Origin of the sequence: Thioclava nitratireducens, from assembly GCF_001940525.2 — a bacterium.
Lineage (GTDB): Bacteria > Pseudomonadota > Alphaproteobacteria > Rhodobacterales > Rhodobacteraceae > Thioclava > Thioclava nitratireducens.
In genome coordinates this window covers 2,699,720-2,755,724 of record NZ_CP019437.1, presented here as the reverse complement: position 1 = coordinate 2,755,724, position 56,005 = coordinate 2,699,720, and the positions used below count along the sequence as shown (strand labels likewise).

At 65.2% G+C, this 56,005-nt stretch carries 53 protein-coding genes and 2 pseudogenes (2 of these 55 cut by a window edge); 36 read left to right on the top strand and 19 right to left on the bottom strand.

What is annotated here, in order from left to right; translation table 11 throughout:
• The 7 genes in view from BMG03_RS13070 to BMG03_RS13040 are tightly spaced (at most 12 nt apart) and all read right to left on the bottom strand, a layout consistent with a single transcriptional unit that may run on beyond the window.
• Positions 1–756 carry the 5' portion of an NnrS family protein gene (locus BMG03_RS13070; protein ID WP_075777010.1) on the bottom strand. 444 nt of this gene lie to the left of the window's left edge, so only the first 756 of its 1,200 coding nucleotides appear in the window; the start codon lies at positions 754–756; its stop codon lies off the left edge, out of view.
• Between the two features lie 12 nt (positions 757–768).
• On the bottom strand, positions 769–993 hold the full coding sequence (locus BMG03_RS13065; protein ID WP_075777011.1) for an NnrT protein: 225 nt from the start codon (positions 991–993) through the stop codon (positions 769–771).
• Positions 990–1,163, bottom strand: coding sequence for a protein NnrT (locus tag BMG03_RS13060; RefSeq protein ID WP_075777012.1), 174 nt, complete (start codon positions 1,161–1,163; stop codon positions 990–992). Before BMG03_RS13060 ends, BMG03_RS13065 begins: the two co-directional genes overlap by 4 nt.
• Position 1,164: 1 nt before the next feature.
• Entirely contained in the window at positions 1,165–3,069 is a 1,905-nt protein-coding gene (locus BMG03_RS13055; RefSeq protein ID WP_075777013.1) for a nitric oxide reductase activation protein NorD, read from the bottom strand.
• 10 nt (positions 3,070–3,079) lie between these two features.
• Entirely contained in the window at positions 3,080–3,883 is an 804-nt protein-coding gene (locus tag BMG03_RS13050) for a CbbQ/NirQ/NorQ/GpvN family protein (RefSeq protein WP_369907754.1), read from the bottom strand.
• Positions 3,880–5,229 (bottom strand): cbb3-type cytochrome c oxidase subunit I, encoded by a 1,350-nt coding sequence (locus tag BMG03_RS13045; protein ID WP_075777015.1) that lies wholly within the window; start codon positions 5,227–5,229, stop codon positions 3,880–3,882. The genes BMG03_RS13050 and BMG03_RS13045 overlap by 4 nt, the downstream gene beginning before the upstream one ends.
• A 12-nt stretch (positions 5,230–5,241) precedes the next feature.
• The gene (locus BMG03_RS13040) at positions 5,242–5,694 is read right to left on the bottom strand and encodes a c-type cytochrome (RefSeq protein WP_075777016.1); all 453 of its coding nucleotides are present in this window, start codon (positions 5,692–5,694) and stop codon (positions 5,242–5,244) included.
• A gap of 124 nt (positions 5,695–5,818) precedes the next feature.
• Between BMG03_RS13040 and BMG03_RS13035 the strand changes: the two genes are divergently transcribed.
• The gene (locus tag BMG03_RS13035; RefSeq protein ID WP_075777017.1) at positions 5,819–6,034 is read left to right on the top strand and encodes a DUF1858 domain-containing protein; all 216 of its coding nucleotides are present in this window, start codon (positions 5,819–5,821) and stop codon (positions 6,032–6,034) included.
• Between the two features lie 16 nt (positions 6,035–6,050).
• Here BMG03_RS13035 and BMG03_RS13030 read toward each other — a convergent pair whose 3' ends face one another.
• The gene (locus BMG03_RS13030) at positions 6,051–6,758 is read right to left on the bottom strand and encodes a Crp/Fnr family transcriptional regulator (RefSeq protein WP_075777077.1); all 708 of its coding nucleotides are present in this window, start codon (positions 6,756–6,758) and stop codon (positions 6,051–6,053) included.
• 209 nt (positions 6,759–6,967) lie between these two features.
• On the opposite strand from BMG03_RS13030, the gene BMG03_RS13025 reads away from it, so the two are divergent.
• From BMG03_RS13025 to BMG03_RS13015, 3 genes are read left to right on the top strand one after another with little or no spacing between them, the layout of a single operon-like run.
• On the top strand, positions 6,968–7,396 hold the full coding sequence (locus BMG03_RS13025) for a pseudoazurin (protein ID WP_075777018.1): 429 nt from the start codon (positions 6,968–6,970) through the stop codon (positions 7,394–7,396).
• A gap of 59 nt (positions 7,397–7,455) precedes the next feature.
• Positions 7,456–8,679, top strand: a complete 1,224-nt coding sequence (nirK, locus tag BMG03_RS13020; protein WP_075777019.1) for a copper-containing nitrite reductase — start codon at positions 7,456–7,458, stop codon at positions 8,677–8,679.
• A 16-nt stretch (positions 8,680–8,695) separates the two neighbouring features.
• Positions 8,696–9,445 (top strand): formylglycine-generating enzyme family protein, encoded by a 750-nt coding sequence (locus tag BMG03_RS13015; RefSeq protein ID WP_075777020.1) that lies wholly within the window; start codon positions 8,696–8,698, stop codon positions 9,443–9,445.
• A 51-nt stretch (positions 9,446–9,496) separates the two neighbouring features.
• Here BMG03_RS13015 and BMG03_RS13010 read toward each other — a convergent pair whose 3' ends face one another.
• From BMG03_RS13010 to BMG03_RS13000, 3 genes and pseudogenes are all read right to left on the bottom strand, one after another.
• Positions 9,497–11,533: an NADH:flavin oxidoreductase gene (locus tag BMG03_RS13010; RefSeq protein WP_075777021.1), complete on the bottom strand. Its 2,037-nt coding sequence runs from the start codon at positions 11,531–11,533 to the stop codon at positions 9,497–9,499.
• 40 nt (positions 11,534–11,573) lie between these two features.
• Positions 11,574–12,645, bottom strand: a pseudogene (locus tag BMG03_RS13005) (FAD-binding oxidoreductase).
• 4 nt (positions 12,646–12,649) lie between these two features.
• On the bottom strand, positions 12,650–13,879 hold the full coding sequence (locus tag BMG03_RS13000) for an aromatic ring-hydroxylating oxygenase subunit alpha (RefSeq protein ID WP_075777022.1): 1,230 nt from the start codon (positions 13,877–13,879) through the stop codon (positions 12,650–12,652).
• A gap of 120 nt (positions 13,880–13,999) precedes the next feature.
• Between BMG03_RS13000 and BMG03_RS12995 the strand changes: the two genes are divergently transcribed.
• A complete protein-coding gene (locus BMG03_RS12995) occupies positions 14,000–14,956 on the top strand; it encodes a LysR family transcriptional regulator (protein WP_075777023.1) in 957 nt (318 codons plus the stop codon).
• On the opposite strand, the gene BMG03_RS12990 is transcribed toward BMG03_RS12995, so the two are convergent.
• Positions 14,928–15,167 (bottom strand): hypothetical protein, encoded by a 240-nt coding sequence (locus tag BMG03_RS12990; RefSeq protein WP_075777024.1) that lies wholly within the window; start codon positions 15,165–15,167, stop codon positions 14,928–14,930. The genes BMG03_RS12995 and BMG03_RS12990 overlap by 29 nt on opposite strands.
• Before the next feature lie 194 nt (positions 15,168–15,361).
• On the opposite strand from BMG03_RS12990, the gene BMG03_RS12985 reads away from it, so the two are divergent.
• A complete protein-coding gene (locus tag BMG03_RS12985) occupies positions 15,362–15,820 on the top strand; it encodes a response regulator (protein ID WP_075777025.1) in 459 nt (152 codons plus the stop codon).
• 160 nt (positions 15,821–15,980) lie between these two features.
• Here BMG03_RS12985 and BMG03_RS12980 read toward each other — a convergent pair whose 3' ends face one another.
• The 4 genes from BMG03_RS12980 to BMG03_RS12965 form a co-directional block, all read right to left on the bottom strand.
• Positions 15,981–17,375 carry an MATE family efflux transporter gene (locus tag BMG03_RS12980; protein ID WP_075777026.1) on the bottom strand — a complete coding sequence of 465 codons (1,395 nt, stop codon included), beginning with the start codon at positions 17,373–17,375 and terminating at the stop codon, positions 15,981–15,983.
• A gap of 278 nt (positions 17,376–17,653) precedes the next feature.
• Positions 17,654–18,499: a hypothetical protein gene (locus BMG03_RS12975; protein ID WP_157771594.1), complete on the bottom strand. Its 846-nt coding sequence runs from the start codon at positions 18,497–18,499 to the stop codon at positions 17,654–17,656.
• A gap of 36 nt (positions 18,500–18,535) precedes the next feature.
• Positions 18,536–19,480, bottom strand: a complete 945-nt coding sequence (locus BMG03_RS12970; protein ID WP_075777027.1) for a hypothetical protein — start codon at positions 19,478–19,480, stop codon at positions 18,536–18,538.
• Positions 19,481–19,652: 172 nt separating this feature from the next.
• The gene (locus tag BMG03_RS12965) at positions 19,653–20,573 is read right to left on the bottom strand and encodes a LysR substrate-binding domain-containing protein (RefSeq protein ID WP_075777028.1); all 921 of its coding nucleotides are present in this window, start codon (positions 20,571–20,573) and stop codon (positions 19,653–19,655) included.
• Between the two features lie 76 nt (positions 20,574–20,649).
• Here BMG03_RS12965 and pcaD point away from each other — a divergent pair, with 76 nt between their 5' ends.
• The 10 genes from pcaD to BMG03_RS12915 are packed head-to-tail and all read left to right on the top strand — an operon-like array spanning position 20,650 to position 29,403.
• Positions 20,650–21,435, top strand: coding sequence for a 3-oxoadipate enol-lactonase (gene pcaD, locus BMG03_RS12960; protein ID WP_075777029.1), 786 nt, complete (start codon positions 20,650–20,652; stop codon positions 21,433–21,435).
• Positions 21,428–21,802, top strand: a complete 375-nt coding sequence (gene pcaC / locus BMG03_RS12955) for a 4-carboxymuconolactone decarboxylase (RefSeq protein ID WP_206184168.1) — start codon at positions 21,428–21,430, stop codon at positions 21,800–21,802. The genes pcaD and pcaC overlap by 8 nt, the downstream gene beginning before the upstream one ends.
• On the top strand, positions 21,799–22,521 hold the full coding sequence (gene pcaH / locus BMG03_RS12950) for a protocatechuate 3,4-dioxygenase subunit beta (RefSeq protein ID WP_075777031.1): 723 nt from the start codon (positions 21,799–21,801) through the stop codon (positions 22,519–22,521). Before pcaC ends, pcaH begins: the two co-directional genes overlap by 4 nt.
• Positions 22,521–23,120, top strand: coding sequence for a protocatechuate 3,4-dioxygenase subunit alpha (gene pcaG, locus BMG03_RS12945; protein WP_088718373.1), 600 nt, complete (start codon positions 22,521–22,523; stop codon positions 23,118–23,120). Before pcaH ends, pcaG begins: the two co-directional genes overlap by 1 nt.
• Positions 23,121–23,123: 3 nt before the next feature.
• Complete coding sequence (locus BMG03_RS12940; protein WP_075777032.1) at positions 23,124–23,966, top strand: 3-oxoadipate:acetyl-CoA acetyltransferase; 843 nt, start codon at positions 23,124–23,126, stop codon at positions 23,964–23,966.
• Positions 23,963–25,282 carry a lyase family protein gene (locus BMG03_RS12935; protein WP_075777033.1) on the top strand — a complete coding sequence of 440 codons (1,320 nt, stop codon included), beginning with the start codon at positions 23,963–23,965 and terminating at the stop codon, positions 25,280–25,282. The genes BMG03_RS12940 and BMG03_RS12935 overlap by 4 nt, the downstream gene beginning before the upstream one ends.
• Complete coding sequence (gene pobA / locus BMG03_RS12930) at positions 25,279–26,448, top strand: 4-hydroxybenzoate 3-monooxygenase (RefSeq protein ID WP_075777034.1); 1,170 nt, start codon at positions 25,279–25,281, stop codon at positions 26,446–26,448. The genes BMG03_RS12935 and pobA overlap by 4 nt, the downstream gene beginning before the upstream one ends.
• Positions 26,449–26,495: 47 nt before the next feature.
• The gene (locus BMG03_RS12925) at positions 26,496–27,545 is read left to right on the top strand and encodes a TRAP transporter substrate-binding protein (RefSeq protein ID WP_075777035.1); all 1,050 of its coding nucleotides are present in this window, start codon (positions 26,496–26,498) and stop codon (positions 27,543–27,545) included.
• A gap of 20 nt (positions 27,546–27,565) precedes the next feature.
• Positions 27,566–28,048, top strand: a complete 483-nt coding sequence (locus BMG03_RS12920) for a TRAP transporter small permease (protein WP_075777036.1) — start codon at positions 27,566–27,568, stop codon at positions 28,046–28,048.
• A complete protein-coding gene (locus tag BMG03_RS12915) occupies positions 28,048–29,403 on the top strand; it encodes a TRAP transporter large permease (RefSeq protein ID WP_075777037.1) in 1,356 nt (451 codons plus the stop codon). Before BMG03_RS12920 ends, BMG03_RS12915 begins: the two co-directional genes overlap by 1 nt.
• Before the next feature lie 59 nt (positions 29,404–29,462).
• Here BMG03_RS12915 and BMG03_RS12910 read toward each other — a convergent pair whose 3' ends face one another.
• Entirely contained in the window at positions 29,463–29,960 is a 498-nt protein-coding gene (locus BMG03_RS12910) for an isoprenylcysteine carboxyl methyltransferase family protein (protein ID WP_075777038.1), read from the bottom strand.
• On the bottom strand, positions 29,960–31,039 hold the full coding sequence (locus BMG03_RS12905; RefSeq protein ID WP_075777039.1) for a type III polyketide synthase: 1,080 nt from the start codon (positions 31,037–31,039) through the stop codon (positions 29,960–29,962). Before BMG03_RS12905 ends, BMG03_RS12910 begins: the two co-directional genes overlap by 1 nt.
• A gap of 517 nt (positions 31,040–31,556) precedes the next feature.
• Here BMG03_RS12905 and BMG03_RS12900 point away from each other — a divergent pair.
• From BMG03_RS12900 to BMG03_RS12860, 9 genes and pseudogenes are all read left to right on the top strand, one after another.
• The gene (locus BMG03_RS12900; RefSeq protein WP_075777040.1) at positions 31,557–32,636 is read left to right on the top strand and encodes a LacI family DNA-binding transcriptional regulator; all 1,080 of its coding nucleotides are present in this window, start codon (positions 31,557–31,559) and stop codon (positions 32,634–32,636) included.
• Between the two features lie 60 nt (positions 32,637–32,696).
• Positions 32,697–34,027: pseudogene (locus BMG03_RS12895) on the top strand (ABC transporter substrate-binding protein).
• Positions 34,028–34,108: 81 nt separating this feature from the next.
• Positions 34,109–35,344, top strand: coding sequence for a carbohydrate ABC transporter permease (locus BMG03_RS12890; protein ID WP_075777041.1), 1,236 nt, complete (start codon positions 34,109–34,111; stop codon positions 35,342–35,344).
• A complete protein-coding gene (locus tag BMG03_RS12885) occupies positions 35,341–36,555 on the top strand; it encodes a carbohydrate ABC transporter permease (protein WP_075777042.1) in 1,215 nt (404 codons plus the stop codon). The genes BMG03_RS12890 and BMG03_RS12885 overlap by 4 nt, the downstream gene beginning before the upstream one ends.
• Before the next feature lie 3 nt (positions 36,556–36,558).
• Positions 36,559–37,827: an MGH1-like glycoside hydrolase domain-containing protein gene (locus tag BMG03_RS12880; protein WP_244270950.1), complete on the top strand. Its 1,269-nt coding sequence runs from the start codon at positions 36,559–36,561 to the stop codon at positions 37,825–37,827.
• Between the two features lies 1 nt (position 37,828).
• Positions 37,829–38,872: an ABC transporter ATP-binding protein gene (locus tag BMG03_RS12875; protein WP_075777043.1), complete on the top strand. Its 1,044-nt coding sequence runs from the start codon at positions 37,829–37,831 to the stop codon at positions 38,870–38,872.
• 425 nt (positions 38,873–39,297) lie between these two features.
• Positions 39,298–40,293: an ABC transporter substrate-binding protein gene (locus BMG03_RS12870; RefSeq protein WP_075777044.1), complete on the top strand. Its 996-nt coding sequence runs from the start codon at positions 39,298–39,300 to the stop codon at positions 40,291–40,293.
• A 114-nt stretch (positions 40,294–40,407) separates the two neighbouring features.
• On the top strand, positions 40,408–41,451 hold the full coding sequence (locus BMG03_RS12865) for an ABC transporter permease (protein ID WP_075777045.1): 1,044 nt from the start codon (positions 40,408–40,410) through the stop codon (positions 41,449–41,451).
• 10 nt (positions 41,452–41,461) lie between these two features.
• Complete coding sequence (locus tag BMG03_RS12860; protein WP_075777046.1) at positions 41,462–42,511, top strand: quaternary amine ABC transporter ATP-binding protein; 1,050 nt, start codon at positions 41,462–41,464, stop codon at positions 42,509–42,511.
• Between the two features lie 141 nt (positions 42,512–42,652).
• Here the strand turns inward: BMG03_RS12860 and BMG03_RS12855 are convergent, their stop codons facing one another.
• Positions 42,653–43,069 carry a universal stress protein gene (locus BMG03_RS12855; protein WP_075777047.1) on the bottom strand — a complete coding sequence of 139 codons (417 nt, stop codon included), beginning with the start codon at positions 43,067–43,069 and terminating at the stop codon, positions 42,653–42,655.
• A 595-nt stretch (positions 43,070–43,664) separates the two neighbouring features.
• Between BMG03_RS12855 and BMG03_RS12850 the strand changes: the two genes are divergently transcribed.
• The 11 genes from BMG03_RS12850 to BMG03_RS12800 form a co-directional block, all read left to right on the top strand.
• Positions 43,665–44,324, top strand: coding sequence for a response regulator transcription factor (locus tag BMG03_RS12850; protein ID WP_075777048.1), 660 nt, complete (start codon positions 43,665–43,667; stop codon positions 44,322–44,324).
• Between the two features lie 16 nt (positions 44,325–44,340).
• On the top strand, positions 44,341–44,976 hold the full coding sequence (locus BMG03_RS12845; RefSeq protein ID WP_075777049.1) for a response regulator transcription factor: 636 nt from the start codon (positions 44,341–44,343) through the stop codon (positions 44,974–44,976).
• A gap of 205 nt (positions 44,977–45,181) precedes the next feature.
• Positions 45,182–46,501 carry a nucleotide sugar dehydrogenase gene (locus BMG03_RS12840; RefSeq protein ID WP_075777050.1) on the top strand — a complete coding sequence of 440 codons (1,320 nt, stop codon included), beginning with the start codon at positions 45,182–45,184 and terminating at the stop codon, positions 46,499–46,501.
• A 6-nt stretch (positions 46,502–46,507) separates the two neighbouring features.
• Positions 46,508–47,971, top strand: coding sequence for a glycosyltransferase (locus tag BMG03_RS12835; RefSeq protein ID WP_075777051.1), 1,464 nt, complete (start codon positions 46,508–46,510; stop codon positions 47,969–47,971).
• A 19-nt stretch (positions 47,972–47,990) separates the two neighbouring features.
• Entirely contained in the window at positions 47,991–49,097 is a 1,107-nt protein-coding gene (locus BMG03_RS12830; protein WP_077701258.1) for an HlyD family efflux transporter periplasmic adaptor subunit, read from the top strand.
• Positions 49,094–50,497 carry a mannose-1-phosphate guanylyltransferase gene (locus BMG03_RS12825; RefSeq protein WP_077701257.1) on the top strand — a complete coding sequence of 468 codons (1,404 nt, stop codon included), beginning with the start codon at positions 49,094–49,096 and terminating at the stop codon, positions 50,495–50,497. Before BMG03_RS12830 ends, BMG03_RS12825 begins: the two co-directional genes overlap by 4 nt.
• Complete coding sequence (locus tag BMG03_RS12820) at positions 50,484–51,866, top strand: right-handed parallel beta-helix repeat-containing protein (protein WP_075777054.1); 1,383 nt, start codon at positions 50,484–50,486, stop codon at positions 51,864–51,866. The genes BMG03_RS12825 and BMG03_RS12820 overlap by 14 nt, the downstream gene beginning before the upstream one ends.
• A complete protein-coding gene (locus BMG03_RS12815) occupies positions 51,866–53,287 on the top strand; it encodes an MBOAT family O-acyltransferase (RefSeq protein ID WP_075777055.1) in 1,422 nt (473 codons plus the stop codon). The genes BMG03_RS12820 and BMG03_RS12815 overlap by 1 nt, the downstream gene beginning before the upstream one ends.
• Before the next feature lie 12 nt (positions 53,288–53,299).
• Entirely contained in the window at positions 53,300–54,367 is a 1,068-nt protein-coding gene (locus BMG03_RS12810) for an alginate O-acetyltransferase AlgX-related protein (RefSeq protein WP_075777056.1), read from the top strand.
• Positions 54,360–55,082 (top strand): hypothetical protein, encoded by a 723-nt coding sequence (locus BMG03_RS12805; RefSeq protein WP_075777057.1) that lies wholly within the window; start codon positions 54,360–54,362, stop codon positions 55,080–55,082. The genes BMG03_RS12810 and BMG03_RS12805 overlap by 8 nt, the downstream gene beginning before the upstream one ends.
• Positions 55,079–56,005: the 5' portion of an alginate O-acetyltransferase AlgX-related protein gene (locus tag BMG03_RS12800; RefSeq protein ID WP_075777058.1), read on the top strand. The gene runs 393 nt beyond the window's last position; the window shows 927 of its 1,320 coding nt (coding positions 1–927); its start codon is at positions 55,079–55,081; its stop codon lies off the right edge, out of view. The genes BMG03_RS12805 and BMG03_RS12800 overlap by 4 nt, the downstream gene beginning before the upstream one ends.

Here is a 56,005-nt window from a genome sequence, read left to right as displayed (position 1 = left end):
GAGCAGCAGCGCGGCGGTCAGCCGCGTCTCTGGCGAAATGACCCACGCGAGCAGTGCCGCGCCAGCGACCAGCATCGCGAGCTTGTCGAAACGTTGCATCGGCGGGGCGGGGCGTGCGGGGTGGTTCTCCTTGACCAGCCAGTTGCGCGTGAAGGAGGGGATGATCCGCCCCCCGATCAGCGCGACCATCATCAGCACCGCGGCAAGACCCAGCCGCATCCCGATGCCGTCGGCGGCATAACCGCCACGCGCGGCTTCGATCAGGAACAGAAGGTCGGCGAGGGTGAAAACGCCGACCAGCCCCAACACAGGAAGGTTGCGCCAGTTCTTCCCTGCCAGGATCTCACGCAGCACGACGCCACCAAGCGCCAGCGGGAATGCGAGATCTATGCACGCGACCAGCGCGAAAGGCAGATCCGCCGAGGCCAGCAACCCCAGCCGCCCGAGCGCCCAGAGCGTGACGAGGCCAAGCAGCGGCCAGCCCACGACAGGCAGTCGTCCGGTCCAGTTCGGCACCGCCGTCAGCAGAAAGCCCGCGATCGCCGCGCCGAGATAGCCGAAGAGGAAGGCATGGGCGTGCCAACTGACCGGGTCGAGCCGCGTCGGCAACGCGATCAGCCCGGTGAGTGCGGGCACCCAGAGCGCCATCGCCAGAGCGGCCCAGACGGCGCCGAAGAAGAAGAACGGGCGAAAACCGCCCGACAGCAGCGCCGGGCCTTGCCAGCGGCGCATCTGCTCTGCGGAAGACATGGCCATGATCGGCTCCTTTCAGTTTTCGGCGGCGTCCATCAGCCGCCGGATGTGACATGCGAAGGCGTAGGTCGCGGGCACGGCGACCACCGCGCCCAACCCCAGCGAGACGACCGGAGTCGCGACCGGCAGCCCGACCCACGACCCGATCAGCGAGGCGAAGAACACGTTGACCGCGAAAGCGCCCCAGCCGAACGGGTAGAGCAGCAGCGCGATCCGGGCAGGGGACCAGCGCGCACTCATCTCCGGGCGACCACCCGCGCCACCACCGCCAGCGCCGCGACGAGCGCGAGCGCCGCCAGCGCGAACCAGAACTCGGCGGTGGCCGATTGCGCCTGCGGGATCGGGCGATCGAAGCTTGCCGCCTGTGCGGTGAGTGGGGCGAGGGCGAGAAGAAGGGTCAGTTTACGCATGTCAGGTCTCCTGTGTGAGCGAGCGGTAAATGTCGGGCAGGGCGCGCAGCAGCCGTTCGGGCCGGGGCAGCAGGGTGAAGCCGCCGCGCCCGAAGATCCGTGCGAACCAGTCCTGCCCGTCCTCGTCGATGATGACGCCGTGCAGGCTCTGGCCCGCGCGGCGGGCCTCGCGCACGGCCATGTGGCTGTCCTCGATGCCGTGCTGGCCCTCGTAATGGTCGAGGTCGTTGGGCTTGCCGTCGGTCAGCACGATGAGCAGCTTGCGGCTCGCGCTTTCCTGCGCGAGCTGTGCCGAGACGTGACGGATCGCGGTCCCGAGGCGCGTGTAATGGCCCGGGCGCAGCGCCGCGATGTTGGCGTGGATCGGCGGGGCCATCTGGGCGTCGAAGCCTTTCACCCGCGTCAGGAACACCCGGTCGCGGCGGAGCGACGAGAAACCCCAGATCGCGAAACGGTCGCCCGCCGCGTCCAGCCCCTCGGCCAGCGCGGACATCGCCTCGCGCGCTATGTCGATCACGCAGCTTTCGCCGATGGCGGCCTCGGTGGAGCGCGAGGTGTCGATCAGGAAGGCCACGGCGAGGTCGCGCTCGACCTTGCGCAGGCTTTGCCAGATCCGGTCGCTGCCCCGCCCGGTCGCGGCGAGATCGGCGCGGCTCGCGATGACGGCGTCGAGGTCCAGCTCGGTCCCGTCGATCTGGCGCGGGCGCAGGATGCGGCGCGGTTGCAGCGCCTCGAACTGACGGCGCACGGCGCGGATATAGCGCGGATCGGCGCGGAAGGTTTGCGCGGCTTCGGGCCGCGCGGGCGCGTCGAGCACCCGGCAGTGACCCTCCATGTAGGCGCGGCTGCGGTGGTTCCATTCGGGATAGACATGCTCGCCCGCCAGCGCCTCGTGCTCCGCCTCGGCGGGCGAGAGGTCGAGATGCAGCCGCAGCCGCGTCGCGGCCTTGCGATCATGCCGCGTCAGGGTGATCTGGTCCTGATCTTCGGCGGCCTTGGCGGCGTTCTCCTCGTCATCGTCGTCGACCGAGCGATTGACGTTGAGCGCCTCGACCCAGGACAGGATCGACTCGAAGCGGTGGATGATGAAGCTGTCGCGGCGGCGCGCCTGATCGAGATCGCGGCGCTCGCCATGCTTGCGCTGCGTGCTGGCCATCGCGGCCGGGGCGGAGGCGGAGGCGTCGGCCTCTTCCGAGGCGGCGCTGCGGCCTGCGGTGTTGGGGGCAAATTGCAGCCAGATCGGCACCGGGGCAAGCGGCATGTAACCACGTGCGCCCTCCGCCGTCTCGGGCAGCGGGGCGGGGGTACCATCGGCGGAAAGCTGGTCGCAGATCGCGGCCTCCAGCGCGGCCTCGGCCGCCGGGCGCGACAATCTGCGGCGACGTGCGAGGGTGAGCGCGGCCATCTCGTGGTAGGGCGCGCGCAGCCCGATGCAGCGGCGATAGGCCAGATCGCAGGCTCGCGCATTGGCACGGATCTGCGCGCAATCCATCGCCGGGCCGTCGGTCTCGTCGGGCAGATCGGGCATCGCGTCGCGGCTGAGCGCAGCCAGTGCGGTCAGCCAGAAATAGGCCGCGCGGTTGAGATCAGATCGGGGGAAGACATCCATCACCGGCGGCAGGCGCAGCCGCGCGCCGTCGAAGCGGGCGATGCGCTCGGTCTCGCGCCCGGCGCCAAGGCGACGCCGGACGGGTTGGCGGTGACGGACCGGGGTGGCCGGGGCCTCGACGATTTCGACATCTGCACCGCCGCCAAGCGCGCGCAGCAGCAGCGCGAGCGAGGGGCGCAACGCAACCAGCTCGACCGCGGCGTCGGGATGGCGATCGTCCCGACCGATATCCTTGGCCAGATCGTGCCAGATTTCGCCTACGGTTTCCTCTGGCTCCATCAGGTCCATCAGTTTCATGGCGTGCTCCTCAGCCGTAGATCGTGGCGATCAGGTCGCGCAGCGCCTGCTGCACGTCCGCCTCGTCGCTGAGCGCCTGGACCACGGCGGTCTCCAGCGCCTCCTCGATCGCGATGCCCGCGCCGATCAGCCGCGCGGCATAGACCAGAAGCCGGGTCGAGACGCCTTCCTCCAGATCCATGCCCGAGAGCTTGCGGATATGCCCGGCGAGGCGCACCAGCGGCACCACCTGCGCCACCGGCAGGCCGGTCTCGGCGGTGATCACGCGGGTTTCCGCATCGGGTTCGGGAAAGTCGAAGGCGATCGAGAGGAACCGCTGCCGGGTCGAGGGTTTGAGCCGCTTGAGCACGCTCTGATAGCCCGGGTTGTAGGAGGCCACGAGCATGAAGCCCTCCGGCGCGTCCAGCTCCTCGCCGGTGCGGTCGATGATCAGGCGGCGGCGCGAGTCGGTGAGCGGGTGCAGCACCACGGTCACGTCCTTGCGCGCCTCCACCACCTCGTCGAGATAGCAGATCGCCCCTTCGCGTACCGCCCGGGTGAGCGGCCCGTCGACCCATTCGGTCTCGCCGCCCTTCAGCAGATAGCGCCCGATCAGGTCCGCCGCCGACAGGTCGTCATGGCAGGCGACGGTGTAGACCGGCTTGTTCAGCCGCGCCGCCATATGCTCCACGAAGCGGGTTTTGCCGCAGCCGGTCGGCCCCTTCAGAAGAAGGGGCAAACCGTTGTCATGCGCGCGCTCGAACAGGGCACATTCGCGGCCGGTGGGGTGGTAGTAGGGGATGCGGTCGTTGGTCATGTCGAGGGACATCGTCATTCTCCTGCCACGGGGGTTGCGGGACCGGGGGCGATGACTTCACGCCGGCGCACCACGACGAGCGAGTAGATGAACAGAAGCGCCCCCAGCACGACCGCCGCCCCCGCGCCGAAGCGCATCAGGTAGAAGATCGACAGGCTGTCCTGCACATCCATGTAGTAGTCGCCCACGACCCGCTGCATGTGGGTCTGGATCGTGCCTGCGAAGGTCAGAACGAAGGTCATGAAGGCCATGCCGCCGGTCATCAGCCAGAACGCGCCCATGTTGAGGACCTGGTTGTAGGGATCGCGCCCGCGCAGCATCGGCATCGCGTAGGTGAAGACCGCGAGATTGAGCGCGACATAAGCCCCGTAGAAGGCGAGGTGCCCGTGCGCCGCGGTGATCTGCGTGCCGTGGGAGTAGAAGTTCACCCCGTGCAGCGTGTGCAGGAAGCCCCAGACGCCCGCGCCGAAGAAGGCCACGGTCGACGACCCCAGCGACCACAGGAGCGCTGCCTTGTTGGGGTGGTTCTTGCGGCCCTTCCAGACCATCACGAAGGCGAAGGACATCATCAGGAAGAACGGGATCACCTCGAAGGTCGAGAAGATCGAGCCCACCCACTGCCAGTAACCCGGCGTGCCGATCCAGTAGAAGTGGTGCCCGGTGCCGAGGATGCCGGAGAACAGCGCGGTCGCGACGATGACATAAAGCCATTTCTCGACTACCTCGCGGTCCACGCCCGTCAGCTTGAGCATCAGGAAGCCGAGGATCGCGGCCATCACCAGTTCCCAGGTCGCCTCGACCCAGAGGTGCACGACCATCCACCAGTACATCTTGTCGAGCGACAGGTTGTCGGGGTTGATGAAGGCGAAGATCCACAGCAGCGACAGCAGCCAAAGGCCCATCAGCAGGACGTTGGTGATCGCGGTCTTGCGACCCGCCAGCACCGTCAGCGAGATGTTGATCAGGAAGATCACCGCGGCGACGAGGATGCCGAACTTCACCCAGAGGGGCTGTTCGAGGAACTCGCGCCCGCCATGGATACCGACGAGATAGGAGCCGACCGCGCCCAGCGTTCCGATCATCAGGATCGCGAGTTGCAGATAGGCGAGCTTGACCGAGAAGATCTCGCGCTCGCTTTCCTCGGGCACGAGGAAATAGGCCGCGCCGAAGAAACCCAGCAGCAGCCAGACGATCAGCGCATTGGTGTGGATCATCCGGATCACGTTGAAGGGCAGGACTTCGGACAGCGTGTTGGGCGAGACGTAGATCCAGCCGGCCAGAAGGCCGCCCAGAACCTGCACGCCGAACAGCAGCATCGCGCAGTAGAAATAGGCTTTCGCCACGGATTGGGATTGGTATTTCATCGGTTTGTCTCCTCAGCCCGCATCATTGGGCGGCCAGCCCTGCGTGTCGGTGTGATCGGCCCAGCGGAGGAATTCCGCGAGTGCGCGCATGTCCTCTTCGTTGATGTCGAAATGCGGCATCTGGCGGCGGCCCTCGATGCCGGAAGGCTGCGCCGCGATCCAGGCGTCGAGCGTCTCGTAGGCGCCCTGCGGATCGTCGGCGACGCCCCAGCGGGTCATCACGTTGCCGACCTCGGGCGCGAAATAGGCACCTTCGCCATGCAGGGTGTGGCAGTTGATGCAGGAATTGCGTTCCCAGACGGCCTTGCCGCGCGCGACCTGTTCGGTCAGCGGGGCGGAGGCGGTTGAGTTGTTCACGATATAGAAGTGGCTCTGCGCGGTCAGTGCGATGAACACCAGCACGAAGAAAATGGATCCTCCGTAAAAGATGTTTCGCGCCCGCGACTTGGTCAGGATTTCAGCCATTGGGGCCTCCCTTGGGGTCAGTCGATGGCCCGAGGGATAGCGGCGTTCGCGACCGGGAAGTTTGCGCCAGCACAACGTTTGATGGGATTGCCGGGATTAGCGTGGTCGGCAGAGAGGTCCCGCCATGTCAAAACCCAGCTGGAAGAACCCGGATGTCACGCTTGACGCGCTGATGCGCGAATGGCCCGCGACGATCGAGGTGTTCATGCGTCACAAGATGCTCTGCGTCGGCTGTCTGGTGAACCCGTTCCACACGATCGACGATGCCTGCACCGAGTATCACCTCGATCTCGACGCGTTCATCGCCGAGCTGGGCGCGGCGATCGAGGCGGCTGCCTAGACGACTATCGGGGCAGCTACCGAGAGGGGGGCAGCTCCCCGCGGCAGATCAGCACCAGACGATGCGCATCGGTCACGGTGATCCGCTTGCGGCGGCTGGCGACCAGCCCCTGTTTTTCCCACGCGCTCATCAGCCGCGAGACCGTGTGCAGCGTCGTTCCGGTCATCTCCGAGAGATCCTGCCGGGTGATCGGGAAATCGATCTCGATTCCGGCCTCGACCTTGCGCCCGGTCTGATTGATCAGTCGTAGAAGCGAATTGGCGACCCGCTGCTCGACCTGTTGGGTGGCCATCTCGACGATGCGGTTGTTCATCTCGCCAAGACGCTGTCCGACGGTCTTGTAGGTCTCTGTCGCGAAGCCGTCATACTGCGCCACGAACTGATCCCAGAGCCGCATCGGCCAGCCCAGCACGATCGCCTCCGAAGCGGTGACCGAAGTGGCGGGGTAGGTGGTACGCCCGATCGCCTGCGCGATCCCGAAAAGCTGCCCCGAGGGGATATGCAGCGCGATCACCTGCTCGCCCGTGGGGGTGATCCGCATCACCCGGATATAGCCGTCGAGCAGCATGTAGAACCGTTCGGCCGGGGCGCCTTCCTCGAAGACGGCCACGCCCTCGTCGAAGCGGCGTACGCTGGCGAGATCGAGAATCTCGCGAATTTGCCGTTTCTCCAGTCGGGAGAACGGGGGCATCGGCGTCAGCAGGCTCTCGTCGAGCCGCGGCATGGTCTTGCGGGAGGCAGGCGCGCTCATGCCTTCTCTAAACATACGGCCACCCCCACGTCCAATACGAAAAGTCACGCACGCGCGAGCGGCGGGTGAAAAAATATCGCGATTTCGTGAAAAGCGCCGCGAAGTTTGCGCCAGAGCAAAAAACGGCGGCGCGGAGTTCGCTAAACCAAGGGCAATCCAAGGATGCAAGGAAAGGACAAGAGATGATCCGCACCCTGATTTCCGCCCTCGCGATGACCGCCCTTCTGGGCGGGGCGGCAAGCGCCGAGACCTACGAAGTCCACATGCTCAACAAGGGCGAAAAGGGCGTGATGGTCTTCGAACCGGCCTTCGTGAAGGCCGCCCCCGGCGACACGATCCGCTTCGTTCCCACCGACAAGGGCCATAACGCCGAAACCATCGACGGCATGATCCCGGACGGGGCCGAGGGCTTCGCCGGCAAGGTCAACAAGGACGTCGAGGTCACGCTCGACACCGAAGGGCTCTACGCGGTGCGCTGCAAGCCGCACTACGCGATGGGCATGGTGATGCTGATCTCGGTGGGCGACGCCAAGGCACCCGAAGGGTTCCTCGAGGGCCGTGTGCCGAAGAAAGCCAAGGAACGCTTCGAAGCGGAATTGGGCGCGCTGTGAGCGCCCGCGGCAGGAAACGCGCGACAACTTCCTGCTACTTTTAACCATCGGAGGCTAAAATGCCTAAATTTATCAATCCAGCTCTCGTGAAGACCAATCGGCGCAATGTGCTGCGCGGGTCGCTTCTGGCAGGTGCCGCGGCGATGACCGCAGGGGCCGGGATGGCCGGAACCCCGTCCAAGCGCATGGCGCCCCATGTCGCGCCGCGCCCTGCCGCGCCGAAATTCATCCTCGCCGAAGCCGAGGCGCAGGTCGCCGCTCCGAAGGTGGACCTGTCGGGCTATACCCGCGTCCGCCAGGAGCTGGTCGCGCCGCCTTTTGCTCCCGCACACGAACAGGTCGCGACGGGTGGCCCGAAAATCGTCGAGATCCGCATGGAGACCAAGGAGGTTCTGCTGACGGTGGACGAGGATACCGGCGCGAGCATCTGGGCGCTGACCTATAACGGCTCGGTTCCCGGCCCGCTGATCATCGTGCACCAGGACGACTATGTCGAACTGACCCTCGCCAACCCCGCCGACTCGCAGATGGAGCACAATATCGACTTCCACGCCTCCTCGGGCGCGCTGGGCGGCGGTGGCCTGACCCATGTCTATCCCGGCGAGGAAACGGTGCTGCGCTTCAAGGCGACGCGGCCGGGCGTGTTCACCTATCACTGCGCGCCGGGCGGGGCGATGATCCCCTACCACGTCACCCACGGCATGAACGGCACGCTGATGGTGCTGCCGCGTGACGGGCTCAAGGATGCCGAGGGCAACCCGCTGCGCTACGACACGATCGCCTATATCGGCGAGCAGGACTTCTATCTGCCGATGGACGAGAACGGCGATTACAAGACCTACGAGGTCGCCGGCGAGGACTTCTCCGACAGTGTCGAGGCGATGCGCACGCTCACGCCGACCCACTCCGTGTTCAACGGCTCGGTCGGGGCTCTGACCGGCGAGAATGCGTTCAAGGCCAAGGTCGGCGACACGGTTTTGATGATCCACAATCAGGCGAACCGCGACACCCGTCCGCACCTGATCGGCGGTCATGGCGACTATGTCTGGGAGAACGGCAAATTCGCCAATCCCCCGCAGAAGGATCAGGAGACCTGGTTCATCCGCGGCGGCAGCGCGGGGGCGGCGATGTACACCTTCCTGCAGCCGGGCGTCTATGCCTACGTCAACCACAACCTGATCGAGGCGGCCCTGCTGGGCGCGACGGCCCACTTCGTGGTGGACGGTGCCTGGGACAACGCCCTGATGGAGCAGGTGATGCCGCCCCACGTGGTGGAAACCTGATCGAAGGAGACCGGAGATGATCGCCAAGCTCAGTTCGCGCGCACCACGTCTTTCCCTTCGTCAGGTGCTTGCGGCGGGTGCGGCGATCCTCGCCCTCGGGGCCGCGTGGGGTTTCCTGCGCGGCCCCGATCTCGATTACGTGCCCCAGATGGCCGAGCGGGCGGTGACGCTGCCCGACGGCTACGCGCTCTACGTTCAGAAATACGAGGTGACCGTCGCGGAGTGGAACCGTTGCCACGCGGACGGCGCCTGCGAGCTTGCCTTGCGCGCGCCGCACGGCAGTGCGCCGGAGGCCACCCCGGCGACCGGGCTGAGCCATGTCGACGTCGAGCAGTATCTCGGCTGGATCAACCGCAAGGCGCGTCACGAATTCCGGCTGCCGACGATCGCCGAGTGGCAGTTCATGGCCAAGGACGTGCTGCCAGAGAAGGAAGACCCGATCTTCACCGATCCTGACCTGACATGGGCCTCGACCTACCTGACGAGCGGTCTCGCGCCGCGCAAGCTGTCGCCGCGGGGCAGCTTCTCGACCAGCGCCGAGGGGATCGTCGATCTCGACGGGTCGGTCTGGGAATGGACGCAGGACTGCTATGGCGGGGAGGGCGGCGGCTCGGTCGATCCGAAGCGCTGCGCGGCCTTTTTCGCGGGCGGCGAGCATGTCGCAGCTATCCCGTTTCTGGTGCGAGATCCGGCGCGGGGCGGCTGTGCCGTCGGAAGCCCGCCCGCGCATCTGGGCCTGCGCCTCGTCAGCGAGACCCGGATCTGATGCGCAAGGGCCTGGGCTGTCGCCCCGCGCCATCGAGCCGTCACGAACGCATCAGACCGTCCGCACCAGCCGCAGCGCGTCGTAGATTGCGGCGTGAGTGTTGCGCGCCGCGACCGCGTCGCCGATCCGGAAAAGCTGATAGGTGCCGTCCGGGTTCCGCGCGACCCTCTGCGGTTCGCCCGCGATCAGAGCCTCGTAATCGACCTCGCCCTGATTGCTCGAGCCGTCGCGCAGATCGAAATAGATGTCGTCCAGCGGCCGGGTGCCGTGATTGACGACGACCTGATCGACATGCCGCTCGCGGGTGAAGTCGCCGTAATCGCTGCCGATGGTCGCGACCAGGCCGTTGCCGGCCTTCGCCACGCCCGTCAGCTTCCAGAGCACGGTGAAGGTCACGTCGCGGGCCTGCAATTCGCGCAAGGCCGGGGTCAGCGACATCGCCATGACCTCGGAGGAGAAATTGCGGTCGCGCGTCATGATCTCGACCTTGGCGCCGCCGGCGGCGAGGGTCTCGGCGGCTTGCAGGGCGGCGTAGTCGCCAGCGTCGTCATAAATCAGCACGTTGCTGCCGGGGCGGGCGTCGCCCGACAGGATATCCCAGGATGAGACGACAAGATTGTCGCCTGCGGCCAGCACCTCGGTATGCGGCAGCCCGCCGGTCGCGATCACGACGACATCGGGCTGTTCTGCACGGATGGTGTCCGCGTCGGCATAGCTGTTGAAGCGGAAACTCACGCCAAGACGCTCGCATTCCGCGAAACGCCACTGGATCAGCTGGATCATCTCGTGGCGGCGCTTGGATTGCGCCGTGAGGCGTACCTGTCCGCCGGGATCGTTGGCGGCCTCGTGCACGATGACCTCATGGCCGCGTTCGGCGGCCACGCGCGCGGCCTCCAGTCCGGCCGGACCGGCGCCGACGATGACCACCCGGCGCGACGCGTCGGCCTTGGTAATCTCATGCGGCATTTCCAGTTCGCGCCCGGTCGATGGGTTGTGCAGGCACAGCGCCATGCCGCCCTGATAGATCCGGTCGAGGCAGTAATTCGCGCCCACGCAGGGCCGGATACGCTCTTCCTCGCCGCGCATGATCTTGGCGACGATATGGGGGTCGGCCATGTGGGCGCGGGTCATGCCGACCATGTCGAGCTTGCCCTCCGCGATGGCGTGCCGCGCGGTGGCGACATCCTGAATCTTGGCGGCGTGGAAGGTCGGGAACTGGGTGGCGGCGCGGATCTCTCCGGCGAAGTCGAGATGCGGCGCGCTGCGCATGCCCTGCACCGGAATCACGTCGGTCAGCCCCGCGTCGGTGTCGATATGGCCCTTCACCACGTTGAGGAAATCGACCATGCCGCTGTCTTTCAGCCGCCGCGAGATTTCCAACCCTTCTTCGCGGGTGATGCCGCCGGGCAGATCCTCGTCGCCGGTGTAGCGCACGCCGACGATGAACTCGTCGCCCACCCGCGCGCGGATCGCCTTGAGCGTGTCGAAGGTAAAGCGCAGCCGGTTCTCCAGGCTGCCGCCGTAAGGCCCGTCCAGTTCGTTCGTCAGAGGCGACCAGAACTGATCCATCAGGTGGCCATAGGCTTGCAGCTCGATCCCGTCGAGCCCAGCCGCTTTCATGCGTTCGGCGGCGTCGGCATAGTCCTCGATGATGCGCGAGATGTCCCAATCCTCGGCCTTCTTCGGAAAGGCCTTGTGCGAGGCTTCGCGTTCGTGGCTGGGCGAGACGACCGGAAGCCAGTCTGCCTTGTCCCAGCGGGTGCGGCGTCCGAGATGGGTCAGCTGGATCATCACGGCGCAGTCGTGCTCGTGGCAGGCATCCGTCAGCTCTTTCATCCAGCCGACGACCTCGTCTTTCCAGGCGAGGACGTTGTTGAAGACCGGCGGGCTGTCGCGGGCGACGGAGGCAGAGCCCGCCGTCATCGTGAGCGCCACGCCCGCGCGGGCCCGCTCGACGTGATAGGCACGGTAACGCTCCTTCGGCATCCCGTCCTCGGGATAGGCGGGCTCGTGGCTCGTGATCATCAGGCGGTTCTTCAGCGTCAGATGCTTGAGCTGATAGGGTTGCAGAAGCGGATCACTGGACATGGGCGGACTCCTTGAGGTCGGGTCTTGAGGGCAGGGGGCGTCAGGCGTCGATCGAGACATCCCCGATCGGGTTCGAGCAGCAGGCGAGGACGTAGCCGTCTTCGATCTCGTCATCGGTGATGCCGCCATTGTGGACCATGTGGACCTGACCGCCCTTGGTCTTGATCTTGCAGGTGCCACAGACTCCGAAAGTGCAGCCGGACGGCAGCGGCACGCCCGCAGCTTTCGCGGCGGCGAGCAGGGTTTCGGTCTCCTTGATCTTCGCGGTCTTGCCGGATTTGGCGAAAGTGACCTCGACGGCGGCATCCTCGTCGGGGGTCACGTCGTCTTCGGGCTCGACGGGGCGGTCGGCGACCGGCGCGTTGAAGCTCTCCTGATGGTAGTGGTCCATGTCGAAACCCAACCCGGTCAGCGCCTCGCGCACCGCGCGCATGAAGGGCTCGGGGCCGCAGCAGAACACTTCGCGCTCGAGGTAATCGGGGGCTGCGAGGCCAAGGATGAGCTGGTTCAGCTGCCCCTTGATCCCGGTCCAGGGCGCGTAGGGATCCTGCTCTTCAACCACCCATGTCAGTGCGATGCCGGGCAGGCGCGAGGCCATATGCTCCAGCCGTTCGCGGAAGATGATCTCGGACGGACGACGCGCGCAGTTGATGAAGACGATGTCCGGGTCGCTGCCCGCATCGTAGAGCTGCGTCGTCATCGACATCATCGGGGTGATGCCGGAGCCTGCCGAGATGAACAGGTATTTCGACGCCGGATGCACGACGTTCGAGAACATCCCCGCAGGCCCCAACGCCTTGATCCGCATGCCGGGGCGCAGATTGTCGAGCATCCAGCGCGTGCCGAGCGAGGTCGGCTGTGCCTTGACCGTGACTGTCAGGGAGGTGGGCCGCGACGGCGAGGAGGAGATCGTGAAGGTCCGGTGCAGCGGGCCGCCCGCCACCGGCAATTCCAGCGTCACGAACTGCCCGGCATTGAAGTGGAACAGCGCCCCCCGAGGGCGGGCGAAAGGTAAAGCTCGCCGTATTCGGGGCCTCGGGCAGGAAGTTGACGCATTCCAGCGGTTCGTCGTCGGTCCAGAACTGAAGGAGCGGTTGAGCATTTGCAGCCATGAGCCTACTCCGCTGCGAGGCTGCGCGGGGCAATCGCGCGGGTCATGGTGGCGGCATACCAGTCGACGAACTGGATCACGCCCGATTCCCAGTCCGGGCTGTAGGGGCCCGGCGTATAGGCCGGCGAATTGATGCCGCGCTGGTTGTCCTCGACGATCTCGCGATCCTGATCGTTGGTGGCGATCCAGACTTCGGTCAGCCGTTGCAGATCGTAATCGACCCCCTCGACCGCATCGCGATCCACGATCCAGCATGTGGTGACCTCGGTCTGCGTGGGGCTGATCGGCATCACCCGGAAGGTCAGCGAAATGTCGGGTAGGAAATGGTTCCAGGTCGACGGGTAGTGGAATTTCAAAAGCGAGCCGGCATCGGGCAGGGCGACGCGGCCGAGGGGGCGGCGCACCGCCGCCTGACCGTCCATTGTGTAGCTGACGGCGTTGTCCTGCAGCGGCATCCGCGCGAGGCGGTATTGGCCGTCGCCGCCCAGACGGAACTGCGCCGGGGCGCCGGATGCCTCACAGCGGTCGAAATGCCCCTGCAGCCGGCTCGAGATCGAGCCATCTGGGGAAACGCCCGCGACTTCCGGGTCGAGCGGGAATGAGTTGCACAGCTCGGGGTGGTTGCTCGAGCAGTGATAACACTCGCGGTTGTTCTCCCAGACCAGCTTCCAGTTGCCTTCCTCGATGATTGAAGACGTGAAGGCGACCTTGCCCCGGTGCAGGTCGTGGACCTCCAGATAGGGGTGGGCCATCGCGGCGAAGGCCTCGAAATCGGGGGCGTCATCGGCAAGGCAGATATAGATCAGACCGCAGAGGTCGCGGGTCTGAACCGGGCGCAGCCTGTGCGCTGCCGGGTCGAAATCCGGCCCCATGTCGCGCGCCCAGAGCAGGCTGCCATCGAGATCGTAGGTCCACTGGTGATAGGGGCAGACCAGCTTGGCCACGCGGCCCGCGCTCGTCTTGCACAGGATCGAGCCACGGTGACGACAGGTGTTGTGAAAGCCCCGGATCTCGCCGTCGCTGCCCTTGACCAGAACGACGTCATAGGCCCCGATCTTCAGGCGCGCATAGTCGCCGGTCTTGACCAACTGGCAGGCGGGAATGGCGAAGAGCCACTGGCGATAGAAGATATGCTCGAGATCCGACTCGAATATGCCTGGGTCGGTATAGAAGGCCCGGTCGAGCGAATATCCGGGTTTGCGATGTGCGAGCAGATCGGCAAGAGGAGGTGTCACGGGCGCGGCCTTTCCTATCCAAGCGTGATTTCACCTCATTTCAAATTTGCTTTTTTGTGCCTCTCAACGTCACAAATATTCATCCGGGATGATTTGAACTCACCCAAGACATATTTCGACATGGAATGGTTCGAAACCGACATCATGCAGCGCCCCTATGATCTTCCCTCGCTTAGCTCACTGAATTGTTTCGAGGCGGCTGCCCGAAAATTAAGCTTCAAGGCGGCGGCTTCAGAGCTGAACGTGACCCCGACGGCCGTCAGCCATCAGATTCGGGCGCTCGAGACGGAGCTTGGCCAGCAGCTTTTCCGGCGCCAGCATCGCGGCGTCGAATTGACCGAAGCCGGGGCCTATCTGTTCAACGCGGTGCAGCGCAGCTTCGAAGCCATTTCCGACGTCGTGCGCGACATGCGCGGGCCCGTCGCGGAAGACGACGTGATGGTGCTGGCCTCGACCGCGGTGAGTTCGCTTTGGCTCACCCCGAGATTGACGGAATTCTGGCTGACCCACCCGGACATTAACGTCTCGCAGATCGTGAGCGACGCGGTGGATTTGGAAGCGACCGTCGATCTGAGCCTGCATTACGGCGTGTTCCCCGAAGGGGACGAAAGCTGCACGCAGCTCTTTCAGGACCGTATCTGCGCGGTCGGCTCGGAGGCTTTTGCCGCGCGTTACGGCATCGCCTCCGCGCATGACCTGCTTCGTGTCCCGCTGATCCACATCACCCGCGAGCGCCATCGCTGGACCGAATGGCCCGACTGGCTGTCCGAGCTTGGGTGCCCGCAGCCGACCGGCAAACGGATCACCGTCAACAATTACATGATCGGGTTGCAGATGGCGAAGGAAGGCATCGGCGCCTTGCTGGGCTGGGACGGCCTCGTGGGTCACTTGATCGAGGCCGGAGAGCTCGTCACGCTCGGGGCGGAAAGCGTCGTGTCACCGCAGTGCTTCTACATCAAGGTTCACCGGCGTGCCTCCGCAAAGGCGAAGAAATTCCGCGACTGGCTCGTCGCGCAGAGCGTCACGACGGACAGCGCCCGAGCGCGCATCACCGCGATGTCGGGCGATCAGGGTTGACGTCAATGACGCCGAAACTGCTGGAATCGCCTTGCTTGCCGGCCTCTCCGATATAGCCTTCGGCCCCGAGGCCGCGTCGGAGCAGTTCGCGAATGGCGGCAGCACGGCTCGGCATCCGCTGGGAAAAACGCCAGTCATCCAGTGCTTTGATTTCGTCGTCCGAAACCATGATCTGGAGTCTGGTCAGGCGCTTGCCGCGGTCGTTCGCCATGAAACCCTCCGGACCGACTAAACTTACTCAACTTAAATCAGCTTACTCAAGGTTAATACCTTCGAGCAGTTTGTCAATTGAGGGCAGGGAGGTTACGAACTGCTCGCAGTCAAAGTTGTCAAGTGGCCGAGGGTGTTAAGTTTATGTAATTGAAATTAATACCGAAAACTTCAGATTTATGCTAGACTTCACACATGGAACAGAAGAACGCAGAGACATATCAAGGCGATCTGGTTCGTTCTCGCCCTGTTGTGCTTTTTACGAGTGAAACAGTCCTTGCGCTCGACTTCGAGCAGGTGCTGGAGGAGGCCGGATTCCGCGTCGCGCATTGCGCCACGTGCGATGTGAGTGAGCTGAAGGCGTATGGCCCGGGCGGGATTCTGGCGGCGGTGATTGACGTCACGCTGCACGAAGCCGCCGCTGCCCAAGCGCTTCCCTGGCTGAAACGGCACGGGATTCCCGCGGTCATCGTCGGCAGCGGTGCGGAGGTCGTCAATTTCGAACGATCCAAGTTCCCGAACATCGTCGCGGAATTCGAAAAGCCGGTGATCGCCGACGAATTGGTCCGGCAGTTCCGGCGTTATCTCGAGACCGCGCCGCCCGGCCTGAGGCCCGCGTCTTCCAGCGCCGTCTGGAACCGGTCCGACGGCTGATAACGCGATCTCGTCGCCGACTGGTGGGCGGCTAAGGCGAGCGGGCAGATCGCATTTGGAAAGGTCGGGTCACCTGCAGGCACGCGCCCCGATTGGGGCGCGCGTCCGTTCGCAGCCGCGCCATCCGGCCTCGGGCGAAGCGATCTCGGGAGCGGTGATGTCAGGCCGCTTTCTCGGCTGACGGGGCCGCCGAGAGGGAGGCAATAGGACGGACCCGCCTGATCAGGAGCAGCGCGAGGCCAAGCAGCACTGCATCCGCAATCGGAAAGGCGAACCACAGGCCCTCGATACCGGCCAGCGCATCCATGAGGACCAGCAGGGCCGGCACCAACAACCAAGGTTTCACCAGTGTCAGCACCGCCGTCCGCAGCGGATGGCCCATCGCCTGAAAGTGCATCGCGAGAACGAGTATCGGCCCGGTGAAGACGTAGAGCGCCGTCATCGGTCGCAGGATCGCGGCGACTGCCGCCGTGACCTGCGGATCTTCCGAAAACATCGCACCAAGCGGTTCACCCGCGACGAGACACGTCAGCGCCACACCGGCACACCAGAGAGACACGACGGCGATTGCGAGGCGCAGGGCCGCACTGGCGCGCGCGATGCGGCCTGCGCCGACATTGTTTCCGGTAATGCTCTGCGTCGTCAGCGCGATCGCCATCTGCGGCAGGAAGGCCAGCCCGAGGATGCGCGTCACCACACCATAGGCCGCGACATAGCTCGCGTGATCCGCGGAGGTGGTGCCGATCAGAAGAAGAACCGTGCTGCTGACCAGCGCCATTCCGATGAAGGTCAGCGACAGCGGCAGGCCGAGCGCGAGAATCCGCCCCCATCCCGACAGCCAACTGGCCTGCACGAGCGCCCCGAGCGGCAGCAAATCCCGATCGCGCGCCCGCACGATCAGCACCAGCGCCAGCCCGAGGATCTGCGCGCTCACGGTGCCGAGGGCAGAGCCCGCGACGCCCAGCCCGAGGAGCACGATTGCGACATAGTTCGCCGCGATGTTCAGCAGGTTCACCAGCACCGAGAGCAGCGCGATCAGCCCCGCGCGTCCTTCGTTGCGAAGGGCATCGGCGTGCAGCCCCAAGGTGAACTGGACCGGCGCGCCGAGGATCAGGATCAGCAGGTAGCTGCGCGTTTCCGCCGCGACCGCTTCGTTCCCGGCGGCGAGGGCGGAGACGACGGACGGGCCGAGAGTCAGCGCCGCGGCGATCAACCCCGCGCTGATCGCGAGCGCCAGGCCGTGCGCGCGCGCGAACACGGCGCCCGCCTTGCTTCGATCGCCGGCTCCGAGATGGCGGGCGAGCAGGCTCGACATGCCGCCGCCGCCCAGGGCGGTCAGCGCGGTGAGCAACATGACGACCGGAAAGCCCAGGCTGACGGCGGCCAGGGCTTCAGCGCCGATGAAACGACCGACGAAGATGCCGTCGATCACGTTCAACAGCCCCCCGGTGGACATGACAACCGCCATGGGGAGCGCATTCGAGAGGAACAATCGCCCGACGGGGCGGGTCAGGAAGCGGTTTTCAACAGTGTTCGAAGCGGGTCTAACAGACATCGCTCACTCCTCCGCAGAGGCATTTCGAATGGGGAGGGTGCCTGCATTGCCCACCTGCGAAATGCATCGAGGGTGAGATGTCATCTTGCTCCGGGCTTCACCGTGACGTTTGTCTGCAGGCGGCAGGTGCCCGGCACCTGTCCGTTCGATAGCCGCAAATCACCGCTCGGGCAATATGGCGCAGCTCGGCCGGATCCGTTTCTCGCAGCGCATGATGTCCCTCTGCCACGCCTTGGGCGCGCGCGTTGCCGATGTCGACGCGGCGACGCGCCATTGCGTCAGGCGTCGACGGGCTTCACCTTCGGCGGGATCGGCGCTTCGGAGGGCGTGATGCCGTGTTTCAGCAGCGCCTTGTGCATGTAGCTTCCGCGCCGGGGGCGGTTGTTCTCGGCCTCTTCCAGACGCGGTTTCATCCGACGCGCCCACATATGCACTGCATAGGTCTCGTCGGTGAGGAAATCCGCCTCCACGTCGAAGCGCGACATGATCATCTTGTTCCGGTCCTTGAAGGAGATCGGATAGAAGGCCTGTTGCGAGAGCGCATGGTCCCACTCGCCGGTCTCGCGCAGGAAGTGGCTCAGCGCGGCCGGGCCGGTCAGTCCCCATTCCTGCTCGGAGAAATGCACCGGTTCGCCGCGATCGCGGGCTGCGCGCAATTCCTCTTGCTGCTCTTCCTTCAGCCATGGCCCGATCGCGTAAGGGTCGGCCACGAAATCCAGCAGCCCGCGCAGGGTCTGCGACCCCGCCGGCAGGCGCATCACCGCGTTGCAGATCAGGTGCGGTTTCTCGAGCCCGAAAACGTAATCATCGGTGAAATCGAAGGGTTTCACGCAAAGCACATCGGCATCGACCCAGATGTAATCGGTCTTCTCCATCAGGTGCAGCCGCCACAGATCGGCATGGATAGCGGGGCTGCCGGTGCGCTTGTGGCGGATGATCTCGTCGCCCGGAAAGATGTCGCGCGCATCGCGCAGCGTCACGCCGGGCGGGGCGTTCGGGATCAGGTTGTAGCAATAGAGCAGGGTGTCATGGCCCGCATCGACGAAGGATTTCAGGCTCAGCTGTTCGAGCCAGGACAGGCGGTCACCGATCCACAGGGTCGCGATCGTCGGCAATTGGGACAAGGGTAGGCTCCTGTTCGGAAGGGTCTTTCGCGGCGCTCAGACGGCAGGCGGGGTGTAGATGGGCCAGTCGAATTTCTTGGCGATCTCGTCCATCGCCTTGCGGTAATGCGGGCGCCGCGCGGGGTGGGAGGACCTCAGCACCGCATGGGCATAGTCATAGGTCAGGCGCGGCCGATTCATCGCGAGAAGCTGTTTCAGCAGGGTTTTCTGATAGGCGGGCACGGTGCGGCGCGCACGCAGCAAAGCGTAGATCTCCGCCGGGGTCGCGTCGCCCGCGACCACCCGTTGCGTGATCGGTTTCAGAACGCCCATCGCGGTAAGCGATGACCCCAGCCGATGGCCGAAGCGTCGACAGCGGATCCGGGTCACGTTGGGCGCGCGGAACAAGGTCGCGTGCATCGAATCCTCGCGCACCGTCGGATCGTAGAGGAGCCACATCTGCGCCGCCTGTGCGGCCTCATCGGGCGCATAGCCGTAGCGATCGGTGAAATTGCGCCGCCAGACCGCGCGATAGCGCCCTTCCCAGCCGCCGGTCACGTCGCGGTCGAGCGTTGCTTGCGGCGAGAGCGCGAGCACCGTGGCGCCGGGAGCTGCCGAGGAAAACGCCGCTGCCGCGTAGCCCGCCATCGAGGTGCCGTAGAACACCACGCGGCGGAACCGCTCGAAAAATCCGGTCTCGCGCATCTCGTCGAAGAAATCATAGACCGCTTCGGCGCGGTACCATGTCCAGCCATGCGCCCCGATGCCAAGCGCCGACCACCCCTGCGAGTTGATGAAATTCACGCCCCAGGGCAGGCGCTCTTCGACCTTCTGGCGCGCATCGTCGAGATTGTCGAAGGTCACGACCAGCGTGTCGTCGCCCTCGACGAATAGTGCCTTATGCTCGGCATCGAGTCGGCGGTAGAATCCATGATCTGCCCCGATCCGTTCGAGCTGCCCAGTCCAGGCGATCTGGCGGTCTTTCAAGGCGGTATCAGGCATTGGTATAACCTATCTCGGCGGTTTGGCAGGGCCCGATATCGTGGCCATGTCGGGCGTCTCTCGGGGGGCGAGAAATCATGAAAAATCGTTCACAATATGGCGGATAGCACAAATGGGGTCCAGCCTACGGCACGCGGCTTGGCGCACTGGGGCAGCGCGGCTTGGCCAAGCCTCAGCCGGACGTCGCCGCGCGCAACCGGGCGGCCTCATGCATCATCGCGGTCAGCCGGGCGACCTCGGGGCGCTCGGTCATCTCGTGCTTCATCGTCAACCCGACAGCGCCCGACATGAACTGCGCGCCCAGCGGCAGGCTCACCAGAAGCCCCGAGGCCAGTTCACGCGCCACCACGCCGCGCGAGATGAACCACAGCATATCCGACCCTTCCAGAAGCCCGAGTCCGGTCGCGAGCGACACGGTCTCGATCGGGCAGCGCGGCTCGGTGATGCCCTGCGCGCCCAGATAATCGTCGACGATGCGCCGGATGATCGCGCCGCGCGTGGGCAGGATCACGTCGCATTGGCGCAGCGCCTCGGGGGCGGGGCGGTGTGCGAATGGATGGCCCGCGCGCGCGGCCAGAATGACCTCTTCCTCGTAGAGAAAATCGAAACGCAGCCCCGGCATGTCGGCGGCGGCGGGCATCCGTCCGATCATCAGGTCGATCGCCCCCGAGCGCAGACGGTCGAGCAGATACAGGTTGGGCCCGGTGCTGATCGAGAGCCGCGTGCCCGGATGGGCGCGGCTGAACTCGAGGGCTACGCCCGGAAAGATCGAGCCCGCCACCGTCGGCAGCGCGCCCACATTGATCACGTCGCCGATCCCGTCGCCGCTGAGCGCAGCCGCGCCAGCCTCCAGTTCCTGCAACGCCTGAATCGCATGGCGGCGAAACGCCTCGCCCGCCGGCGTCACGGTCAACCGCCGCCCGCGTCGCTCCAGTAGCGCACCGCCCAGCATTGCCTCCATCTCGGAGAGGGTCTTCGACAAGGCAGGCTGTGAAATCCCCTGCTTGCGCGCCGCAGCCGAGACCCCGCCTGCCTCGATCGTGTCGAGAAAGGCGCGGATGTGACGGAGCTTGAGACCTTTATGCATAGCCATGGGGTTATGGATTAACGTGCATTTTATATTTGGCTCAAGCGAAAACTTCAGAAAAGATTATGGTGGGAGGAAGAGGATGCACGCACTTAATTGCGACTGGGGGCATATCCATTACCGCGAAGACGGCGCGGCGCAGGGCGTCCCGGTTATATGTCTGAACTCGCTGGGCACCGATTTGCGGATGTGGGAAGGCCTTGTCGCCCCGCTCTCCGGCTATCGTCTGGTGCGGATGGACAAGCGCGGTCACGGGCTGAGCGCGACCTCTGACGCCGCCCCCACGATCACCGATCTGGCGCAGGATGCGCTGACGGTCGCCGATCATCTGGGTATCGAGGCGGCAGTGTTCGTCGGCTGCTCCATCGGCGGCATGATCGCGCAGGAGATCGCGCGGATCGCCCCCGAGCGGGTGCGTGCGTTGGTGCTCAGCAATACGGCTGCCAAGATCGGCACCGAGGAAAGCTGGGCAGAGCGGATCGCCACGGTGGAAAGTCAAGGTCTGCCCGCGATGGCGGACGGCGTGATCGAGCGCTGGTTCGGCCCCGCGTTCCGCGCCCATCCCGACTGCGCGCTCTGGGTGACGGAAGTCGCGCGCACGGATGCCAAAGGCTATGCGAATTGCTGCAAGGCGCTCGCCGGGGCTGATCTGCGCGACGCTCTGCCCGAGATTTCCGCCCCGACGCTGGTGATCGCGGGCAGCCATGACGGCGCGACCCCGCCCGAGCAGGTCATGGAAATGGCCGCCGCCATTCCCGGCGCGCGGGCCGAATTGATTGAAGGCGCGGGGCATATTCCCGCAATCGAGGCGCCCGAGCAGGTGGCGCGCCTCATCACTGAATTTCTGAAGGAGCACGAGCTTGTCTGAGCGATATGAAGCAGGGATGGAAACGCGCCGCCGTGTGTTGGGCGACGCCCATGTCGACCGCGCCGATGCGAGCAAGACCGAGTTCGACGCGCCGTTTCAGGAGTTCATCACCGAGGGCGCCTGGGGCTCGGTCTGGTCGCGGCCTGACCTGACGCCGCGCGAACGCTCCATCGTGACGATCGCGCTTCTGGCGGCGCAGGGCAATCACGAGGAAATCGCGATGCATACCCGCGCCACCGCCAATACCGGCGCCACGCCTTCGGATCTGCGAGAAGCGATGCTGCATGTCGCGGTCTATGCGGGCGTGCCCCGCGCCAATCACGCGATCAAGATCATCAAGGAAACGCTGAAGGAGATGGGCCAATGACCGGTCGTTTGATCCCCCGCGAGGCCGGTATCCACCCGCCTCTCTTCACGCCGGCCTACAAGACCTCGGTGCTGCGCAGCCCGCAGCGCGCGCTGATCGCCTTCGACAGCTCGCCCAGCGAAGAGACCGGCCCGACCTTCGGCCATGTGAAGCTCGGCGCGCTCGATAACGATCTGCTGCTGAACTATGCCCGCCCCGGCACCAGCGCCATCGGCGAGCGGATCATCGTGCATGGCCGGCTTCTCGACGAGAACAACCGTCCGATCCCGAACGCGCTGATCGAAATCTGGCAAGCCAATGCGGGCGGGCGTTACCGCCACAAGAAAGACGGTTATCTGGCGGCGCTCGATCCCGATTTCGGCGGCTGCGGGCGCACGATCACGGGCGAGGACGGCTCCTACGCGTTCCGCACCGTGAAGCCCGGCGCCTATCCGTGGCCCAACGGTCCGAACGAATGGCGCCCGGCCCACATCCACTTCTCGATCTTCGGGCACAGCTTCGGCCAGCGCCTGATCTCGCAGATGTATTTCGAGGGCGATCCGCTGATCGCACGCTGCCCGATCGCGCAGACGATCCCCGATAAGGCCGCGCTCGACCGGCTCGTGGCGGCGCTCGACATGAGTGAGACGAAACCGATGGACGCGGTCGCCTATCGCTTCGACATCGTGCTGCGCGGCCACCGCCAGACCCATTTCGAGAACCGTCCGGAGGGCATGTAATGGTGCAGAAATTCGACAAGCCGATCCTGACGCCCTCGCAGACGGCAGGGCCTTACGTCCATATCGGGCTCGCTCCCGAGGCGGGCGGCATCGAGGGGGCTCCTTTCGAGACGCTGGGCCGCGAGATCGCCGGGCCGGAGGCGAAGGGCGAGCGGATCAAGGTGACCTGCCGCGTCGTCGATGGCGGCGATCTGCCGCTGCGCGATTGTCTGGTGGAGACCTGGCAGGCCGATGCCGCCGGGATCTATCCGGGGCAGGAGGGCGCAGATCCGGCGGTCTCCGGCTTCGGTCGTATCCCCGCCGATTTCAGCACGGGCGAGATCATTTTCGAAACGATCAAGCCCGGCGCGATTGCGCTTTCGGGCGACCGCGAGACGCCGCCGCATATCTCGTTCTGGATCTTCGCGCGCGGCATCAATCACGGGCTGCACACCCGGATGTATTTCCCCGAGGACGATCTCTCGGGCGACCCGCTTCTCGCGCGGATCGAGCATCGCGACCGGATCGCCACGATGGTCGCCGAGGCGACCGGCCCGGGCGAATACCGCTTCGACATCCGCCTGCAAGGTGCGGGCGAAACCGTCTTCTTCGATATCTGAGCCATGACCCAGGACCCCTGCATCATATGTGTCGCGATCACCGGCTCCGTGCCGCAGCAATCCGACAATCCGGCGGTGCCGATCACGATCTCCGAGCAGATCGAGTCCACGCAGGCCGCGTTCGAGGCGGGCGCGACCATCGCGCATTGCCATGTGCGCAACGAGGATGGCTCGCCGAGTTCCGACCCCGACCGCTTCGCGCGGCTGATGGAGGGGCTGCACAAGCATTGCCCCGGCATGATCGTGCAGTTCTCCACCGGCGGCCGGTCCGGCGCGGGCAAGACGCGCGGCGGGATGCTGCCCTTGCGGCCCGACATGGCCTCGCTCTCGGTCGGGTCGAACAACTTCCCGACGCGGGTCTATGAGAACCCTCCGGATCTGGTCGACTGGCTGGCCTCGGAGATGAAGACCTACGATGTGCGCCCCGAGATCGAGTGTTTCGATCTCAGCCACATCTTTCAGGCCGCGAAACTGGTCGGCGACGGGCGGCTGCCCGCGAATGTCCATGTACAATTCGTCATGGGCGTGAAGAACGCGATGCCGGTCGACCGCGCGGCCTTCGATTTCATGCGCGAGACCCGCGCCCGCGTTCTGCCCGAGGCGACGTGGTGCGCGGCAGGCGTTGGGCCGGGGCAGGTGGTCGTCAACCAATGGTGCATCGAGACCGGCGGGCATTGCCGCACCGGTCTGGAGGACAACATTCGGCTGGATCGCGAAACGCTCGCACCTTCGAACGCGGCGCTTGTCCAGCGCACGGTCGATCTGTGTGAAAAAGCGGGCCGTCCGGTTGCCACATGGCAGCAGGCGCGCGAAATCCTCGCGCTGCCCATGAAGGGGGCCGCATGAGCCTCTCTCCCCTCGACAGCCCGCTCTGGTCCGGTCTCTACGGCGATGCGGAACTGGGTGCGATGCTCGACGATGCCGCATTGCTGGCGGCGATGGTGCGCGTCGAAGTGGCGCTGGCCGAGGCCTGCGCGGCCGAAGGCGTGGTGTCCGAGGCTGCGGCGACCGAGATTGCCGAGAAGCTGACCGGTTACCAGCCCGATCCGGCGACACTTGCCGAGGGCGCCGCGCGCGACGGCGTGCCGGTTCCGGCGCTGCTGAGCGATCTGCGCGCCAAGCTGTCGGAAGAGGCCGGGCAGGCGATCCATTGGGGCGCGACCTCGCAGGACATCATCGACAGTGCGACGGCGCTTTTGATGACGCAGGCGCTCGCCGTGATCGCGGCGCGGCTGCGGCGCGTGATCCGCGTGACCGGTGAACTGGCCGGGCGCGAGGCCGAGACGGTGATGGCCGGGCGAACCCGCAGCCAGATCGGTTTGCCGGTGACTTTCGGCGCGCTGGTCGCGTCCTGGGGCCAATCGCTGATCGACGCGGCGGCGCGCATGGCGGTGATGCAGGGCGCTGGGCGGGTCGCGCTACATGGCGCCGTCGGCACCGACGCGGCGCTGGGCGACAAGGCGCAGGCGGTACGTAACCGCATGGCGGAGGCGCTGGGGCTTCAGGCCGAGGATCAGCCGTGGCACAGCCGCCGCGACGCGATGGCCGGGCTCGGCGCGCAGGCGGTGTTGTTGACCGGGTCGCTGGGCAAGATCGGCACGGATGTCGTGACCCTCGCGCAATCGGGGATCAACGAGGTGCGGATCTCGGGGGGGGGCTCGTCCACCATGCCGCATAAATCGAACCCCGTGGCCGCCGAGGCGCTGGTGGCGCTGGCGCGTCACGCGGCGCATCTGCAGGGGAGCCTGTTTGAATCCGCGCTCCATGGTCAGTTCCGCGACGGCGCCGCCTGGGCGCTGGAATGGATGAGCCTGCGCCCGATCCTCGTGGCCTGTGGCACGTCGCTGCGCCTTGCCGGAGAGATGCTGGAAGGGCTCGAGGCCGACGCCCCCCGGATGCGCGCCAATCTCGAGGCCGCGGGCTTCGGCCCCTATGCCGAGCGCGCGATCTTTACGCTCGCGAAGACGCTGCCGCGCAACGCGGCGAAGAAAGCGGTGCAAGAGGCGATGGCCGCACCCGATCCCGTGGCGGCGCTTCTGGCCGCCCATCCCGAACTCGACGGGGACACCCTGACCGATCCGCTTCTTGCGGCAGGGCAGGCCCCGGTGCAGGCGCGCGCTTTCGCGCAGCGCTGCAATGACCTTTGCGGAGGAAACGCATGAAGACTCAAGTCGCCATCATCGGCGGTGGCCCGGCCGGGCTGCTGCTTTCGCAATTGCTCGACCTGCACGGGATCGAGAGCGTCGTGCTGGAGCGCCGCTCGCGCGATTACGTGCTGTCGCGCATCCGGGCCGGGGTGCTCGAACAGGGCACCGTCGATCTGCTGCGCGCCGCCGAAGTGGGCGCGCGAATGGACCGTCAGGGCGAAATCCACGACGGTGTCGAGATCTCGTGGCACGACGAGCGGCTCAATATAGACATCAAGAGCCTGACGGGCCGAGGGGTAATGGTCTATGGCCAGACCGAGGTGACCCAGGACCTCTATACCGCCCGCGATGCGCGCGGCGGCACCGTGCTGCACGAGGCCGAGGTAACGGCAATCGAGGGGCTTGAGGGCGACGGCGTCACCGTGCATTTCACCCATGAGGGCGAGGCCAAGACCCTGACCGCCGATTTCGTCGCGGGCTGCGACGGCTTCCACGGGCCGTCGCGCAAGGCGATCCCGGAAAGCCACCGTCAGGAATTCGAGCGCGCCTATCCGTTCGGCTGGCTTGGCCTTCTGTCCGAGACGCCGCCCGCCGCGCCCGAGCTGATCTACGCGGCCCATGATCGGGGCTTTGCGCTGTGTTCGATGCGCTCGCCCACGCTGAGCCGCTATTACGTGCAGGTGCCGCTGAGCGAAAAGCTGGAAGACTGGCCCGCAGAGCGGTTCTGGGACGAGCTGCGCACCCGCATCCCGGCCGATGTGGCAGAGACGCTGGTCACCGGCGAGCCGCTGGAGATATCGATCGCGCCGCTGCGCAGCTTCGTCTCCGAGCCGATGCGCCACGGGCGTTTGTTCCTGGCTGGCGACAGCGCCCATATCGTGCCGCCGACCGGCGCGAAGGGCCTGAACCTCGCGGCCTCGGATGTCTATTATCTGCACCGCGCTTTCGATCGGTTCTACAACCACGGCACGTCCGAAGGGCTCGACGCCTATTCCGAGACGGCGCTGTCGCGGGTCTGGAAATGCGAGCGCTTCTCGTGGTGGATGACCTCGATGCTGCACGATTTCCCGGAAACGGGTGCGTTCGAGCGCCGGATGCAGCGCGCGGAGTTCGAATATCTCCAGATGTCGGAGACCGCACGCAAGAGCTTTGCCGAAAACTACGTGGGCCTGCCTTACTGACGGGCCGAACCGCCCCCGCGCAAGGGGCACAAAGGGAGGAAATAACGATGAAACTTACGAAACTGCTGGGCCTGAGCGCCGCAGCCATGCTCTGGGCAAGCGGGAGCTTCGCACAGGAGATCACCCTCAAGCTGCACCATTTCCTTGGTGCCAAGGCGCCGGTGCAGACGCAGATGCTGGAGCCCTGGGCCAAGCGCGTCGAAGAGTTGTCGAACGGCAAGGTCAAGATCGACATCTACCCGGCGATGACGCTGGGCGGTCGCCCGCCGGAACTCGTGCAGCAGGCGCGCGACGGTGTGGTCGATCTGATCTGGACGCTCAACGGCTATACGCCGGGTCTCTTCCCGCGCACCGAGGTGTTCGAGCTGCCGACGGTCTATAACAACGACCCGGCCGCGACCAACCTCGCGATGCGCGACATGTTCGACAAGGAACTGAAGCAGGAATACGAGGACAAGGGCCTCGAAGTGATGTTCCTGCACGCCCATGCGGGCAACGGCATCCACACCGTGGATACCCCGGTGCACAGCCCCGCCGACGTGAAGGGTCTGAAGCTGCGCACGCCGTCGCGCACGGGGGCCTGGGTGATCGAGGCGCTGAACGCGCAGCCGGTCGCGATGCCGGTGCCGGAACTGCCGCAGGCGCTGTCGAAGAAGGTCGTCGACGGGGCGCTGATCCCGTGGGAAATCATCCCCGCGCTGAAGCTGCAGCAGCAGACACAGTACCAGATCGAAGGGCAGGACCATTGGCGTCTGGGCACCTCGATCTTCCAGGTGTCGATGAACAAGGCGAAATGGGACAGCCTGCCCGATGACGTCAAGGCGGCGTTCCGCAAGGCCTCCGACGAGGAGTGGCTGAAGGAAGTCGGCCAGATCTGGCGCACCAGCGACAATAACGGGATCAAGGCCGCCGAAGCGGATGGCAACGAGCTGATCACGCTCTCGGCCGACGAGACCCAAGCCTTCAAGGATGCGATGCAGCCGGTCGTCACCCGTTGGGAAGACGAGGTGAAAGGCCAGGGCATCGACGGTCCGGCGCTGGTGAAAGAAGCCCGCGAGCTGACCGCTGAAGAAGAAAAGAACCTGGCGAGCCAGTAACCAACGGAGCGGCGACGATCATGCATTCTGCAACTGAGACTTTCTTGCGCAAGGCGATCTATGCCTGGGCCCTCGCCGGAGGCGGGGTGCTTGCAGCGATCGTCGCCGTAAACGTCTGGACAGTGTTGGGCGGCTTTATCGGGCTGCCCTTCGCGGGGGACTTCGAACTGACGGAGATGGGGGTCGCCATCGCGGCCTTCATGTTCCTGCCCTACTGCCAATTGGCCGATCAGAACGTGACGGCGGATATCTTCACCTCGAAACTTAGCGCCGCCGTGCAGCGTCGCTTCTCGGCCATCGGCTCGGTGCTGGCGCTGGGGTTTGCCGCGCTTCTGCTGTGGCGGATGTATTTCGGGATGCTCGATCAGAAATCCTATTCGCTCGCCACCACGATCCTGCAGATCCCGGTCTGGTGGGCTTACCTTCCCGCGCTTGCCTCGCTTGCGCTACTTTTCATCGCCGCAGCGCTGAGCCTGCGGGACAACTGGACGGGGCGTGCCTGATGGACCCGATTACTCTCGGCCTGCTTGGCCTCGCCATTCTCGTGGCGCTTATCGTAATGCGTGTGCCCATCGCTTACGCGATGATCCTCGTGGGCGCTGGCGGCACCGCGATCATCAACGGCCCGGCGATCTTGTTGAGCCAGCTCAAGACGCTCGCTTACGGTCAATTCTCGATCTATGACCTCTCGGTCGTGCCTATGTTCGTCCTGATGGGGGCGCTGGCCACCAAGACGGGCCTGTCGCGCGACATGTTCCGCGCCGCCAATGCGTGGTTCGGCTGGATGCGCGGCGGCACCGCGATGGCCTCGATCGCCGCCTGCGCGGGCTTCGGCGCGGTCTGCGGCTCCTCGCTCGCAACCGCCTCGACGATGGGCAAGGTCGCCCTGCCGGAGCTGGAGCGCTACAACTACTCTCCCGCGCTCGCGACCGGTTCGGTCGCGGCGGGCGGCGTGCTGGGCATCCTGATCCCGCCTTCGGTGATCCTTGTGATCTACGCGGTGATCGTGGAGGCCAATATCGTCACGATGTTCATGGCGGCACTGGTGCCCGGCCTGATCGCGGTCGCTCTGTTCCTGCTGACCATCGCGATCTATGTCCGCCTCGTGCCGAGCGCGGGCCCCGCGCAGGGCGTGTCGGACAAGGCCGAGTTCTGGGCGGCCACGCGCGGCGTGCTGCCGGTGCTGGGCATCTTCGGCGTCGTCATCGGCGGCATCTATGCGGGCTTCTACAACCCGACGCCCGCCGCTGCGATCGGCGTCTTCGCGGTCTTCGTCTATGGCCTCTTCCGCGGGCTGATGTCGCGCGAAGCCCTGCGCTCGTCCATCCTCGAGACGGCGGGCACCACTGGCATGATCTACCTGATCCTGCTGGGCGCGGAGCTTCTGAAGATCTTCATGTCGCGGGCAGGGGTGCCGCAGGCGGCTGCCGATATGGCGGTGAATTCCGGCTTGCCGCCCATGATGGTGATGGCGATCCTGCTGATCGCGCTGATCGTGCTGGGCTGCCTGATGGACTCGATGTCGATGATCCTGCTGGTGCTGCCCTTCTTCTGGCCGGTGCTGGTCGAGATCAATGGCGGTCTCTACCAGATGGCGGACGGCTCGGGCTTCGGCCTCTCGACCGACGAGCTGAAGGTCTGGTTCGGTATCCTTGCGCTTGTCGTGGTGGAGCTGGGGCTGATCACGCCGCCGGTGGGGATGAATGTCTTCGTGATCTCGGCGCTGGCGAAGAACGTTCCGATGGGCACCACCTTCCGCGGTGTCTTCCCGTTCTTCCTGTCCGAGCTCGTGCGCGTCGCGCTTCTGCTAGGCTTCCCGGCGCTGACGCTGTGGCTGCCTCGCGTGCTTGGTGGCTGATCCACTCAAGACAAGCGGATGAGACGGAACGGGGGGCGCAATCGCCCCCCGTTTCGCATTCAGCCTGCGCGCATCGGGGCGAGGGCCTTGTTCTCGACCCCGATCCGCACCCAGAGCATCGCGGCGTTCAGTACGGTGAACAGAACTGCGACCCAGAGCAGGCCCAGTACCATCGGGGCGACGAAGATCTCGGCCACGACCAGCATGTAATTGGGGTGCGAGACGTATTTGAACGGCCCGCGCGCGACCAGCGGCTCTTCGAGGATGATGATCCGTGTCGTCCAGCGTCCGCCGAGGCTGGTGAGGATCCAGATGCGCAGCACCTGCAGCACCGCAAAGAGAGCGAGCCAGCCGAGGTGTACGGGCTGGCCGAGGCCGAAGACGATAAGGCATAGGATCCACGCGCTGTGCATCGCGACCATCACCGGGTAATGCGCCGCGCCGACCTCATGGGCTCCACGCGCCAGAAGCCGCGCAGTGTTGCGCCTGGCGATGACAAGCTCGCTCAGCCGTTGCACGATGATGAAGGCCAGAAAGAGAACGCTCGGGAGGGACATCACGCGGCCTCCGCCTCGATTTGGGGCGGGCCGACATGGAAGGGCAGGAACGAGGCGGTAAAGCCCGGCCCGAGCGCGCAGCCCATCATCTGTCCGGTCTTGCCCGCATCCAACACCGCGCGCATCACGAAGAGCATGGTCGGCGCCGACATGTTGCCCGCCTCGCGCAGCACGTTGCGCTCGGCATCCAGCACGCCCTGTTCCAGATGCAACGCGGCCTCGATCGCTTCCACGACCTTCGCGCCGCCCGGATGGCAGACATAGCGGTCGATATCGGCGTGATCGAGGTTCGCGGCCCGCAGCGCGCCCTCCGCCGCCGTCGCGAATTCGGAATTGACGAAGCCCGGGATCGAGCGGTCGAAGATCACGCCGAAGCCGATCTCGTCCACGTCCCAGCCCATGATGTCGAGCGTGTCGGGCCATGTCTTCTGGTGCCCCTGACCGAGCGAGATCACCTGACCCGCGCCCGGCGCCTCGGTGCTGATACAGGCCGCAGCCGCGCCATCGGCGAAGAGGACGGCAGCGACGATATCGGCCTTCTGCATCCGGTCGGCGCGAAACGAGAGCGAGCAGGTCTCGACCACGACGAGCAGCACTTTCGCGCCCGGACGGCCCGCCGCGATGGATTGCGCCGTCGACAGTCCCGAAACGCCGCCCGCGCAGCCCAGGCCGAAGATCGGCACGCGCATGATGTCGTCGCGAAAGCCCATCTCGCCCAGAACCTGCGCCTCGAGCGAGGGCGTCGCGAGGCCGGTCGAGCAGACGGTGACCACGCAATCGACCTCCGAACCCTGCCAGCCTGCGGCGTCGAGCGCCGCCTGCGCCGCGTCGATGAACAGCGCTTTCGCGCCCTCCATGAACGCCGCGTTGCGATCCGCCCAGCCGTGGGCTTCCGAGAACCAGTCGATCGGCACGACCGAATAACGCCGGTCGATCCCCGCCGTGTCGAAGGTTTTCGAGAGCCGCTCGAATTGCGGGTAGGTCTCGCCGAAGATGATCTCGGCCCGCTCGCGCACCTCGGATTGCGCGAGGCAATGCGGCGGCAGAGCGGTGGAGAGACCGTGGAGGTAAACTGACATGGCAATTCCTTTTCGCTGAAGGCTGATGCTGGTCAGTCCTTGAGGAAACTGTTCGAAAATCTCGGGGGCGCGCTGGATTGCCCTGTAAGACAACGGCCCGGAGCCGGGTTTGGTTCAGCCGCAAGGAGGAGAAAGCGGGGACACGCGACGTTATCCTCTAGGTTTAAGGTCGCCTTGTAGGTGCCTGAAAGCGCTTGGTTTCGTGTTATTGGATCTGCACAGCTTTCCGACCTCAACACCAAGCTGTGATCGCTGGCTGGCGCACCGGTTCCACGGTCAGCTTTCGTCATCGACGAAAGGCAGGCACGTGAGCGGAACCTGCGGCGGCATACTCTCACTTTAAAGTCGCCTCCTAGGGTTTTGGTTTTGAATGATTTCTCGAAACCGGCGCGCCCCCAACCGAAATGATCCGCGACCGCGACGCCGCAGTGCGGCACACGGCGACTTGAGGCTGAAATCGCGCTTCGAAACCGGTTTCGGCTTTACGAAATCGGTTTCGGTGACCTAGTCTCTCGCCATGGAGGAGATTCGCGACACCGATAAGAAACCGTCCGAGCCGGCACCGCGCCGAGTTCGGATCTCTGACCTTGCGCAGGCGCTGGGGCTGACCAAGAGCACCGTGTCGCGCGCGCTCAACAACTATTCCGACATCTCGCCCGAAACCCGCGAACGCGTGGCGCGGGTGGCAGCCGAGATGGGCTACGCGCCGATGCCCTATGCGCAGGCGGTGCGTACGGGGCGGGTGCGGGCGCTGGGCCTGGTGCTCGAACTGGACGCACCGGACCGCTACGGCCCGTTCCTTACGGATTTTCTGGGCGGGATCACGCAGGAAGCCTCGCTGGAAGGCTGGACCCTGACGATCGCCTCGTCGAATTCGCGCGAGGAGATGGAGGACACGGTCACGCGGCTTCTGCAGGAGCACAAGGTCGATGGTTTCATCCTGCCGCGAACGCAGGTCGTCGACCCAAGGGTGAAATTCCTGCAATCGAAACATGTGCCCTTCGTTCTGTTCGGCCGCACCGGTCACGGCAAGCCCGATCCGGGCCTGTCGTGGTTCGACGTCGATGGCGAGGGGGCGATGCGCGCCGCCGTCGCGCGTCTGGCGGGTTTCGGCCATCGCCGCATCGCCTTCGCCGGGTCGCATACGAGCTACAATTTCGCGCTGTTGCGCCGAGACGGCTACCGAAAGGGGCTGGAAGAGGCCGGATTGCCCTTCGATCCCGCGCTCGAGGTGATGGAGGTCTCGAACCGCGCGGAAGGGGCAGAGGCCGCGCGCCAGTTGCTCGATCTGGCCGAGCCCGCGACGGCGATCGTCTACTCCACCGACGCGACGGCGCTCGGCGCCTATGACGTGGCGCGCGAGCGGGGGCAGACGATCGGGCGCGATCTGTCGGTCATCTCCTATGACGGCATTCCCGAGGGCCGGATGGTCGATCCGCCCCTCACGACATTCGCAGTCGACAGCCAGCATGCGGGCGCGCGTCTCGCGTCGCTGCTGATCGCGCAGCTCCGTGGTGCGCCGCCCGGTGAGCTGACGGAACTGGTGGCGGCGCAACTGGAACCGGGAGGCTCCGACGGGCCGCCCGTCGACCCATAAGAGTAACGCAATCTACCGGGAGGAAAGTAAATGAAATCGATACTTGGACATAAAACGGCGATGCTGATGGGCTCGACCGTGCTTGCGCTGATGGCGGGCGCCGTCGCGGTGCAGGCGCAGACGATCAAGTTCTGGACCACCGAGGAACAGCCCGAGCGTCTGGCCAAGCAGCAGCAGATGGCCGACGACTTCAAGGCCAAGACCGGCATCACCGTCGACGTGATCCCGGTCACCGAAAGCGACCTGAACCAGCGCGCGACCGCAGCCTTCGCGGCGGGGGACCTGCCCGACGTGATCTACACGCCGCTGCAGAACGTGCTGCCCTGGACCGATGCGGGCATTCTCGACACGCTGGCGAGCTCGGACGTGGTCGACAAGCTCGATCCGGCCACCTTCGCGCCCGGCGCGCTGAAGATGGTCGAGACCGATGGCGATTACGCCGCGGTGCCGGTCGATGGCTGGACGCAGATGATCCTCTACCGCAAGGATCTGTTCGACAAGGCGGGCCTCGCGCCGCCGACCGATTTCAAATCGATCGAGGCCGCGCTCGACAAGCTCAACGATCCGCCGAACATGTATGGTTTCGTCGCAGCGACCAAGGTCGACGACAACTACATGAGCCAGATTCTCGAGCAGATCTTCCTCGCCAACGGCGTCTCGCCGGTGGGGCCGGACGGCTTCAAGCCGCTCGACGAGAAGAAGACAGTCGAAGTGCTGAACTTCTACAAGAAGCTGGCCGATGCCTCCCCGCCCGGCGAGAACTACTGGAAGCAGTCGCGCGAGCTGTATTTCGCGGCAAGGCGGCGATGATCATGTGGTCGCCCTTCATCCTCGACGAGCTGGCCGGCCTGCGTGACAGCGCTCCGCCGATGATCAACGATGACCCGACCTCGACCGAGCTGTCGAAGGATACCGGCGTCGTGACCAACCTCGCGGGCCCGTCGAATCCCGACGGTGCGAGCTGGGCGGACCTGCGTTATTTCACCATCACCGCCGACGCCGACACCGATGCGGCCGAGAAATTCGTCGATTACTCGATGAATGACGGCTACGAGCAGACGCTGTCGATCGCGCCCGAGGGCAAGTTCCCGACCCGTCGCGGCACTGATGAGGATCCGGAGAAGTTCACCAAGCTCTGGGCGACCCTGCCGGTGGGCGTGGATCGCAAGGCGCCGCTCAAGGATCTCTACGATCCGGCCGTGGTCGACGAGATCACCAAGGGTCTCGACACTGCACAGCGCTGGGGCGTGAAAGACGGGCAGCTCGCGCTGGCCTCGAAGATGCTCAACAGCCAGGTCATCAACCGGGTTGTGCGCGACTTCATCGACGGCAACATCTCGGCCGAGGATGCGGTCGCGAAGATGAACGACGAGCTGGGCAAGATCAACTGATCCGATCTCTGGCCGGGGCAGGGCGGTCGCGCCTTGCCCCGGGGCCGAAGCCCGCTCTGACTGCATGGATTGGAGACTGTCATGACCGACATATCGCCGCCCAAGGGGCGCGGCGCGCTTGCCCGTCGCGAAGCGCGTCTCGCCTGGGGCCTGCTGTTCCCGACCATCGCGATCGTGGCGCTCGTCGTGATCGTGCCGCTGCTGGCGATCTTCTGGATCTCCGTGAAGCCGGTGACGTTGGGCGATCTGCGTCCGGCCGAGATCCGCACGCGGGTGGCGCTGCGCGAGCGGGGCGATCAGCCGCTTCTCGAGTTGCGCGTGATCAATCCGTCGGGCGAGCAGGAGATGACCAAGGCGGGGTTGAATGTGACCCTGCCCGAGGGCGTGACGCTGACCGGCGATCTGCCTCAGGGCTGCGCGATGGACGGGCAGGACCTGTCTTGCGATTTCGGCACGCTCGAACCCGGCGCGAACGAGCGGTTCCGCGTCGATGCGCAGGTGACCGGCGATACCCGCGCGGCAGAGCGCGCGATGCGTGACGCCGAGGTCACGGCGACCGGCCACGTCTCGAACGTCCTGACGAATTCCACCTTCACGCTCGAAAACTTCCGCCGGCTCTTTTCGGGCAGCGAGTTCTGGAGCGTGCTGGGTATCACGCTGTTCTACACGGTCTTCGGCACGCTGGGTGCGCTGGTCGTGGGGCTGTTCGCGGCGCTGCTGCTCAACAAGAGCTTCCGCGGGCAGGGCATTCTGCGCGGGCTTTACCTGTTTCCCTATGTGGCCCCGGTGATCGCGGTGGCCTTCACCTGGATCACGCTCTTCGATCCCTATTCCGGCTCCGCCAACGCGCTGCTGGTGCAGATGGGCGTGAGCGAAGGCGCGATCAACTTCTTCGGGGCCAAGCCGCTCGCGCTGATCATGGTGACGGTGTTCGAGATCTGGCGCTATTTCCCGCTCTCGTTCCTTTTCATCCTCGCGCGAATGCAGAGCATCGACACGGATATGTACGAGGCGGCGGATATGGACGGGGCCTCGCCGTTCCAGAAATTCTGGTATCTCTCGATGCCGCAGCTGCTGGGGATCCTCTCGGTCCTGTTCCTGCTGCGCTTCATCTGGACCTTCAACAAGTTCGACGACATCTTCCTGCTCACCGGCGGCAATGCCGGCACGCGGGTCCTGACGGTCAATGTCTACGAACAGGCTTTCGCGGTGTCGAATATCGGTGCGGGTGCCGCGGTCGCCGTGGTGATCTTCGCCTGCCTTCTGGTTTTCTCGGGGCTGTTCTTCCGCACCATGAGCCGGGAGGAAGGGCTATGAAAATCCTGCATAAAGGCTATCTCGCCGGGCCGATCATCGGAGCGCTCTGGGCGCTGGTCATGTCGGTCACGCTGGGGGTCGCGATTTCCTTCGCCACCGGGGCTGCGGCCAAGCCTGCGCTGATCGGCTCGCTGATCCTCGGGCTCGCGACCGGGTTTGCCCGCGTGCGCATCGCCAATCGATGGGCTGCGGATGCGGTGGCGGTGGTCGTGGCGCTGGTGCTGATGGCCATCGGCCTCGGCGCGCTGCAATTCGACGAAAGCTTCAACTTTGTCTGGCGCGTCGTCCTCAGCGTTGTGCTCGCGGGCACGGTGTCGATCCCGCTCAACTCGATCCTGCGCGAGCTGCAATTCGGCGCGCTCACCCGCCACCAGTTCGAGGATGCGGTGATCCGCTTCCTGACCGGTTTCGGCTACATCTTCTTCACCGCGATCGTGGTCATCCCGTTCTACGTGATGGTCATGACCTCGATGAAGTCGCAGCAGCAGCTGATGCTCAACCCGCTCGATTTCTCGATCGACCTGAGCCGGGGCTGGCACCTGTTCGACAGCTATTACGAGCTGATGACGCGGTTCCATTTCGGCCGCTACCTCTGGACGAGCTTCTACGTCTCGGTGCTGACCGTGCTGCTGACGCTGCTGTTCTCGGTGCCCGGCGCCTATGCGGTGGCGCGGCTGCGCTTCCGTGGGCAGAAAGTGTTCTCGCGCGGTATCCTGCTGATCTACATGGTGCCGATGATCGTGCTCGCGCTGCCGATCTACATCGCCTACTCGATGGTGGGTCTGCGCAACTCGATCCTCGGGATCGTGATGATCTATCCGGTCACCACTATTCCCGTCGCGCTCTACATGCTGCAGGGCTATTTCCGCGGCCTCCCCGTCGAGGTCGAGGAGGCGGGGCTGATGGACGGGCTCTCGCGGCTCAAGGTGATCTGGAAGATCACGCTGCCGCTGGCGCTGCCCGCGATGGCCTCGGTCGGGCTCTATGTCTTCATGATCGCGTGGAACGAGTTCCTGCTCGCCTTCATGCTGCTCGACGATCCCAGCAAATTCACCCTCACGCGAGGCATCGCCTCGCTCAACTCCTCCGAGATCCCGCGCCAGCACCTGATGGCGGGCGCCGTCATCGCGACGGTGCCGATCATGGCGCTGTTCCTCGGGCTCGAACGTTTCATGACCCGCGGCCTGACGGCCGGCGCGGTGAAAGGATAAGACATGATGACCGAAACTGTGGCCGCCACCGATTTCTTCGACCGGGACGCTGCGGCGCGCGAAATCCTCACGCAGAACGACCGGGGCGGCTATACCGTGCCGACCGATGGCCTCTATCCCTACCAGTGGAACTGGGACAGCGCCTTTGCGAGTCTCGGTTTCGCCGAATTCGACCTGGACCGCGCCTGGCAGGAAATCGAGACGCTGTTCACCGGGCAATGGGACAGCGGCATGGTCCCCCATATCATCTTCCACAAACCCGATCCGGGCTATTTCCCCGGTCCCGACGTCTGGGGTTGCAACGGCCCGATCGCGTCCTCGGGCATCACCCAGCCGCCCGTGGCACTCAGCTTCGCGACGCGGCTTCTGGCGGCCGATCCGGAGGCGGGGAAGGCGCGCTTCGCGGCCCTTTATCCGAAGATGCGCAAATGGGCGGAGTGGTTCCTGAAATGGCGCCGTGACGAGAAGGGCGCGATCTTCGTGATCCATCCATGGGAATCCGGCCGCGACAATGCGCCGGACTGGGACGACGCGATGAGCAAGATCGACCCGCAGGACGTGGGCTATTACGAGCGCCGCGACACCCAGCATGTCGACGCCTCGATGCGGCCCACGAAATACGATTACGACCGCTATATCTGGCTGGTGCAGCGCGCCAAGGCGCTGGATTGGGACGATGCCAAGGTCGCCGAGGACAACCCGTTCAAGGTGGCCGATCCGACCATGCATTTCATCCTGATGCGGGGCCTGCGCGACCTTCTGGCGGCAGGTGAGGCGCAGGATCTCGATACCGGCGACATGGCCGCGCAGCTGGCCGAACTGGAGGCCGGTGCTCAGGCGCTGTGGAACCCCGGCATGGGCTTCTACGACAGCTACAACTGCAACAACGGCATCTGGTCGAACGCGCTGAGCAACGCCTCCTTCCTGTGCTGGTTCGGCGGGCTCGACGCGCCGCAGATGGAGCAACACCTCGCCCGCGTGCTAGATGCCGCGCCCTATGGCGTGCCCTCGCTCGCGCCGTTCGATCCGCGCTTCGACGCGAAGCGCTACTGGCGCGGCCCGACCTGGGGGATGATGAACATGATGATCGGCGAGGGCGCCTCGGAACGGGGCGTCGCGCTTGGCGAAGAGGTCCGCAAGCGCACTCGCGAGGTGATCGGGCGCTACGGTTTCGTCGAGTATTTCGACCCGATGACGGGCGCGGCTGCGGGCGGCAAGGCATTCACCTGGACGGCGGCCGTCTGGCTCGCCTGGGCCGGCAAGGAGGGCTGACATGGGTTCGATCACGTTAAACGGTGTCGAGAAATGGTTCGGCGAGGTGCAGGTCATCAAGGGGATCGACCTCGAGATCAAGGATGGCGAATTCGTCGTCTTCGTGGGGCCCTCGGGCTGCGGCAAGTCCACGCTTCTGCGGATGATCGGCGGGCTTGAGGATACCTCGCGCGGGGCGATCGAGATCGACGGCGCGAATGTCACCGATCAGCCGCCCTCGAAGCGCGGCCTCGCGATGGTGTTCCAGTCCTACGCGCTCTATCCGCATATGTCGGTGGCCGAGAATATGGGCTTCTCGCTCAAGATGGCCGGGGCGCCGCAGGGCGAATGGCGCGCCAAGGTCGACGAGGCTGCGGACATCCTGAAACTGCAGAGCTTCCTCGACCGGCGGCCCAAGGACCTGTCTGGCGGCCAGCGTCAGCGCGTGGCAATTGGGCGCTCGATCGTGCGCGACCCGACCGCGTTCCTTTTCGACGAGCCGCTGTCGAACCTCGATGCGGCGCTGCGCGTGGAGATGCGGCTTGAGATCGCGCGGCTGCACCGCAATCTCAAGCGCACGATGATCTACGTCACCCATGACCAGGTCGAGGCGATGACGCTGGCGGACCGGATCGTGGTGCTGGAATATGGCAAGATCGCGCAGGTCGGCACCCCGCGCGAGCTTTACGAGAAGCCCGCGAACCTGTTCGTGGCGCAATTCATCGGCAGCCCGAAGATGAACGTGATGCCCTGCGCGGTCTCGGATGGCCGCTACAGCCTCGAAGGCGGGCGCAGCGGGGCGTGTCCCGCGCCGCAGACCACGCAGCTTGGTATCCGGCCCGAGCATATCTCGCTCGTGGCCGAGGGCGAGGGGCAATGCGACGGTCGCGTCGATGTGGTGGAATTCCTGGGCGCCGATACGTTCATCCTGTTCGATTGCGGACCGCTGGGCGCGATCAATGTGCGCGTCGCGGGCGATACCGACCTGCGCCCGGGCGATGTCTCTGGGTTGGCCTTCGAGGCCGACCGCACGGTGTTCTTCGACGCCGACGGCATGGCGGTCTGAAACCGCGCGCCCGGGCGCTCATCCCGGGCCGCAGGGCAGGGCGCAGGCCTTAGCTCGCCGTTCAAAGGCACCGAAATCGGCAGTCCGGTGCCTTTTGGCGATCGGGCTGTTGTACTGGCGGAAGGTCGGGCAAGCGGCGGCGTTTACATAATTTTTCTCAATAATCATTGGGTTCCGTGACGCTTTTCTCAAATTAATGTTACCGGCGGACGATTGCTGATCGGGGCCGTGGAGGCTAGGTTTTGCGGCAATCGTCGAGCGGGCGCATTCGCGTGCATTGCGCAACCTGATGGTCGACGATGGGCCGAGACGCTCCTCCGGGTGGGAAACACGCCCGTGCGGGGAGGTCAGGCGGTCTCATCACGCGCAAAGCGAATGCGGTCCGACAACGATCGCAAACAATCCAACGGATGAGAGGAAAACACATGCGGAAGACGACACTTCTCGCGGTCGCCGGTGCGACTGCTATTGTGACCGGTTTTGCAGCTCAGACCGGGACTGCCCGCGCTGCCGAGCAGTGCGGCGACATCTCGATCGCCCAGATGAACTGGGCCGCTGCCGAGGTCACCACCAACATCGCGAAATTCATGCTGGACCAAGGCTACGGCTGTAACACCAGCCTGGTCAAATCCGACACCATCCCGGCCATCACCTCGATCGCCGAAAACGGCCGCCCCGACGTCGTCACCAACCTGTGGCTGAACTCGGCCGGCGACGCCTACAAGAAGCTCGAGAGCGAAGGCAAGATCAAGCGCGTCGCCAAGACGCTCCAGCCGGGCGGCGTCGAAGGCTGGTGGATCCCCACCTACCTCGCCAAGGAGCACCCCGAGCTGAAGACCATCGAGGGCGTGATGGCGCACCCCGACTGGGTCGGCGGCACGTTCAACAACTGCCCGGACGGCTGGGGTTGCCGCGTCGTGAGCGACAACCTGATCAAGGCGCTCGACCTCAAGAGCTCGGGCATCGAGGTGTTCAACCACGGCTCCGGCCAGACGCTCGCCTCGTCGATCGGTTCGGCCTTCGCCGACAAGAAGCCGTGGTTCGGCTACTACTGGGGCCCGACCGTGGTCATGGGCAACTATGACATGACCCGCGTCAAGCTTGGTGACTACGACAAGGCCAAGTTCGACAAGCTCCAGAACAAGGACACCAAGGATCCGCAGGTTTCCGACTTCCCGGCAGCGCCCGTGCTGACCTCGGTGACGAGCGACTTCGCGAAGACCCACCCGGCCGAGACCGAGTTCTTCTCGAAGATGAGCTTCAAGACCGACACCATGTCGAAACTGCTCGCGTGGCAGGACGAGAACAAGGCGTCGGGTGAAGAGACCGCGGTCTACTTCATCAAGAACTACCAGAACACCTGGAAGAACTGGCTCAACGCAGACGCCCAGAAGAAGCTTTCGAAGCTGATCGGCGGATGATCGTGACGCGCGCTTGATGCGCACACCTTGGACGGGGCCGAGGCAGGCCCCGTCCTTTTTCGATCCATCACGCAACAACATGGGGCGGGTCCTCCCCAATGACCCGGAAAACCAATGGCAGCTTACGAGAATTTCTTTAACGCCGTGGGGCTGAAGGACTGGTGCTCGGCTGGCGGTGACGGTGGCGGCGGCATGACGTCGATGGCCGACCTGATCGCACAGACCGACGGCACCACGACGCAAGGCCCCTCCCTGTGGAACTGGCCCTTTCCCTCGCTCGACGCCCTCAACAAGGCCTGCGCGGCGATCCCGCCCTCGCGCGACGTGACGCAGGGCCTCGAAGACGGATTTCTCGCGATCCGTGGCGGTCTGCGTGCCGTCGTCGACCCGCTGACACAGCCGCTGAGCTGGGCGCTGCGCGACATGCTCTGGATCATGACCAACACGCCGTGGTGGCTGATGGTGCCGATCCTGATGCTGATCACCTGGCTGGTAACGCGGTCCTGGAGACTTGTGGTCTTCGTGCTGGTCTCGATCGCCTTCCTCGCCTTCATCAACCATTACGACGCGGCGATGCAGACGCTGGCGATCATCTTCGTCTGTGCGTTCATATGCGTTCTCTTCGGCGTGCCCATAGGTATCGCGATGTCGCGGAGCGACAGGCTCCAGCGCACCGTGATCCCGATCCTCGACATGCTGCAGACGCTGCCGCCCTTCGTCTACCTGATCCCGCTGATCTTCCTGTTCTCGGTGACCGAGCCGAAGCTCTACGGTATCGCGATCATCCTCTACGCGATCGTGCCCGTGGTGCGCCTGACCGATCTCGGCATCCGACTGGTCGATCCCGACGTGATCGAGGCAGCCGACGCCTTCGGCATGACCAAGCGCCAGAAGCTGTTCGGCGTGCAGATCCCGCTCGCGCTGCCCAACATCATGGCCGGCGTGAACCAGACGATCATGATGAGCCTCGCCATGGTGGTAATCGCTTCGCTCGTCTCGGCCCCGGGTCTGGGCGTGCTTGTGCTGCGCGGTATCCGGTCGCTCGAACTGGGTGTTGGTCTCGTGGCGGGCTTCGGCATCGTGATCATCGCGATCCTGCTCGACCGCGTGACGAAAGCCTCGCTGGCGCGGATCGACACCAGCAAGAGCGGCAAGTGAGGAGACAGGCATGACCAAGGAAATCAAGGTCTCGATCCGACATCTCTACAAGATCTTCGGGTCGGATCCGCAAGCGGCGCTGGAAGACGTGAAGGCAGGCATGGGCAAGCCGGAACTGCTCGAGAAGCGCAACCACGTGCTCGGGCTCAGCGACATCAACGTGGACATGAAAGAGGGTGAGATCACCGTCATCATGGGGCTTTCGGGCTCGGGTAAATCCACGCTGATCCGGCACCTCAACCGGCTCATCGAGCCGACCGCGGGGGAAGTTCTCGTCAATGGCGAGAACATCCTCGACTATAACGAGGCGCAGCTGCGCAAACTGCGGCGCGAGCGGATGTCGATGGTGTTCCAGAAATTCGCCCTTCTGCCCCACCGCACGGTGGCGGAGAATACGGCGATGGCGCTGGCCACCCGCGGCTTCCCGGCCTCGGACTATGTCGCGGAAGCCGAGAAATGGCTCGACCGTGTCGGGCTCGGGGGCTACGGGGACCACCACCCGCACCAGCTCTCGGGCGGGATGCAGCAGCGCGTGGGGATCGCCCGGGCGCTGGCGTCGAACTCGGACATCATGCTGATGGACGAAGCTTTCTCGGCGCTCGATCCGCTGATCCGGACCGACATGCAGGATCTGCTGCTCGAGCTTCAGGCCGAGCTGCACAAGACCATCATCTTCATCACCCACGATCTGGACGAGGCGCTCAAGCTCGCCGATCACCTGGTGATCCTGAATGACGGTCGGGTGGTCCAGCAGGGCGAACCGCAGGAGATCCTCCTCAACCCGGCGGATCCCTACATCGAGGACTTCGTGGCCGACATCAACCGCGCCCGCGTGCTGCGCGTGCGCTCGGTGATGGAGCGTGGCGCGCCGGAAGGCGAAATGTCGGGCGATATCGACGGCAACGACAACCTCGAGAGCGTCATCGCCAAGGCGGAAGGGGCGCTCGACCGCCGCTACCGCGTGATGATGGGGGGCGAGCCGGTGGGCAGCCTCACCATGCCCTCGATCATGCGCGCGCTGGTGCCCGCGCAATCCTCGGGCGAAACCGCCAAGAGGTAAGGAGAAAGGGATCCGCCCCTGTATTGGGGCGGGTCCGACCCGCCGCGCGACAGGCGCGGGCTTTTCCCAAATATAAGCGTGGGATGCCGCAGGAGCGGGGCGCGCGCTGCCCGGCGTGCTGTCGCATCCCGGGCCGGGTCCTTAGCTGCGCACGACGTAGACCGAGCACTCTGCATGGGTCACGACATGCGACGCCGTGGTGCCCAGCAGATAGTCCTTCACCTTCGGGTTGGCGGCTTCCATCACGATGAGGTCCACCTTGCGCTCGTCTGCCAGCTTGACGATCTGACGATGCACGGCGCCCTTGCGCACGACCATCTCGATCTCGGGCACCCCGCTGGCGGGGTTGTCGTTGACGAACTTGCGCAGCTGCTGGCCCCAATAGGTATCGGAGTTGTAGATGTTGAGATTACGCTCGATCTCGGGCGCGATCGTCGCGACGATCAGCTTGGCTTGGCGCCGCCGCGCCATCTCGACGGCTTCCATGTAGGCATGATGTTCGACCTGAGCGTGGCGCAGGTTGATGGGGCAGAGGATGAGCTTTGTCTGGCGTGCCATGATGGCCTCCGGGAAGTTCGAGGCGGAAAATGAACCTCGTGGCGACCGGGCGCGTACCCGGATTGAAACAGCCTCGCCCCTACGACGAATTCCGGAGCTCGAAATGGGCATAAGCGTCACTCCGATGTCGCGCAGCGACATAGGCGCCCGCAAAGAGCGCCATAGTGCATTCGGGCCCCGCGCGTATCGCCGCGAAGGCCTCGCAACGACGCTGCCGCGCGAGCATGCAGGAAGGAGGCTTTTACACGCGTCCGTGCACAGTCTCTTTTGGGCCTCGCTTTCGACGTGTGTTTTGACGCGATGGGGCTGGTTTCGGACGAGGCGCCTCAACGAGAAATCGCGATGATAGCAGGGGAACTCGGTTGAGTTTCGGGAATTAATACAACCATAACGGTAGTCACAAAATCTTCAGGCGATAACGCGCCGAGAGCCATGAAACGAACTTTGCCAACAATATCCGAACCTTCGCGAAAGTCGGCGGCAGGTTCCCGCTGAGCGCTCGAAAAGACCGTCAGTCGTGATGGAACTAACCCGCAAAGCACCTGTTAACGGACCGTAAATTCGCTGTTAACCGAAGTGAGCGGGAGAACTCAACATGGCCAACTTCACGAACGCAACCGAAACCCCCCGTGTTCTGTTCATCGACGACAACGCCATTCTCGCGGATGCTGTGGAGCGGAGCTTCGCTGCGGATGGAAGCATCGCGGTTGTCAGCGAATGCAAAGATGTGCCCTCCGCATTGACCTCGAAGGACGTCCCGATGGAGACCTGCGACGTGGTCGTGTTCGACCCGAGCCAGACCTCTGCGGACCCTGCCGAGACCCTGAGCGCCGTCCGCGAGGCCGCCGGTCCGGTCGCCGCAATCGCCTACCTGCCGGAAACTGCACTCGAGATCGCGCGCCAGTGTCTCCAGTCGGATTACGACGGCGTCGTCTCCCGCAGCGGCAATATCGAAATGCTCATCGACGCGGTTTTCTCGGTCTCCATGGGAAGTCTGTATGTCGACGGGTGCTATGCCGAAGCGCGCAGCGATTCCAGCGCGCCCATTCTGGTCGGCACCGAAGCCCTCACCAGCCGGGAGCGGGAGGTCGTGCGCGGGCTCGTCGAGGGCAAGAGCTGTCGCGCCATCGGAAACGACCTTCTGATCAGCGGCAAGACCGTCGAGACGCATAAGTACCGCGCCCTATCAAAGATGGGTCTCACATGCGCGCGCGAACTCGAAACCTTTGCGCGGCGCAACGCCTGGGCGGTGTAACCGGGTCTAGTGGAAGATGCGAAGCGTTAGTCCGATCCGGATCGGCGTGGCCGACCAAAGTCCGATTTTCGCGTCAGCGGTGCTCGACCTCGCGGCGTCGACATTCGACGACACGGGGACGCATGGCGACGCGCTTTCTGCCACCGACATAGAACGCCTGCGCGATCCCGACTGGGATGTTCTCCTTATCGATCCGCAGTTTACTCCGAACCTTGAAGAACTGGTCCCGCAGATGCTGGCCGCCTGTCCCTCGCTGGCGCTGATCGCCGTTGCGTCGCAGCCGACAAAGGAGCTTGTCAGCTTCTGCATGCGGATCGGCTTCAGCTCCGTCGTGGCGAAATCGATCTCGGGCCCCGCGCTGATGCGGGTGATCCGCGTCACCCTTGCGGGCGGAAGCCTGGTCGACCGCGGTCTTTCGCGCTCCGCCGAGGGCGAGATGCCGGGTCCCACCGAGGGCAAGGCGCTGACCGAGCGCGAGGAATATGTGCTGCGGCTCTGGGCCAAAGGCTATTCCAACAGCGATATCGCGGACCAGATCGGCCTCAGCCGAAAGACCGTCGACAGCCACCGCGCGCGTGGCATGAACAAGCTTGGCCTCGCGGACCGGCCCGCGCTGATCCGGATGGCGAGCGCGCGGGGCTGGCTCGTCTGAGCCCGTCCGACCTCCCGAGTGGGTTTTTGCCCCACACGGGGGGTCAGGAAGCTCCCGACCCCTTTCCGAAATTCCTCCGCTCTTCGCCCGTATTCCCGACTGAAAGGGCTGCGAATCTTCCTTTATCCCTTGGGTCGAACCGGGCGGTACCTCTGCCCATTACACGTTTCGATTCGCCCGTTTCGAGGGGAGAAGGAAAAGAATTATGGCAAAGATCAGTGTTTTCGGGATCGGCTACGTGGGCGTCGTGTCAGCGGCTTGCCTTGCTCGTGACGGCCACGAAGTGATTGCGGTCGATCTCGACGAGAGCAAGGTCGATGGACTGAATGCGGGCCGCGCGCCCATCGTTGAAAAAGGGCTCGACGAGCTGGTGGCCGAGATGGCTGCGAGCGGTCGGCTCAGGGCCACGACCGACGCGGCGGAGGCCGTCGCGAAGACCGACGCCTCCTTCGTCTGCGTGGGCACGCCTTCGGCGCCCGACGGCTCGGTCGGTCTGACCTTCGTGGTCTCCGTCTGTCAGGACATCGGCAAGGCGATCGCCAACAAGTCAGACCGCCACACGGTCATCATGCGCTCGACCATCGTCCCCGGCACCATGGAAGAGATCTGCATTCCCACGCTCGAACGCGCCTCCGGCAAGCTCGCAGCGCGCGATTTCGGCGTCGGCTACTTTCCGGAATTCCTGCGCGAAAGCACCGCGATCGAGGATTATGCCGATCCCGGCCTGATCGTGTTCGGAAGCCTCGACGCGCAGACCGAACAGGTCCTGACCGAGATCAACCAGGATCTTCCCTGCGAGATGAACAAGGTCGATATTCGCACCGCCGAGATGGTGAAATACACATCGAACAGCTGGCGCGCGGCGAAGATCAGCTTTGCCAACGAGATCGGCAACATCGCCAAGGCCAACGACCTCGACGGTCAGAAGGTGATGGCGGTCCTGTGCAGCGACACCAAGGTCGCCATGTCGCCGGCCTTCCTGCGTCCCGGCTTCGCCTTCGGCGGCTCCTGCCTGCCCAAGGACGTGCGCGCACTCAAGGCGGTGGGCGAGACATCGGGCGTCGCGACGCCGCTTCTGAACGCCATTCTCGAGGCGAACGAGGCGCAGATAGAGCGCGCCGAGGCCATGGTGCGCTCCGCCTCGAAGAAGACCGTCGGTCTCGTCGGCGTCAGCTTCAAGTCGGGCACCGACGATCTGCGTGAAAGCCCGCTGGCCGATCTGGCCGCGCGGCTGATCGAAAGCGGTCAGGACGTGCGCATCTACGATCCCTATGTCGCCACCGCCTTCGCCAACGATCCCGGCGCCGCCGGCCGCGGCAACGCCGTCGTGCCCGACCTCTTCGAACGGATGGAAGACGATCTGGACCGTCTGATCGAAGACAGCGAGGTCATCGTCGTGGGCAACAAGTATCCCGAGGTGACCGCCCGTCTGAAGGAGACGCTGGGCAACCGCCGCGTGGTGGATCTCGGCCGCATCGACCCGAACCTCGTCAGCGACGCTGGCTATCAGGGCATCTGCTGGTAATCCGCAATGCTGGGTCATCTCATTTATATCGCGGCTTTCGTCGCATTGGGCCTTGCCGTGCGCGACACCAGCCTGGCTGCCGCCGATAGTGCCATCGTGGTGCTCGGGGTGATCGGCCTGTGGCGGTATGGATGGGCGGCACTGAACTTCCTGCGCGCGACCGCCTATGTCCGGGTGCTCTATCCCCGGCGCCGCGCGCGGGCCGAGGCCGCCTATGCGCGCCGCCCCGTTCCGGCGCACGCGTATTTCATGGTCACGACCTACAAGATCGAGCCGGGCGTCACGAGCCGCGTCTACAGCTCGATCTTCGAGGCGGCCCGCCGCTCGCCCGGCGGCGCGACCATCGTCGCCTCGGTGGTGGATGGCGCCGACCTCAGGGTGCTGCGCGATCTCTTCGAGGCGCGCAGGCACGACATGCCGCAGGTGCGCTTCATCATCGACCAGATCCCGGGAACCGGGAAGCGCGACGCCATCGCCCGCTCGCTGCGGCTGATGCAGCGCGAGGCCCCGCGACGCGACGACATCATGTTGTTCGTCGACGGCGACAGCGCCGTGCCAGCAGACATCGTCGAGCGCTCCGCGCCCTTCTTCACCGACGAACGGGTCGGGGCGCTGACCACCGACGAATCCGTCGAGATCCCGGATGACTGGCTGTTCCGGAACTGGTTCGATCTGCGCTTCATGCAGCGTCAGATGATGATGTCCTCGATGGCGTTCGGCGGCCGGGTGCTGACGCTGACGGGCCGGATGTCCGTCTTCCGCGCCGACCTGGCGGTGGACCCGAGCTTCATCCGACAGGTTCAATCGGACCATATCGATCACTGGCGGCTCGGTCGGATCAACTTCCTGACCGGCGACGACAAATCGACCTGGTTCTGGCTGCTGAGCCGCGGCTACCGGATGACCTATCTGCCCGACGTGCGCTGCGTCTCCTACGAGGAGCAGCCGATGCCGGGCTTCGTCGAAAGCGCCGTGGCGCTGATGAAGCGGTGGTTCGGCAACATGCTGCGCACCAATGGCCGCGCGGTGGCGCTGGGCCCGTCGCGGATCGGGTTCTTCACCTGGTGGTCGATCCTCGACCAGCGCGTGTCGATCTGGACGACGCTGTTCGGGCCGATCTCGATCGCGCTGACCGCGCTCTTCGCGACGCCCGCGGTGATCCCCGCCTACATCGCCTGGGTGATGTTCACCCGCTACGTCTTCTGCTGGATGCTCTCGACCTTCCGGGGCGGCGGCTTCCCGATCATCTACGCGCCGCTGCTCTACTTCGGCCAGATTCTCGGCGCGTCGGTCAAGAGCTCGGCCCTGTTCCGTCTCGACCGGCAGAAATGGACGCGCCAGGCCGCCAAGAAAGCCGCGGCGCGCATGCCTCTCGGAGCGCGGCTGCGCTCGGCCACTTCCACTTACATGCAGGTCCTTGCGCTGGGGTGGCTAACCCTCGCCGCGGCGCTCTCGACCGGACTTCTCTAAACGACCGACAGGACGCACCATGACACACGCCCCCGACACTTCACCGGCGCCGCTTTCGGCCGGAAACGAACACCCGTTGATCGATATCCCGTTTTCCGCGGTCATCGACGGACGGCGCTACGCAGGCGACGGTCTGTCGCTGACCGAGGCGCAGGTCTCGGGCCTGATAGACCGCCGGATCGACGGCACGGAAAAGATCGTCCACCTGATCTTCGACTTTCCCGGCTTTCAGGTGGCGCTCGTGCCGACCGCGCGGGTCATGGTGGAAGGCGACAATTCCAGCGTACTGGTCTTCACCGAGCCGACGGGCGATCACTCGCCGCAGCTGCGGCAAATCCTGAATGACTATATCTCGGGTGACCTGACCAGCTCCGGCGGGCTGATCCGCAGCGGATCGCTCGCGCAACCCAAGGGCGGCACCGGAGCGGCGCCGAAGCCCGGGTTCCGCAAGCGGCTGCGCAGCGCGTTCGGCACGCTCGTCGTGCTTGCCCTGAGCGTCGCGCTCATCGCGCTGGCCGTCAGCCTGATGCAGGCGCGTCTGTTCACGACCGATATCGCCGCCCCGGGCCGCGTGGTCGCGCAGGGCCAGACGATCCGGGCGACCGCCGACGGTCAGATCAGCTTCATCAACCCCGATGCCGGTCCGGGCGATGTGCTCTTCGCGCTCGACACGGTGGACGGGGAGACGCTTTCGATCGCCATGCCGAGCAAAGGCACCGTCCATCCGATTTCCGTGGCCGAGGGCAGCACCGTTCTTGCTGGCGAGCCGCTCTTCGAGATCTCCGCTCCGGATGCGCCGCTGGTCATCGAGGCGCGCCTGCCGCAGGAGCTTTTGTTCGAAGTGCAGCAGACCGGCGGCGTCAACGTGACCCTGCCTGACGGGACCGAATTCCGTGCGACCCTCGGCGACGGGTTCCGCGCGCCGGGTGCTGTCGGCTCCGACGGGCTGGTGCGCGCCAATCTCGTCCCATCGATCGACCTTTCGCCCGACGAGGCGGGGCAGGTCGCCGCGCTCAGCGTCAGCCGCGATGCCTTCGGGGTCGATTGGGGCAGCCTTTCCCGCGACGCGCTCGGAGAAGCGCGCGCCTTTACCCGTAGTATCAAAGCAATTGGAGACCAGTCATGAATAGTGTCGTTAATCCCGTAGTTCTGTCTGGAGGGATGGGGACCCGCTTGTGGCCGATGTCCCGCGTCGCCCAGCCCAAGCAATTCCAGTCCATCGACGGCAATGGCGGTCCGACGTTCCTGCAAAGCACCGTGGCGCGCCATCTCGATGACGATTTCGCTGACCCGTTGCTGGTCGCCGCCGCCTCCGAGGAGGGTCTTGTGCGCGATCAGCTCGCCGAGATCGGCGTCACCGGGCGCTTTCTGGGGGAGCCGATGGGCCGCAATACCGGCCCCGCGGTTCTCGCCGCTGCCCTGACGCTGGCGGAAGAGGATCCCGAGGCGCTGCTTCTGGTCCTGCCGTCCGATCACAAGATCGAAGGCGACATGAACACGGTGGTAAAGCAGATGCGCGAGGGCGCGCAGCAGGGCCGGATCGTGCTGTTCGGCGTGGTGCCGAAATATGCCGAGACCGGGTTCGGCTATATCTCCGGCGGCGCGCTGGTCGATGGCCAGGAAGGCCTCCACGAGGTCACCAGTTTCATCGAGAAGCCCGAATTGGAGAAAGCCCAACGGCTCGTCGCATCGGGCGACACGTTCTGGGCGTCGGGCATCAGCCTGATGCGCGCTGACGTCCTGATCGAGGAATTCGAGAAATACGACCCGGCGACGCTGGCCGCCGTTCTGGCCGCGCTCGACGGCGCGAAAAAGACCGAAACCGGCCTGTGCCTCGACGGCGCGCATTTCGCCGAGGCCGCGAACGAGCCGACCGAACGGCTGATCTTCGAACGCTCCGACCGCGTCGCCGTCGCTCCCGTCGAGGTCGACTGGGACGACGTGGGGGCCTGGACCGCGATCCATTCGATCAGCCCCAAGGGCGAAGACGGCAACGTTTCGACCGGACAGGCCCTGACCCTCGACTGCCGCAACTCGCTGATCCGCGCGGGCGACAAGCTGGTCACCGTGATCGGCATGGAGGACGTGATCGTCGTCGACACGCCCGACGCGCTCCTCGTGACCAATCACAGCAACGCCCAGAAGGTGAAAGACGCCGTCGCCGAGCTCAAGGCCCAGAACCGCAGCGAAGTGGCGCGCCATCCCGAGGTCGCAACCGAAGATATCGGGCAGGGCGGCGAGGCCTTCCCCGCCGTGTCGCGTCTCACCCTCGACGCGGGCGAGACCGCGACTTTCCGCGGGCCGACCCCGGGTGGAAAGCTGCTCGCTGTGTCGAGCGGTCGCGGCCACTGGAAGAACGGCGGGCCGACCCATGCCTGCAGCCAGGGTCATAGCATCAACGTAAGCCCCGGCTCGTCGGTCGAGGTCTGGAACACCGGCGACGGGGCGCTGAGCCTTTACGAAATCGACCTCTCGGAAGACGAGGCCGAAGAGACATCGAAGGGAACGCGCGATGCACGTGAGTGAACACCTGCGTTGCCTTGGCCTGTCCTGCGGGCTGGCGCTGGCGCTCACCGCGCCGGCGGCTGCTCAGCAGGCGGTCAGCGCGTCGGTGTCCAACGTGCGCCTGGCGCTGACCCAGCTTGCCGCCGGTGCCGGGGTCGAAATCGACACGGAGCTTCTGGGCGATACGCCGGGCGGCGGCTCGGCGATCTACCTCAACCAGGGCGATGTGACCTTGGCCATGCTCGACGACCTGCTGGCGGATTCCGGCCATCCCGATGCGCTGATCCGCAAGGATGACCGGTTTGTGGCCTCGATGCCCATCGTGGTGCTGAAAGGCGCGTCGCTTTCGCTGTCCGAGGGCGATCGGCTGGACCTTTCGCGTCGCGAGGGCAGCTACCTGATCTCTTTCGGCGCGCTCGACGTCGATCACGCCACCATCGCCGCGGGCCCCGACGTGCATCCCGATATTGCGGGGTTCCGTCCCTTTGTCGCAGCACTCGGACCGCAGAGCCTGTCGCTGAAAGATGCCACGCTGACCGGCCTCGGCTATGGCGACCGGGCCTATAGCGCCGGGCTGTTTCTCGGCGGGCGCGGGTTGCTCAGTTTCGGCAGCCCGGCCGCGATGACCGGGAACAGTTTCACTGATCTGCGCGGCGTCGTCCTGCAGGATCTCGACGGGGTGAACCTCACCGATACCGAGATTGCCGACGCGCGGGGCAGCGGCCTGATGCTGCGCGATATCGACGGGGGCACGATCACCGATCTGACCGTCCGCGATACCGGGGGCGAGCAGGCGCTGCACCTTTCGGGCGTCTCCGACATGCGGCTCGTCAATGTCGCGCTCGATGGCGGGCAGGGCAAGGGCATGCGCGTGGATGACAACAGCCGCGCGCTTCAGCTTCGCGATGTCGCCGTGCGGGGCTTCGACGGTTCCGGCGCGACGATGGCGCAAGGCGCGACCTGCGTTCTCTTCGACCGGATCGAGGTCTCGGGAAATAAAGGCGCCGGCTTCGCCGAGCGCGGTGCGGGCACGACGATCTTCAAAGAGAGCCGGTTTGCCGACAATAGAGGCCCCGGACTGATGATAGACCGCCAGCGCCCCGAAACGCGGGTGCTTATCACCGACAGCCGCTTTGCGGGCAACCGGATGGGCATCCGCGCGACCGGCCTTGCCGACCTGCGCCTGCATGACAACGATTTTACGGATCAGCGCCCCCGGCTTCTGTCGGGCGATCTCGACGCGCTGACGTCCGATTTCCTGCGCGCGAGCGCTGATGGCGGCGCGGGGGATCTCAGCGTCTCCGGCGTGCGCGCGCTCGATCCCGCACCTCTGCGCCGTGATGCCGCGCGCGCAGCTTTTGACACCTGTTCCGGAGAGGGCGCTACCTGATGGTCTTTTCATCCGAAACCTTTTTGTTTCTCTTCCTGCCTCTGGCGCTCACGCTCTATTATCTGACGCCGAGCCGCTGGAAGTCGCTGACGCTGCTCGCGGTCTCCTACGTGTTCTACGCGTGGTGGCGGGTGGATTTCCTGCTGCTGCTCGTCGGCACCACCGCCTGGACCTGGCTCACCGGCCGGGCGATCCGCCATGCCGCGAATGTGCGGATGGCGAAGATATGGACCGGCATCGGCGTCGCCGGCTGCCTCGCCGTTCTGGGTTTCTTCAAGTATTTCAATTTCTTCATCGACAGCCTGACCGCGCTGTTCGGGACCACGCCCGATGCCATCGGCGTGCATTGGCAGATCCTTCTGCCGATCGGCGTCTCGTTCTACGTGTTCCAGTCGGTGAGCTATATCGTCGATACCTATCGCGGCGATGCGCCCGATGACGTGCACCCGCTCGACTTTGCGGCCTTCATCGCGCTTTTCCCGCAGCTCATTGCCGGGCCGATCCTGCGCTACAAGGATCTCGCGCATCAGTTCCGGCACCGCACCCACTCGGTCGAGATGTTCTCGGACGGCATGATGCGCTTCTTCGTCGGTCTGGCGAAGAAGGTGCTGCTGGCCGATGCGGTGGCCCCGCTGGCCGATCTCGCCTTCTCGACGCCCGATCCGTCGCTGACGCTGTCATGGGGCGGGGCGATCGCCTACATGATGCAACTCTACTTCGACTTCTCGGGCTATTCCGACATGGCGATCGGGCTGGGCATGATGCTGGGCTTCCGCTTCATCGAGAATTTCGACACGCCCTATATCTCGCGCTCGATCACCGAGTTCTGGCGGCGCTGGCACATCTCGCTGTCGGTCTGGCTGCGCGACTATCTCTACATTCCGCTCGGCGGCAACCGCATCGGCCCGGCACGCACTTACGTCAACCTGATGACGGTGATGGTGCTGGGTGGCTTGTGGCACGGCGCGGCCTGGACCTTCGTGATCTGGGGCACCTGGCACGGCGGCTGGCTGATGTGGGAACGCTATTCCGGCTGGGTCAAGTCGCGCTCCACCGCGGCGCTGCTGCGCACGCTTCTGGTCGTGCTCATCGGCTGGGTGATCTTCCGCGCCACCTCGATCGTCGAGGCGGGACAGGTCTTCGCCGGCATGCTGGGGGCCAACGGGATCGGGCTGTCGCCGGATGCCGCCTTCGAGATCACCGGCGAAAGTGTCGCGGTGCTCGTCATCGCGATCGGCGTCGCCATCCTTGAGCCCTGGCTGGCCCGTATGGTCGAGGGCCCGCTCTCGCCGCGCCCTGACGGCACGCTGACCGCCACGAGCGCCATCGTGCCGCCGATGGCCGTCACCGTGCTGGCGACGCTGACCATCCTGAAGCTGGCCGAGCAAAGCTTTTCGCCCTTCCTCTATTTCCAATTCTGAAGGACCGGACCCATGCAGATGATGCTGAAAGCCATACGCACCAGCGTGCCGATCCTGTTCCTCGGCTACGCGCTGTTCGTGAACGTGGATATCTTCGAGAAGGGGCTGCCCGGAACGGTCAAGGGCGACTTCGTGAGCGGCAAGGCTGCGACGTCGCTCGGCGCGCTCTACGGAAAGGCGCAGCCGCACCGCAAGACCGCGGTCGGCCTGATCGGGGCTGCGCGCTACGAGCTGATCGGCGAAGGCCGTGACGGCGTGACGGCGGGCGATGACGGTTGGCTCTTCACTGATGAGGAATTCGACCGCGCCACGCCGTCCGAGATCAAGACCGCCGCCGGGGTCGTCGCCGACGTCAAGGCGCAGCTCAACGCGCTGGGGACCAAACTCGTCGTCGTGCCGGTGCCCGCGAAGATCGACATCTACCGCGACCACGGCGGCGAACAGGCGGGGCAGGCGATGGAGGACCAGTATCGCGCCTTCCGCGCGGCGCTGACCGATGAGGGCGTCACGACCGTCGATACCCGGCCCGCGCTGGCCGATGCCGGGCCCGATCCGGTCTTCCTGACGCGGGACACGCACTGGACCCCGCAGGGGGCTGCGAGGGTGGCCAAGGCCGTGGCGCAATCGGGCAAGATTTCCCATGGCGATACGGTGTTCAAGAAGGTCCCGGCGCGGCCCAAGGAATTCATGGGGGACCTGGTGTCCTTCGTCACCACCGACGATTTCGCGCCGAGCGTGGGGCTCGGCCCCGAGCGGGTGACGCCCTATGTCGCCGAAGAGAAAGGCGCGGAAAAGAAGGGCATCTTCGCCTCCGACGATGCGCCGATCGACACCGTTCTGGTCGGCACGAGCTACAGCGCCAACAAGTCCTGGAGCTTCGTGCCCGCCCTCAAGATCGCGCTGGGGCGCGACATCCTGAACCTCGCCGAGGAAGGCCGCGGCCCGATCGAACCGATGAACGCGTTCCTGTCCGAGCCGAAACTGGACGATGCGCCGCCCGCGCGGGTGATCTGGGAATTCCCGATCCGCTATCTCGGCGAGCCGAAATACATCGACGGAAAGGAGGCCGGAAATGCGTGATCCGCGTCTTGCGACGACCATGGCGGGCCTGCTCGCGGTCGTTTTGGCCGGACCGGTGTTCGGGCAGGCGGTGATCGACGACCGCGTCACCGAGACCGCCGACCTGCCGACTTGGAAGTTGCAGCACGACCGCAAGCGGATGCTGCACGACCAGCATCTCAGCTTTGCCGAGATGCGCGCGCTCGCGGATGCGGGCGACGGGCTGGCCGCGTTCCGCTATGCCAACCGGCTGATGGCGCTCGACGATCCGAGCGTCGTCGGAGACGCGGCGCTCTATTACGCCTCTGCGGTGTTCACCGGGCGCGACTACGCGTTGGGGCCGCTGATCCGCATCCTCGAGCGGCCCGATCTCGACGTCTCGGACAAGCGACTCCACCATCTCGAGAACGCGATCCGGACGTTGGCGGTGCAGGGCTACACCAAGGCGCGCGAGGCGCTGACGGGCTTTTACGAGTCCGGCAAGCCCTTCGGCTACCATCCCGAGCGTGCCCGCGACCTGCTGCTAGAGCTGGCCGAGTCCGGCGACGGCGCCGCCGCGATCCAGATCGGCTCCAAGGCCCTGCAGAACCCGGACCTCGTCGCGCCCGAACGTCTGCATTCCATCCTCACCCATGCCGCTTCGGACGCGGATGAACTGGGCACGCGCACGGCCGCAAAGTCGATCCTCGCGCAGCTCGACGCCCGTTCCGACGATACCGAGAAGGAAACGCAATGATACTCCGTTCACTCGCACTTGCCGCCGGGCTGCTGGCCGCCGGGACCGGATCGGCCTTGGCACAGCAGAAGTCGGCCTATGACTGCCACGGGCTCGCCACGGCGGATAACCTGCCGGTTCTCGAAGGCAGCGACGGCTTTTTCTACCGCCTCAACCTCAACATGCGCACCTATCACCCGCTCTCTGCGGCGGCCGCGAAAACCGTGGGCACGCTGTCGCGGGTGCTGGCCGAGAGGGGCACCAAGCTGATCTACGTGCCGATTCCGACCAAGAGCCTCGCGATGCCGGAGCACCTGCCGCCCGAAGCGGCGGATTACGGCTATGACAAAGCGCTCGCCCAGGCCGGGTACAAGGCGTTCCTGTCGCGGCTGGCCGACGCGAATGTCACCGCCATCGACACCGTCGCGGCGATGAATACCTTGCCGGACGATCGCCAGCCTTTCATCGGCCTCGATTTCCACTGGTCGCCGGACGGCGCGCATTCCGTGGCGAAGGCGATCGCCGACACGATTCACCAGACGCCATCGCTCGACGACATGAAAACGACCAAGATCGAGCTGACCTCGACGGGCACCAAGCCGGTCGAATCCGCGCTGCGGCGCCATATCCAGAAATTTTGCCGCGACGGCTTGCCGGTTCCGCGGACCGAACGGTTCAAGGCCACCGAAAAAGGCGGCGGCAGCGGCGACGCGGGCGATATCTTCGCGGCCGACAGCGCCGGTCCGCCGATCGCGCTGGTCGGCACCTCGATGTCCGCCGAGAAGATGTTCAGCTTCGAAGATGCTCTGTCCTACGAGACCCAGGCACAGGTCGCGAACTACTCGGTGACCGGCGGCAACCAGTTCGGCGCGATCACCTCCTACCTGCTGTCGGAGGATTTCCGCGAGAACAAGCCGCGCGTGCTGATCTGGGAAAACCCGATC

Bases quoted from the DNA above. Each gene is read 5' to 3' on its own strand.
- BMG03_RS13065 (WP_075777011.1), bottom strand. From the start codon at position 993: ATGAGTGCGCGCTGGTCCCCTGCCCGGATCGCGCTGCTGCTCTACCCG.
- BMG03_RS13060 (WP_075777012.1), bottom strand. From the start codon at position 1,163: ATGCGTAAACTGACCCTTCTTCTCGCCCTCGCCCCACTCACCGCACAG.
- BMG03_RS13055 (WP_075777013.1), bottom strand. From the start codon at position 3,069: ATGAAACTGATGGACCTGATGGAGCCAGAGGAAACCGTAGGCGAAATC.
- BMG03_RS13050 (WP_369907754.1), bottom strand. From the start codon at position 3,883: ATGACGATGTCCCTCGACATGACCAACGACCGCATCCCCTACTACCAC.
- BMG03_RS13045 (WP_075777015.1), bottom strand. From the start codon at position 5,229: ATGAAATACCAATCCCAATCCGTGGCGAAAGCCTATTTCTACTGCGCG.
- BMG03_RS13040 (WP_075777016.1), bottom strand. From the start codon at position 5,694: ATGGCTGAAATCCTGACCAAGTCGCGGGCGCGAAACATCTTTTACGGA.
- BMG03_RS13035 (WP_075777017.1), top strand. From the start codon at position 5,819: ATGTCAAAACCCAGCTGGAAGAACCCGGATGTCACGCTTGACGCGCTG.
- BMG03_RS13030 (WP_075777077.1), bottom strand. From the start codon at position 6,758: ATGCCGCGGCTCGACGAGAGCCTGCTGACGCCGATGCCCCCGTTCTCC.
- BMG03_RS13025 (WP_075777018.1), top strand. From the start codon at position 6,968: ATGATCCGCACCCTGATTTCCGCCCTCGCGATGACCGCCCTTCTGGGC.
- nirK (WP_075777019.1), top strand. From the start codon at position 7,456: ATGCCTAAATTTATCAATCCAGCTCTCGTGAAGACCAATCGGCGCAAT.
- BMG03_RS13015 (WP_075777020.1), top strand. From the start codon at position 8,696: ATGATCGCCAAGCTCAGTTCGCGCGCACCACGTCTTTCCCTTCGTCAG.
- BMG03_RS13010 (WP_075777021.1), bottom strand. From the start codon at position 11,533: ATGTCCAGTGATCCGCTTCTGCAACCCTATCAGCTCAAGCATCTGACG.
- BMG03_RS12995 (WP_075777023.1), top strand. From the start codon at position 14,000: ATGGAATGGTTCGAAACCGACATCATGCAGCGCCCCTATGATCTTCCC.
- BMG03_RS12990 (WP_075777024.1), bottom strand. From the start codon at position 15,167: ATGGCGAACGACCGCGGCAAGCGCCTGACCAGACTCCAGATCATGGTT.
- BMG03_RS12985 (WP_075777025.1), top strand. From the start codon at position 15,362: ATGGAACAGAAGAACGCAGAGACATATCAAGGCGATCTGGTTCGTTCT.
- BMG03_RS12980 (WP_075777026.1), bottom strand. From the start codon at position 17,375: ATGTCTGTTAGACCCGCTTCGAACACTGTTGAAAACCGCTTCCTGACC.
- BMG03_RS12970 (WP_075777027.1), bottom strand. From the start codon at position 19,480: ATGCCTGATACCGCCTTGAAAGACCGCCAGATCGCCTGGACTGGGCAG.
- BMG03_RS12965 (WP_075777028.1), bottom strand. From the start codon at position 20,573: ATGGCTATGCATAAAGGTCTCAAGCTCCGTCACATCCGCGCCTTTCTC.
- pcaD (WP_075777029.1), top strand. From the start codon at position 20,650: ATGCACGCACTTAATTGCGACTGGGGGCATATCCATTACCGCGAAGAC.
- pcaH (WP_075777031.1), top strand. From the start codon at position 21,799: ATGACCGGTCGTTTGATCCCCCGCGAGGCCGGTATCCACCCGCCTCTC.
- pcaG (WP_088718373.1), top strand. From the start codon at position 22,521: ATGGTGCAGAAATTCGACAAGCCGATCCTGACGCCCTCGCAGACGGCA.
- BMG03_RS12940 (WP_075777032.1), top strand. From the start codon at position 23,124: ATGACCCAGGACCCCTGCATCATATGTGTCGCGATCACCGGCTCCGTG.
- BMG03_RS12935 (WP_075777033.1), top strand. From the start codon at position 23,963: ATGAGCCTCTCTCCCCTCGACAGCCCGCTCTGGTCCGGTCTCTACGGC.
- pobA (WP_075777034.1), top strand. From the start codon at position 25,279: ATGAAGACTCAAGTCGCCATCATCGGCGGTGGCCCGGCCGGGCTGCTG.
- BMG03_RS12925 (WP_075777035.1), top strand. From the start codon at position 26,496: ATGAAACTTACGAAACTGCTGGGCCTGAGCGCCGCAGCCATGCTCTGG.
- BMG03_RS12920 (WP_075777036.1), top strand. From the start codon at position 27,566: ATGCATTCTGCAACTGAGACTTTCTTGCGCAAGGCGATCTATGCCTGG.
- BMG03_RS12915 (WP_075777037.1), top strand. From the start codon at position 28,048: ATGGACCCGATTACTCTCGGCCTGCTTGGCCTCGCCATTCTCGTGGCG.
- BMG03_RS12910 (WP_075777038.1), bottom strand. From the start codon at position 29,960: ATGTCCCTCCCGAGCGTTCTCTTTCTGGCCTTCATCATCGTGCAACGG.
- BMG03_RS12905 (WP_075777039.1), bottom strand. From the start codon at position 31,039: ATGTCAGTTTACCTCCACGGTCTCTCCACCGCTCTGCCGCCGCATTGC.
- BMG03_RS12900 (WP_075777040.1), top strand. From the start codon at position 31,557: ATGGAGGAGATTCGCGACACCGATAAGAAACCGTCCGAGCCGGCACCG.
- BMG03_RS12890 (WP_075777041.1), top strand. From the start codon at position 34,109: ATGACCGACATATCGCCGCCCAAGGGGCGCGGCGCGCTTGCCCGTCGC.
- BMG03_RS12885 (WP_075777042.1), top strand. From the start codon at position 35,341: ATGAAAATCCTGCATAAAGGCTATCTCGCCGGGCCGATCATCGGAGCG.
- BMG03_RS12880 (WP_244270950.1), top strand. From the start codon at position 36,559: ATGATGACCGAAACTGTGGCCGCCACCGATTTCTTCGACCGGGACGCT.
- BMG03_RS12875 (WP_075777043.1), top strand. From the start codon at position 37,829: ATGGGTTCGATCACGTTAAACGGTGTCGAGAAATGGTTCGGCGAGGTG.
- BMG03_RS12870 (WP_075777044.1), top strand. From the start codon at position 39,298: ATGCGGAAGACGACACTTCTCGCGGTCGCCGGTGCGACTGCTATTGTG.
- BMG03_RS12865 (WP_075777045.1), top strand. From the start codon at position 40,408: ATGGCAGCTTACGAGAATTTCTTTAACGCCGTGGGGCTGAAGGACTGG.
- BMG03_RS12860 (WP_075777046.1), top strand. From the start codon at position 41,462: ATGACCAAGGAAATCAAGGTCTCGATCCGACATCTCTACAAGATCTTC.
- BMG03_RS12855 (WP_075777047.1), bottom strand. From the start codon at position 43,069: ATGGCACGCCAGACAAAGCTCATCCTCTGCCCCATCAACCTGCGCCAC.
- BMG03_RS12850 (WP_075777048.1), top strand. From the start codon at position 43,665: ATGGCCAACTTCACGAACGCAACCGAAACCCCCCGTGTTCTGTTCATC.
- BMG03_RS12845 (WP_075777049.1), top strand. From the start codon at position 44,341: ATGCGAAGCGTTAGTCCGATCCGGATCGGCGTGGCCGACCAAAGTCCG.
- BMG03_RS12840 (WP_075777050.1), top strand. From the start codon at position 45,182: ATGGCAAAGATCAGTGTTTTCGGGATCGGCTACGTGGGCGTCGTGTCA.
- BMG03_RS12835 (WP_075777051.1), top strand. From the start codon at position 46,508: ATGCTGGGTCATCTCATTTATATCGCGGCTTTCGTCGCATTGGGCCTT.
- BMG03_RS12830 (WP_077701258.1), top strand. From the start codon at position 47,991: ATGACACACGCCCCCGACACTTCACCGGCGCCGCTTTCGGCCGGAAAC.
- BMG03_RS12825 (WP_077701257.1), top strand. From the start codon at position 49,094: ATGAATAGTGTCGTTAATCCCGTAGTTCTGTCTGGAGGGATGGGGACC.
- BMG03_RS12820 (WP_075777054.1), top strand. From the start codon at position 50,484: ATGCACGTGAGTGAACACCTGCGTTGCCTTGGCCTGTCCTGCGGGCTG.
- BMG03_RS12815 (WP_075777055.1), top strand. From the start codon at position 51,866: ATGGTCTTTTCATCCGAAACCTTTTTGTTTCTCTTCCTGCCTCTGGCG.
- BMG03_RS12810 (WP_075777056.1), top strand. From the start codon at position 53,300: ATGCAGATGATGCTGAAAGCCATACGCACCAGCGTGCCGATCCTGTTC.
- BMG03_RS12805 (WP_075777057.1), top strand. From the start codon at position 54,360: ATGCGTGATCCGCGTCTTGCGACGACCATGGCGGGCCTGCTCGCGGTC.